The organism is Thermoplasmata archaeon (assembly GCA_038851035.1).
Classification (GTDB): Archaea; Thermoplasmatota; DTKX01; order VGTL01; family VGTL01; genus JAWCLH01.
The window spans coordinates 57,672-109,819 of sequence record JAWCLH010000007.1; the positions used below are offsets into that span (position 1 = coordinate 57,672).

42 protein-coding genes and 1 tRNA gene (1 of these 43 only partly in view) are annotated in these 52,148 nt (G+C 62.8%); 30 read left to right on the plus strand and 13 right to left on the minus strand.

The window, feature by feature from the left end; genetic code table 11:
- The 7 genes from QW379_03675 to QW379_03705 form a co-directional block, all read left to right on the plus strand.
- Window positions 1-2,164, plus strand: partial view of a tetratricopeptide repeat protein gene (locus QW379_03675; protein MEM2869506.1) — the 3' end only. Its footprint begins 2,936 nt before the window's first position; only the last 2,164 of its 5,100 coding nucleotides appear in the window; its start codon lies off the left edge, out of view; it ends in the stop codon at window positions 2,162-2,164.
- 58 nt (window positions 2,165-2,222) lie between these two features.
- Window positions 2,223-2,513 carry a hypothetical protein gene (locus tag QW379_03680; protein ID MEM2869507.1) on the plus strand — a complete coding sequence of 97 codons (291 nt, stop codon included), beginning with the start codon at window positions 2,223-2,225 and terminating at the stop codon, window positions 2,511-2,513.
- A gap of 77 nt (window positions 2,514-2,590) precedes the next feature.
- Entirely contained in the window at window positions 2,591-3,043 is a 453-nt protein-coding gene (locus QW379_03685) for a 30S ribosomal protein S19e (GenBank protein ID MEM2869508.1), read from the plus strand.
- 15 nt (window positions 3,044-3,058) lie between these two features.
- Window positions 3,059-3,394, plus strand: a complete 336-nt coding sequence (locus tag QW379_03690; GenBank protein MEM2869509.1) for a DNA-binding protein — start codon at window positions 3,059-3,061, stop codon at window positions 3,392-3,394.
- Window positions 3,395-3,483: 89 nt separating this feature from the next.
- Complete coding sequence (locus tag QW379_03695) at window positions 3,484-3,639, plus strand: 50S ribosomal protein L39e (protein ID MEM2869510.1); 156 nt, start codon at window positions 3,484-3,486, stop codon at window positions 3,637-3,639.
- Between the two features lie 10 nt (window positions 3,640-3,649).
- Complete coding sequence (locus tag QW379_03700) at window positions 3,650-3,934, plus strand: 50S ribosomal protein L31e (GenBank protein ID MEM2869511.1); 285 nt, start codon at window positions 3,650-3,652, stop codon at window positions 3,932-3,934.
- A gap of 42 nt (window positions 3,935-3,976) precedes the next feature.
- Window positions 3,977-4,648: a translation initiation factor IF-6 gene (locus tag QW379_03705; protein ID MEM2869512.1), complete on the plus strand. Its 672-nt coding sequence runs from the start codon at window positions 3,977-3,979 to the stop codon at window positions 4,646-4,648.
- A gap of 20 nt (window positions 4,649-4,668) precedes the next feature.
- Here QW379_03705 and QW379_03710 read toward each other — a convergent pair whose 3' ends face one another.
- The 5 genes from QW379_03710 to QW379_03730 form a co-directional block, all read right to left on the minus strand.
- Window positions 4,669-5,796 carry a hypothetical protein gene (locus QW379_03710; GenBank protein MEM2869513.1) on the minus strand — a complete coding sequence of 376 codons (1,128 nt, stop codon included), beginning with the start codon at window positions 5,794-5,796 and terminating at the stop codon, window positions 4,669-4,671.
- Complete coding sequence (locus QW379_03715; protein ID MEM2869514.1) at window positions 5,750-9,934, minus strand: FG-GAP-like repeat-containing protein; 4,185 nt, start codon at window positions 9,932-9,934, stop codon at window positions 5,750-5,752. Before QW379_03715 ends, QW379_03710 begins: the two co-directional genes overlap by 47 nt.
- 163 nt (window positions 9,935-10,097) lie before the next feature.
- A complete protein-coding gene (locus tag QW379_03720) occupies window positions 10,098-14,423 on the minus strand; it encodes a kelch repeat-containing protein (protein ID MEM2869515.1) in 4,326 nt (1,441 codons plus the stop codon).
- 306 nt (window positions 14,424-14,729) lie between these two features.
- Window positions 14,730-15,950, minus strand: coding sequence for a S8 family peptidase (locus QW379_03725; GenBank protein ID MEM2869516.1), 1,221 nt, complete (start codon window positions 15,948-15,950; stop codon window positions 14,730-14,732).
- Window positions 15,951-16,045: 95 nt separating this feature from the next.
- Window positions 16,046-16,795 carry a thioredoxin family protein gene (locus QW379_03730; protein MEM2869517.1) on the minus strand — a complete coding sequence of 250 codons (750 nt, stop codon included), beginning with the start codon at window positions 16,793-16,795 and terminating at the stop codon, window positions 16,046-16,048.
- Between the two features lie 192 nt (window positions 16,796-16,987).
- On the opposite strand from QW379_03730, the gene lsrF reads away from it, so the two are divergent.
- Window positions 16,988-17,779, plus strand: coding sequence for a 3-hydroxy-5-phosphonooxypentane-2,4-dione thiolase (lsrF, locus tag QW379_03735; protein MEM2869518.1), 792 nt, complete (start codon window positions 16,988-16,990; stop codon window positions 17,777-17,779).
- A gap of 91 nt (window positions 17,780-17,870) precedes the next feature.
- Window positions 17,871-18,911, plus strand: a complete 1,041-nt coding sequence (locus QW379_03740) for an alcohol dehydrogenase catalytic domain-containing protein (protein MEM2869519.1) — start codon at window positions 17,871-17,873, stop codon at window positions 18,909-18,911.
- Between the two features lie 22 nt (window positions 18,912-18,933).
- Here the strand turns inward: QW379_03740 and QW379_03745 are convergent, their stop codons facing one another.
- A complete protein-coding gene (locus tag QW379_03745) occupies window positions 18,934-19,947 on the minus strand; it encodes a UbiA family prenyltransferase (protein ID MEM2869520.1) in 1,014 nt (337 codons plus the stop codon).
- Window positions 19,948-20,726: 779 nt separating this feature from the next.
- On the opposite strand from QW379_03745, the gene QW379_03750 reads away from it, so the two are divergent.
- Window positions 20,727-22,184, plus strand: a complete 1,458-nt coding sequence (locus QW379_03750; GenBank protein ID MEM2869521.1) for an RtcB family protein — start codon at window positions 20,727-20,729, stop codon at window positions 22,182-22,184.
- 153 nt (window positions 22,185-22,337) lie between these two features.
- Here the strand turns inward: QW379_03750 and QW379_03755 are convergent, their stop codons facing one another.
- The 3 genes from QW379_03755 to QW379_03765 form a co-directional block, all read right to left on the minus strand.
- Window positions 22,338-23,012 (minus strand): AAA family ATPase, encoded by a 675-nt coding sequence (locus QW379_03755; protein MEM2869522.1) that lies wholly within the window; start codon window positions 23,010-23,012, stop codon window positions 22,338-22,340.
- A gap of 292 nt (window positions 23,013-23,304) precedes the next feature.
- Window positions 23,305-27,777: a hypothetical protein gene (locus QW379_03760; GenBank protein ID MEM2869523.1), complete on the minus strand. Its 4,473-nt coding sequence runs from the start codon at window positions 27,775-27,777 to the stop codon at window positions 23,305-23,307.
- Window positions 27,778-27,898: 121 nt separating this feature from the next.
- Window positions 27,899-28,621, minus strand: coding sequence for a hypothetical protein (locus QW379_03765; GenBank protein MEM2869524.1), 723 nt, complete (start codon window positions 28,619-28,621; stop codon window positions 27,899-27,901).
- 33 nt (window positions 28,622-28,654) lie between these two features.
- Here QW379_03765 and QW379_03770 point away from each other — a divergent pair, with 33 nt between their 5' ends.
- The 6 genes from QW379_03770 (at window position 28,655) to QW379_03795 (ending at window position 32,793) form a co-directional block, all read left to right on the plus strand.
- Window positions 28,655-28,960: a PqqD family protein gene (locus QW379_03770; GenBank protein ID MEM2869525.1), complete on the plus strand. Its 306-nt coding sequence runs from the start codon at window positions 28,655-28,657 to the stop codon at window positions 28,958-28,960.
- 196 nt (window positions 28,961-29,156) lie between these two features.
- The gene (locus QW379_03775; GenBank protein ID MEM2869526.1) at window positions 29,157-29,336 is read left to right on the plus strand and encodes a hypothetical protein; all 180 of its coding nucleotides are present in this window, start codon (window positions 29,157-29,159) and stop codon (window positions 29,334-29,336) included.
- A gap of 227 nt (window positions 29,337-29,563) precedes the next feature.
- Window positions 29,564-30,430 carry a metallophosphoesterase gene (locus tag QW379_03780; GenBank protein ID MEM2869527.1) on the plus strand — a complete coding sequence of 289 codons (867 nt, stop codon included), beginning with the start codon at window positions 29,564-29,566 and terminating at the stop codon, window positions 30,428-30,430.
- Window positions 30,431-30,513: 83 nt separating this feature from the next.
- On the plus strand, window positions 30,514-30,966 hold the full coding sequence (locus QW379_03785) for a single-stranded DNA-binding protein (GenBank protein MEM2869528.1): 453 nt from the start codon (window positions 30,514-30,516) through the stop codon (window positions 30,964-30,966).
- A gap of 90 nt (window positions 30,967-31,056) precedes the next feature.
- Entirely contained in the window at window positions 31,057-31,920 is an 864-nt protein-coding gene (locus QW379_03790; GenBank protein MEM2869529.1) for a hypothetical protein, read from the plus strand.
- Window positions 31,921-32,634: 714 nt separating this feature from the next.
- Window positions 32,635-32,793, plus strand: a complete 159-nt coding sequence (locus tag QW379_03795; protein MEM2869530.1) for a hypothetical protein — start codon at window positions 32,635-32,637, stop codon at window positions 32,791-32,793.
- A gap of 439 nt (window positions 32,794-33,232) precedes the next feature.
- On the opposite strand, the gene QW379_03800 is transcribed toward QW379_03795, so the two are convergent.
- Both QW379_03800 and QW379_03805 read right to left on the minus strand, forming a co-directional pair.
- Window positions 33,233-34,162 carry a 2-dehydropantoate 2-reductase gene (locus QW379_03800; protein ID MEM2869531.1) on the minus strand — a complete coding sequence of 310 codons (930 nt, stop codon included), beginning with the start codon at window positions 34,160-34,162 and terminating at the stop codon, window positions 33,233-33,235.
- A 135-nt stretch (window positions 34,163-34,297) separates the two neighbouring features.
- On the minus strand, window positions 34,298-35,272 hold the full coding sequence (locus QW379_03805; GenBank protein ID MEM2869532.1) for an endonuclease V: 975 nt from the start codon (window positions 35,270-35,272) through the stop codon (window positions 34,298-34,300).
- 63 nt (window positions 35,273-35,335) lie between these two features.
- Here QW379_03805 and QW379_03810 point away from each other — a divergent pair, with 63 nt between their 5' ends.
- Window positions 35,336-36,610 carry a hydroxymethylglutaryl-CoA reductase, degradative gene (locus tag QW379_03810; protein MEM2869533.1) on the plus strand — a complete coding sequence of 425 codons (1,275 nt, stop codon included), beginning with the start codon at window positions 35,336-35,338 and terminating at the stop codon, window positions 36,608-36,610.
- A 144-nt stretch (window positions 36,611-36,754) separates the two neighbouring features.
- Here QW379_03810 and QW379_03815 read toward each other — a convergent pair whose 3' ends face one another.
- Both QW379_03815 and QW379_03820 read right to left on the minus strand, forming a co-directional pair.
- Window positions 36,755-39,400, minus strand: coding sequence for an FtsX-like permease family protein (locus QW379_03815; protein ID MEM2869534.1), 2,646 nt, complete (start codon window positions 39,398-39,400; stop codon window positions 36,755-36,757).
- A gap of 184 nt (window positions 39,401-39,584) precedes the next feature.
- Window positions 39,585-40,277 carry an ABC transporter ATP-binding protein gene (locus QW379_03820; protein MEM2869535.1) on the minus strand — a complete coding sequence of 231 codons (693 nt, stop codon included), beginning with the start codon at window positions 40,275-40,277 and terminating at the stop codon, window positions 39,585-39,587.
- A 166-nt stretch (window positions 40,278-40,443) separates the two neighbouring features.
- Here QW379_03820 and QW379_03825 point away from each other — a divergent pair, with 166 nt between their 5' ends.
- The 13 genes from QW379_03825 to QW379_03885 all read left to right on the plus strand — a co-directional run.
- A complete protein-coding gene (locus QW379_03825; GenBank protein MEM2869536.1) occupies window positions 40,444-41,838 on the plus strand; it encodes a glycosyltransferase in 1,395 nt (464 codons plus the stop codon).
- 18 nt (window positions 41,839-41,856) lie between these two features.
- Entirely contained in the window at window positions 41,857-42,294 is a 438-nt protein-coding gene (locus tag QW379_03830; protein MEM2869537.1) for a 30S ribosomal protein S24e, read from the plus strand.
- Window positions 42,295-42,342: 48 nt separating this feature from the next.
- Window positions 42,343-42,504 carry a 30S ribosomal protein S27ae gene (locus tag QW379_03835; protein ID MEM2869538.1) on the plus strand — a complete coding sequence of 54 codons (162 nt, stop codon included), beginning with the start codon at window positions 42,343-42,345 and terminating at the stop codon, window positions 42,502-42,504.
- 41 nt (window positions 42,505-42,545) lie between these two features.
- A complete protein-coding gene (locus tag QW379_03840; GenBank protein ID MEM2869539.1) occupies window positions 42,546-43,499 on the plus strand; it encodes an aminopeptidase in 954 nt (317 codons plus the stop codon).
- Window positions 43,500-43,752: 253 nt separating this feature from the next.
- Window positions 43,753-43,825, plus strand: a tRNA-Arg gene (locus QW379_03845).
- Between the two features lie 259 nt (window positions 43,826-44,084).
- On the plus strand, window positions 44,085-44,654 hold the full coding sequence (locus QW379_03850; protein ID MEM2869540.1) for a class I SAM-dependent methyltransferase: 570 nt from the start codon (window positions 44,085-44,087) through the stop codon (window positions 44,652-44,654).
- Window positions 44,655-44,747: 93 nt separating this feature from the next.
- Complete coding sequence (locus QW379_03855) at window positions 44,748-45,059, plus strand: hypothetical protein (protein ID MEM2869541.1); 312 nt, start codon at window positions 44,748-44,750, stop codon at window positions 45,057-45,059.
- Window positions 45,056-45,856 carry a hypothetical protein gene (locus tag QW379_03860; protein MEM2869542.1) on the plus strand — a complete coding sequence of 267 codons (801 nt, stop codon included), beginning with the start codon at window positions 45,056-45,058 and terminating at the stop codon, window positions 45,854-45,856. The genes QW379_03855 and QW379_03860 overlap by 4 nt, the downstream gene beginning before the upstream one ends.
- 24 nt (window positions 45,857-45,880) lie before the next feature.
- Entirely contained in the window at window positions 45,881-48,085 is a 2,205-nt protein-coding gene (locus QW379_03865; protein MEM2869543.1) for a CDC48 family AAA ATPase, read from the plus strand.
- Window positions 48,086-48,278: 193 nt separating this feature from the next.
- Window positions 48,279-48,569, plus strand: coding sequence for an AbrB/MazE/SpoVT family DNA-binding domain-containing protein (locus tag QW379_03870; GenBank protein MEM2869544.1), 291 nt, complete (start codon window positions 48,279-48,281; stop codon window positions 48,567-48,569).
- Window positions 48,550-48,990: a PIN domain-containing protein gene (locus tag QW379_03875; protein ID MEM2869545.1), complete on the plus strand. Its 441-nt coding sequence runs from the start codon at window positions 48,550-48,552 to the stop codon at window positions 48,988-48,990. The genes QW379_03870 and QW379_03875 overlap by 20 nt, the downstream gene beginning before the upstream one ends.
- A gap of 78 nt (window positions 48,991-49,068) precedes the next feature.
- Complete coding sequence (locus tag QW379_03880; GenBank protein MEM2869546.1) at window positions 49,069-50,193, plus strand: hypothetical protein; 1,125 nt, start codon at window positions 49,069-49,071, stop codon at window positions 50,191-50,193.
- Window positions 50,186-52,148: Ig-like domain-containing protein (locus QW379_03885; GenBank protein MEM2869547.1), on the plus strand; the 1,963-nt coding region annotated here is incomplete at its 3' end. The genes QW379_03880 and QW379_03885, both read left to right, overlap by 8 nt.

Here is a 52,148-nt window from a genome sequence, read left to right on the forward strand (position 1 = left end):
GAAGAAAAGGGACCTGGAGGGCTCTCTCGAGTGCCTCCGGAGGGCGCTCGAGTGCTCGCGCAGGCCGGAGGAGGTTCTCATGGCCATGGGCAGGCTCCACCACGAGATGGGCAACCACACCGAGTCCCGCAAATGCTACGAGAGGGTTCTGGAGACCCAGCCCGCAAACGTCGAAGCCATGCTCAAAAAGGCGGATGAGTTCGTCCATGTCGAGCACTACCGGTACGCCCTGAACGCGGTCAAGGACGCAATTCTAGTTGCTCCCAGCAGGGCCGACCTCTGGCTGAAGAAGGGGGACCTGCAGAGGAGGCTTGAGAGGTTCGACGAGGCGCTGGAGAGCTATGCGCGTGCGGTCAAGCATGGGCCCGGAATGGTTGAGGCGTGGGAGAGGTACGCGGAGGAGCTCCTCAGAGCCAGGCGGCACAAGGAGGCGCTCGCAGCGCTGGAGAGAGGAATCGCCATCTCGCCACGGAATGTCGACCTAATCGAGAAGAAGGCTCTGCTCCTTCAGACGATGGGCCGGGGAGAGAAGGCCCTGGAGTTCCTGCTAGGGCTGGAGCCAGAGCTAAGGGAGCTACCCCGTCTCGTTCACAGAAGGGGAGTTGTGTTGGCGGGGCTCGGAAAGAACGAGGAGGCCCTGCTCTCCTTCAATAAATCCATCAAGTTGGACCCGGGCCTCACGGACGCCTACTTCAGCAAAGGAATCATACTCGAGGCCTTGGGCAGGTTCAAGGAGGCCATTGAAACCTACGACGCAGTGCTTGCAAAAGAGCCGCGAGACCCTGAGGCCTGGATTCGGAAGGGGGTCGCTCTCCACGGGGCAGGCTCACTCCTAGAGAGCATAAAGTGCTTCAAGATGGCACTGGAGCTCGAGCCGAAAAACCCGGAGGCGCTCTTCCAGCTCGCCAAGGCGCTCCATGAGTGCGGAAAGAGCCCCGATGCCCTCAGGTTGCTCGAAAGGGCGCTCAAAATCAACCCCGAGCTCCCTGAGGGGTGGCTCCACAAGGGAATTCTGGAGCTGCGGACTGGGGCGGCGCTGGCCGCCATCAGGAGCTTCGAGAAGGAGCTGGAGTTCTCCCCGGACTCGGAGAAGGCCTGGCTCCAGCTCGGCCTCGCCTGTGAGGCGGCGAAGAAGTACGAGCGGGCGCAAGAATGTTTCGAGAGGGTTCTGGAGCTGAACCCCGGCCGCTGGGAGGCCTGGAGCCGCAGGGGCGTTTGCCTTGCCGAGATGGGGAATCTAGAGGGTGCGCTCTCGAGCCTCATAAAGGCGGCGGAGCTAAGAGCGGGGTCGGCAGAGGTGCAGTACAATCTCGGAGTGCTGCACCAGAAGCTCGGGCACCTCCCGGCCGCCCTCCGGTGCTACGAGCGGGCACTCAAGACCGGCGGAACCGACCCCGATATATGGTACAACCAGGGGGTTGTGCTCTCCAAGATGGGCAGGGTCGACGAAGCGATCAAGGCCTATTCGAAGGCGCTCGAGCTGAGGCCAGACTTCAACGAGGCCCGGCTGAATCTCAGCGCCGTCTATCTGGAGGCCTCGATGCTCAGAGAGGCTCATCTCCTTCTGGAGAAAAAGATGAAGGACTCATCCAGTAACTCGGAGGCCATGGTCAACACAGCAGTTCTTCTCATCAAAAAGAAAAAGTTCACGGAGGCGGAGAGGCTTCTGGAGAGAGCGCTTCAACTCAACCCAGCGCGACCCGAGGCCTGGATAAATCGCGGAATCGCCCTCAATTCGCTGGGGAGGTCCCGCGAGGCGCTCGACTGCTACAGAAGAGCCCTTGAGCTCTCGCCCGACGACCCCCGCGCCAGATTCAACATGGGTGTCGCCCTGGAGATTCTCGGGAGGGACGGGGAGGCTTTCAAGGAGTATGATCGCGCGATCGCAGCCGACCCCTCATTCGCCCGTGCCCACTTCAATAGGGGAGTCCTCCTTCTAGCGGAGGGCAGGAACGCCGAGGCCCTCAGCGCGTTCGAGAGCTATCTTAAGGAGGCCCCCGGCGACGAGAAGGGCTGGTACAATAGGGGCCTCGCGCTAATAAGACTGAATATGCGTGGCGAGGCCATTGACTCTATGAAGAGAGCGCTGGCGCTCAGGCCGGACCATCAGGGGGCGAGGAAGGCCCTCGAAAGGCTCGGGGCCCGCCCGCGGAGGCGAGGGTAGGTACCACGCTGGTTTTATTAACCCCGCTGGAGAGGAGTGAAATCGGCGGGGTGGGACAATGCGCTCCAGTTCAAGAATTCTCGATGCGCCGGAGGAGAGGGACTGGGGGGTCGTCGTGAGACCCGGTCCTAGGCCCATTCCTTATCCTGTAAAGGGCGGTGGCTTCAGTTTCAAGTGCGCAAGGTGCGGAATCGAGGTGCTGCCCGAGTGGCTCTTCTGCCCAGACTGCGGCACTGGCATCGGCTGGGTCCGGCTTTGTAAGGTTGAGCTACAGTGCGGCATCTGCGGCGAGCCCCTCGAGCCGGGCTGGGAAAGGTGCCCGGCGTGTGCCTACCCTGTAGGGTGGTGAAAAGGCGGGAGCAGCGCTCCCGAAACCTTTTAATGCCCTATCCATTATTAAGGCCTCCGCAGCCGGGAAGGGAAGCGATGACCACAGTGTTCGACGTGCCCGCCGACGCACTCATAACAAGGGTGGCGGAGAAGCTCAAGCAGATGCCCGAGCTCGCCCCACCCGAGTGGGCGGCGTACGTCAAGACGGGGCCCCACAGGGAGAAGCCACCCGAGCAGAGGGACTGGTGGCACATCAGGATGGCCGCCATCCTTCGGAAAGTCTACATATTGGGCCCTGTGGGAAGCTCGCGGCTCTCCGCCAAGTTCGGCGGGGCGAGGGACAGGAGAGACGCCCCAAACATCTCGGTCAAGGGGAGCGGCTCGATATCGCGGAAGGGGCTCCAGCAGCTCGAGAGAGCGGGGCTGGTCACCACCACCAAGGGGCGGGGTAGGGTCGTGACTCCGAAGGGCAGGCGTCTGCTCGACAACACCGCCCACGAGGTTGCCCAGGAGCTCGAGAAGAAGCTGCCCGAGCTGGCGAAGTACTGAGGGGGCAGGGGGCCGATGGGCGACGATGAGGAGCTGGAGGAACTCAGGCGTAGGAAGCTGATGGAGCTCCAAGCCCAGAAGGAGCAGCTCGCCGAGGCCCGCGAGCGGGCGGCCGCTCTCGAGGCGCAGAGGCAGGCGATTCTTAGGGGAATTCTCACGCCGGAGGCGAGGGAGAGGCTGGGGCGGCTTCGCACCGCCTACCCCGAGATCGCCGCCGCAGTCGAGCAGCAGCTGATCGCGCTCGCCCAGAGCGGGAGGCTCGGCGACCACAGAATCGACGACCTTACGCTCAGGCAGCTGCTGGAGAGAATCGTGCCCCAGAAAAGGGAGATAAGAATAGTGAGGCGATAGGTTGAGCATCGAAATGGAGGTGGAGGCTGGACTGAGCCAGGTCCGGAGGGGAGCGAGAGGCAGTCCAGGGCAGGGAAGGGGCGAGTGAAATGGCGAGAAGGAAACCGCTCGGAAAAAAGCTGAGGCTACTCAAGGCAGTGAAAGAGAACAGGAGGGTGCCGGCCTGGGTGATGCAGCGCACCGCGCGCAGATTCACGAGGCACCCTAAGAGGCACCACTGGAGAAGGAACTCTCTGAAGAAATAGGGTGGTCTCATTGGTCGATGAGGAGCAGAAGAGGGAGAGGGTGATGACGGTGCCCCTCCGCTACCCGCACAACCAGCCCCGGACAAAGCGGGCCAAGGCCGCAATCGCCTTCATAAGGGAGTACGTGGGAAGGCACATGAAGGTGCCGCGCGAGGAGGTCTGGATAGACCCGATATTCAACGAGGTGGTCTGGAAGCGCGGAAGGCAAAAGCCGCCACCAAAGGTAAAGGTTAAGGCGGAGAAGTTCTGGGACCAGAAGCGGAGCGTGTGGTACGTTGAGGTGACGGTCCCATAGCGCTCCCCACCCGGAGCGGCGACCGGCCGGGGGAATGGCACATTGTTGAAGAGGCTGGACTTCAACGGCAACCCATACCTCGGCATTCTCTCGCAGGTCAGCGACACCTTGGCCGTCCTCGCACCCGACGCGGACGACGAACTCGTGAGGGAGTATTCTGAGTGCTTCGGCGCGCCCGTGGTCAGGACGACATTGGGCGGCTCCCGCGTTGTGGGCTCCCTGTGCGCGATAAACTCGTCGGGGATCGTCGTCACAGGCTTTGCGACCGACGAGGAGATGGAGGCAATAAGGAGGGTCGGCCCCCCCGGAATGCGCATACTACGCCTCCCCGACAAGCTCAACGCAGTGGGTAACAATGTTCTCGTCAACGATAGAGCCGCACTGGTCCACCCGGACCTCGGAAGGGCGTCGGTGAGGAGGCTTGCGGATGCCCTCGACGTCGAGGTCGTGAAGGGTACGGTCGCGGGCATGAAGACCGTTGGTAGCGCCGCCGTGGTCACGGCCAAAGGTGTGCTCTGCCACCCGAGGGCCAGCGCAGCTGAGAAAAAGGTTCTGAGGGAGGTGTTTGGGGTTCCGGTGACTGTAGGCACTGCCAACTATGGGTCTCCGATGGTCGGCGCCTGCGTCGTGGCCAACTCGAGGGGGATCGCCGCGGGCACCACGAGCACCGGAATTGAGCTCGGAAGGATGGAGGAGGCGCTCGGCTTTCTTTAATGCGAGGCTTCCGGGCTCTCTCACTCCCATAGAATTTGAGACACGACCTTTCCTATCCCATCCGGCTCCCGACCGTCCCAGTTGGCCAGCGCCTCTCCGTACTCCGCCTCAATCTCCCTGAGGACCCGCCTCATAGTCTCCCTGAGCCCGGGAGGCTCGGTCTCTCCCGAAGGGAAAGTCACCGCCAGATACAGGCTCCGGCCCGCCTCAATGAGAACGTTGAGCTCCCCGTGCTCGAGCCTCCTCAGGGCCCCGCCCTCTGTCTTGAATGCATCGCGTATGAAGTCCTGAATCACGAGGAGCATCCCGCTCACGCTCGAGCTGCTGAGCGGCCTCATGCTGCCCCCGGTGTACTGGTAGACGAGCCTCCCGTCCTGATGAATCAGGAAGATGTGCTCGAACCTTGTTGGCACCCTCCTTCCGCACGGCGAGAGGCCAGAGGGCCGGGGTGCGCTCTCGAGAGGCCTCAGGCACTCCGGGCAGCGGCGCTCCTCTGCAATCCTGACCCCCGCCAAGCGTCCAAGGGCATCCAGCATCCTCTCCGGCTCGTCCACGCTCAGCACCACCCTCTTAACGGGCCTTCCCGAGGAAGAGGGGAGGGGCACTGGTTCACGTAGTTCAACGTAGACCAGTGGGAAGGAGGAGAGGGTGACGTAAAGCGTGCTCCTCCGGGGCGAGAAGGATATGCTCTTTGGAGGCACTTCTTCGTCCGTCGCCCCAGCCTCCGAAATGCTTGAGGCCGGGAGGAATACAGAGAAGTACCATCCCTGACGGACCGTCAGGCCTGCCGGCGAGACCGTGTGTGCCGTCAGGAGGGGCGAGAGGGCGAAGAGGAAGAGCGGCGGTAGAGAGGCGGCGACCACGATAGCGACGTAGGCCTCCCCTGCCCCTGAGGCGAGCACCAAACCGGAGAAGAAGACCATCAGGAAAAGAATAGTCAGGAACCTCGAGAGCGGGTACCTCCCGCGGCTCCTGAAGCGGACCTCCCCCCGGGAGCCCCACCTAGACTGGCCACGCTCCGGGGCGCCGGACTCCTCTATCGCCCCTCCCCCCTTTCTCTCCTCACCCTCCGGCCGGCATTCGGGCCAGAGCCATCCTCCATCACTTCCACCCCTCTCCCTTGCCGAAACCCGGGCCAGCCACCACATCCATCTTCCGACCCCCCGCCATAGCCCGGGCCAGACATATTGCGGCCAGCGCCGCGAGGAGCAGTGGTGCGCCCGTCCCGGGGATGAATTTCCAGCCTTCCCGGCCCGCGGGGCGGGCTCCGGCGGGCCTCTCGAGCCAGACATGAGTCTGCGCGATCCCGGCGTTCCCGGAGGCATCGAAGGCCCTGACTGTGATGTTGCACCTGCCCTCTGGCAGGCCGGAGGTCTCGATGGTGTGCCTGAAGACCCCGCCACGGAGAGAACCTAGAATGCTCCTCCAGCCCAGCTCGCCGACGCGAACCTCGAGCCTCGCCACGCCCTGTGCGTCGGAGGCCACTCCCGTAATGTTGATTTCCTCCCCGATCCTCAGGAAGGAACCGGAACGTGGAGAGGTTATGCAAACCTCCGGGGAGACACGGTCCGCGAGGAGGAAGACCCTCGACACAGAGGCTGAGTTGCCCGCGCCGTCCACGGCGCTCACCTTGAGAGCGACCTCTCCCGGTCCCTCAGCCTCCGAACTGTTCCAGACATACGACCACTCCCCGCCGCGCAGGGCGCCCCCGAGGTCCACCCTGGCACCGGCGATTTCGAGCGTCAGAACCTTAATTCCAGAGACATCCCGCGCCTCCCCCTTCAGTACCACCTCGCTCCCGAGCTCGAGCTCCTCGAGCTCAGCTGGTTGGAGAATTCGCAGCTCCGGGGGAATTCTGTCCACCACTGTAAACTCAACCCCCGCGCTCCCGGACTTCCCCGTCTCGTCCAGCGCCGTGACCCTGATTGCGTGGGTGCCGCCCTCGAGGCCACCCGCGGGAATCAAGACCTCCCAGAGGGAGCCGTTGAGGGAGGAGGTGATATCCACGACGGGGTTTCGGTCTAGGGACATGAGCAGACACGAGACCCGGAGGTCATCCACCGCCCTCCCCGCCAGCACTATTGCTGAGCTCATGTCGAACACCTGACCCTGCGCCGGCCTCTCGATGCTGGCGCACGGCGGCTCGCGGTCCAGCTCTGCCACAACCCTGCTGCTGTTGACCCGGCCGAGAACGTCCTCTATAGTGGCGCAGAGCTCGTGAGGGCCCGCCGGCACACCGGACAGGTCCGCGTCGAAACGCCAAGTTCCGTTCCGGAGGTCCGCTCCGGGTGTGACGTTGATGGCTGGTCCATCGTCTATGGAGAGCCTGAGGGCCCGCAGACCCGCCCCCTGCGAGAGCCGGCCGGAGACCGGGAGGGGGCGACTGGTGTCGTAGACACATCCGGGCACGGGGTAGTCTATTGTGACGAATGGGGCGGGCGGCACAGACTCGACTGTCACCCGAATTCGTACCGTCTTGGCGGTCTCGAGAGTGTCCTCGCTCGCCAGAACTAAATACCACTCCTCCGCGGACAATAGACTGACCGTCCAGCTGAAGCTTTTCTGATTCAGAACGTGCTTCGCAGCCTCGAAATCTAGACCCGAGAGGTAGAGCTCGAGGTTGCTCCTGTTGACTATGAGAAGGTCAATGCTCAGTCCCGTCTGGATTGGCTGGACCGAGCTCGTCCCGACCTCTGGGTTTGGCGGCCTCTGCTCGCCGGCGAACACCTCGAACTCGAACTCGAGCCGGAGTCCCTCGCCCTCCCCCGGGCCGGAAACCGCGAGGGGGCGAGGCCACGGGAGGCGGCCTGGCAGGGTGATGTTGAAGGTGTAGTTCAGCCCCTCACCAATATAGGTCTTCTCCCGCCCCCCAGTACCTAGTTTGCTGAGGACATTGATGGTGAAGTTGTTTGCGGCGAGCACGAATGTCGCTCTTCCCTCTGTGTCGGTGTAGTTCCAGATCGCGGGGAAGGGGAAGCTGATGCCCTCGACGGGAATCGCCTGCTCCGCGAGCCAGTGGCTCATCATGAATACCCGGGCACCATCCACGGGGTAGCCGAGCGGGTCCCTCACTGAAACGGTCACAATTGACTGCGAGGGCGGTGGAATGTATTGTTCTGTGACCTCGAAGCAGTGGTCGTCTCCCCTCCACTTGAATATTCCCGAGCCGCCCCTCCTCCCCCAACCCTCCCAGTAGTTCATGAAATTGTCAATGACGGAACCGGAGTCGCTCCAGTAGTTGTCCCACTGGTGCCAGCCCCTCTCGTAGAACTCTATCCACACATGGTCCTCGCCGAGGAGGTTGACCCCAGCCGCTGGAATCAGCGCGGCCCTAGCCGCCGCCACGGTGAGGTCCTGAAGCTCCCCGCAGTTGCCGTTGTGGTGGTGGAAGATTCTCACTGGCTGAATCGGCCTCTCTCCATCCCCGCTCTCCCTCTCGTTGAGCGGCAGGGTCTTCGAGACCCAGTTGCTCACGCGCTCGATCGCGTGGTCCCCCCAATCCAGCGGACGGTAGTTGTTGAGGCCCGAGTCGTCGAAGCCCGGTGGGGAGGCATAGGAGGTGCAGTTCCAGAGGTACCTGATGCCGGAGAGCATGTCGGCGAGCCGGGGCGGCTTGATGGTCTTGGGGTAGTGATAATCCGGAACTCCGTCCCCGTTGGCGTCCGTGGGCGGGTCGGGCGGATACTCGGGGTCGGCGCTGAAGAAGATATAGCTCCGCCAGAACTTCCCCCGGGGCGGGGGGGCAGTGGCATTGGCGCTCCCCGAGGGTGCCTCCGGGTCTATATAGAGCGGGAGCTCGTCGGTGATTTTGGGGTGGACGATGTACCAGTAGTAGATCTCAGCCGGGAGCTCGAGCTCCCTCGCCCGGCCCGATTCATTGACAATGTACCTCACCGTCGACCGGTCGGGGAGGTCCACCACGCGCACATAGTCGAGATACTCGTCGTTCTCGTATATTGAGCGGGCGTTCTCGATATACAGCTCCGGAGACGACGCCCTCAGGGCCTCCACCGCGCTGTGCGCTATGGCGAACGCGAGCTCGTCAACGATTCTGTCCTCGGCATTAAGGATGGCTCGTGCATAGGCCGACGTGGCCCCGCTGAAGTTGAGGCGGGTCAGGTACACACGCGGGTCGTAGTAGCTCATGACGGGAGTGTACTCGTAGAAGGGCCATATGGGCCACGCAGGCTCAGTGGAGGTTCCGATGTTCTCGTAGTAGAGGCAGGACCCCTGTCCTTGCGCGAGCAGAAGGTCCCTTCGGCCGTCGCCGTTCATATCGCGAATGGAAGGGGCGGCGTCCGAAGAGGCCCTGATACCGGAGAATACTAGAAGGTCGTCTGGGGCCCACGCCAGAAGGCTCCGGGTTCCGATGTTCCTGAAGAAGTGAAGGATTCCATTCCCTCCCCCGACCGTCAGGTCCAGGTCGCCGTCTCCGTCGAGGTCCGCGAGCTCCGGAGCCGCGGGCCCGGGAACGGCGATGGAGGAGAAGAGGAGGGAGGCCGCCGTCTTCTCAAAGTCCCAGAAACTCCTGTTGCCCACGTTCTCGAAGTAGTGCACCCTTCCGGCCCCATCCCCGACGACGGCGTCCAGGTCCCCATCGCCGTCGAGGTCGCCGAGAGCGGGCGCAGCGCGGCTCCCCACCTCCGGGCATCTGGAGATGTCGTAGAGCTGGTAAGATTCTCCCTTCTCCACCTGTCCCTCTTTGAACTCGATTATAAAAACATAGCCCTCCTCGGTGCCCACGGCGAGCTCAAGTTGGCCGTCGCCCGTTAGGTCGCCTGAGGCGGGAAAGGGGCGGCTCAGGTTTATTCTGACTTCTATCGCTCGCTCGCTGGAGTAGAGGGGCCTCCAGACCGTCCCGAGATTGGGCAGGTATTCAAGGTCCCTCCCGGAGGGGCAGAAGATGTCTGGGTCCCCATCGAGGTCGAAGTCGCCAAGAGCCACCCGAGTCGTCACGAGGGGGTCCGCTGCTAGCTCCTTCAGTTTCTCCGCGAGGTCGCTCCTGAGCCATTCCGGAGCCCGGGAGACGGCCCGGGCCGCCTCATCGGAGAGCCCCGCACCCGGCCCCGGAAGGGCCATGGGGGCTATCCCGCCCTCCGGGCCAAAGGAGATGAAGAACCTCCCGCCCGCCTGGACCTCCACCGTGGCGTCGTAGGTTTCAGAGAGGTGGGGGTGGACGGGCGGCACCGAGAGGGAGAGGTCGTCCTGCGCGAGAGGAGAGGGGACGGCGTGGAGGGCCAGAATCAGGCAGAGCGTCAGCGTACCAGCTCTTCCGCTCACCTTCATTCAGACCCCCGCCAGATTCAAACACCTATCAACCTCCGGAATGATATAATTTTGGTCACGGCTCTGGAGGAGCCCGGAACTTTGATGCCCCGCCCGGGTCGCACCACCGGCTCTTTGGCCTGGCGGAGCGGTGACGCACCAGGGGAGTCCACTGGTCAACGAATCACTCGTTCTGCCGCTCCAGCAGCGAGCCGTCGCCGAAGAGCTTGTCGCGAACCGCCGGGTCGAGCACCTGCTCCATGCCGGCCCTCGCGGGCATCTCCTCCTTCTGCTTCTTCACGAGACCGGCCCTGAGCTCCGCCAGAAGGCCCGTGACAGCCAGCTTGCTCTTGCTCGCCACGAAGAACTCGAGGGTGCGGGTGTCGTCCCTCGCGGAAACCCTGACCACGATGGAGGCGTCCCGCCCCTTCGTCTTTCCGTAGTACCAGGCCTCCGCCCTCCAGGGCTGCTTCTCGAAGAACTCCCTGACCAGCCGGACGTCGTATCCTTCCACGACCCTCTTGCCCATCGCGAAGGCTTCCGCGATCGGGAAGCGGGGAGGGACGAGGAATATCTTGCTGTCCCTTTGGTCCAGCTCCTCCGAGACCATCCTTCTGAGCATCGCGGTGTTGATGTTCTGGTCGGTGTAGAGAATCGGACAGACGACCGTCACCATCCTCCTTTTCAGGGGCATCGTATGGAAGCCGCCTTTCGCGTCCCTGTAGGTGACCACTCCGTCCACGGCGGACTCGGTGCATATCTGCGGGTCCAAATAGTAGGCCACCGTCTTCTTCTCCTTCGGCCCGATGTTGCCCAGCAGAACCCTCTTTCCGCTCACAGGATAGTGTGGCTCGATTCTGTCCAGCCGGAGATTCTTCTCATCGAAGTGGAGGTCGAGGGCTACGTCGGCGACGAGAGTGTCGCCCTCGTTCTTCACCGCGACCTTCAGTCTCGCGAAGCCCTGGTAGAACTCGACCTCCGAGAGGACCCTGAGCTGCTCCGGGGCACCGGGCTCCGACCTCCTCTCGAGCTCCTCCAACTCCGCCGCCCTGAAGGCACTGAGCTCGTTCAGGAACTTCTTAGTTCCTGCGAGGAGGCCCAGGTCCCCGTCCCAGAATGGCAGGAGGGCGCTGTATTCGCCTTCTATATTCCGCAGGGTCTGGGCCATTTCCGCCCTCAGCCCGTCGGGCTCGGGCCCGGAGACCACCGCTGCCAGAACCAGGTGCTTGCTCCGCTCGAGCAATATCTTCCTTCCCCCGTACTCGACGGAGCCGAGCTGGACCTCCTCGCCCCTCGAGAGAGCGTCCTTTACAAAGTCCTGAATCACCGTCAGCATCGAGGCCATTATCTCGCTGCTGTCGTCGCCGTGGACCAGCCTGCGGGTGGTGTGCTGGACAAGCCTGCCGTCCCGGTATATCAGGAATATGTCGTCTATCGTGAAGGGCTCGCTCAGCGGAGCAAGGCCGCCCGCCCCTCCGCCGCCCCTCGCACCTCTCGCACCGGCCCTCCTCCTCCAGACCCCGTAAGCTCCGGCGCCTCCCGCCGCGAGCGCAAGAACAAGGGCGGCGGCGAGGGCCCAGAGACCGGATTCGCGGGCGGCGGGGGCGGCCGGCCCGACGCTGAGCTCCAGCGTGACCATATTGTTAATCTCGCTGCGCTCGTCTATCGAGTTGAGGGGGTCAACAAGCAGCTTCAGGGTGAAGTTCCCCTCTTCTGCCCTCCATTTCAGTTTTCCGGTGGTGTTCATCCCCTTTCCGAGCTCGAGATGGGAGCGGTTCCCCTTCAGGAGATCGTCTATGTAAAGGCTCACATTGAACGGCGGAGCCGCCGACCCTCCCCAGTTGTAGACCCTGTAGCCGACCACGACGCTGTCTCCGGCCCTCGGTCTGGAGGGATGGAGGGAGATGTCCTGTAGCTTGATTGCGAGGTCCGGGCGCGGGTCGTTGACGGTGATGTTGACCTCGGCATATGCCTCCGAATTCTCCAGCCGCCTCCCCTCTGTGTCCACGAGCCAGACCCTGATGATGTGCTGGCCGTTTGATAGGTTGGGGATGACGATGGGGTCGGTGGAGTACCAGTCCTCGTCGGGAGAGCCGCAGTGGTTGAACCGGATGTGGGGGCCGCCAGCGGCGCCGGAGAAGGTGAAGTTCTCCACAGCGAAGCTCACGAGCACCGTCCCGCAGGTCAGCTCCTCTCGATTTTTTGGGGAGAGAATTCTGATTTTCGGGACGGGGAAGACGCTGAATACGCTGATGTTCGCGGATAGAGTGATGTTGTGCCCCCGGCCGTCCGAAATTGTGGCAAGAACTGTGTGGTTGCCCTCGGAGAGATGGCAGGAGAGCTGGGGCCCACTACCAAGAGGAACGGAGCCGTCGAGCCAGACGATGGTCAGGAGGTCGCCGTCGGGGTCTTCGGCCTCGAGCGAGAGGAGAATCTCGTCGCTCGTGTTGAACCTCGCCCCCTCCGCGGGCGAGAGGAGCCTGACCGTCGGCGGGCGGTTGACCAGATACTCCACCGGAACCGTGTAGTTGTTGCCCGCGACGTCCACTGCCCTGACGAGAATTCTGTGGATGCCTGGGGTGAGGTTGAGCTCTGCCCTCCAGTTGGCGGTGCCGCTGGCGGGGCGCCACTCCCCGTCGTCTACTCTGAACTCGACGCGCTCGAGGCCTGAGAGGGCGTCTGAGGCGGTTCCGTAGAGGGTGAAGCTGGTGGTGTTGACCTGCGGGCCCAGGGGGGCCACAATCACCAGCTCGGGTGGGACGCGGTCCACCCTGACCGCCCGGGGCTCGCTGAAAGGTCCCCACACGCCCTCCGGGTCCCTCGTCCGGACGCGCCAGTAGTAGCGGCCGTCCGGGAGCACGGGGGCGCAGGCGCACTCCCGGGACTCAACGTTTCCACTGTCGTATTCTATTGAATCAAAGCCGGGGGATTCGTCGACCTGGAAGCGGTAGCCGCCCTGTAGCCCGCCGTCGCCGTCCCTGAACTCCCACGAAAAAAGGAAGCCCGCGCACGCCCAGCCTTCTTCAGCAGGCGAGATGAGGAGGGGGGCGTCTGGCCATCTGTCGTAGCCGACCCTGACCTCTTCGAGCAGGGGCGAGAGCTCAGGGGTGTTCGTGCTCAGGAGAGCCCGGTACTGGAACCACCTGTCGCCGTCATGGCCGGTCCAGAGGCTCTGGCCGGATGATTCGTAGTATGTGCCCTCCGTCCCGTCAGGGCCAATGAATGGTCTCTCCCTCAGACCGGCCTCTGTCGGGGCGGTCCTGAGCTGGAATCTTATCGCCGTGCCTTGGGGAAAGGAGCCCTTCCAGCCGATGGTCTGGAAGAGCGAGGGGCCGCCCGCGTCTATGGATGCTGAGGTCAGGCAGCCCTGCGGGCAGAAGCCCGTCAGGTTGAGGAGCCAGGTGTCGCTCCTGTAGGTGCCGGCGCTCTGGCCCCCGAAGAGGATTGCTTTCTTCATTCCAGAGAGCGCGGCGAGGGCGTGGTCGTGCCTCGCGCTGGGGCGCGGGTTCGAGTCCCTCTGGAGCCATTCATTGTCTTCGACATCGTAAATCCACGTGTCCCGCCGGTTCTCGTAGCCGCCGAAGAGCACCAGCCTGTCCTCGCCCGGAATCTGGGCCATGACGCTGCCCAAGCGGGCCGGGGGGCTCAGCGGGGGCGACCTCTGGGACCATGTGTTCTCGCTGGCGTCGTAGACCCATGTGTCGTTGGCGGGGAGGCCGCCGACAGAGCCCCCGAAGAGAACCACTCTGTCGTCCCCCCAGACGGGGGCGAGGGAGAATGTGTCTCTTGGCGCCGGGCTCTCGGGCGGGGAGAGCTGGGTCCAGTTCCCCTCGCTCAGGTCGAAGACCCACGTGTCGTTAAGACAAGCGTTCCCGTTCCAGCCGCCGAAGAGGAGGACGCGGTCGGTTCCGTGGATGGTGGCGAGGGAGTGGTGGCTCCGGGCCGGGGGCGAGGCCGCTGGGGTGAGTCGGGTCCAGTTGCCCTCGCTCATGTTGAAGAGCCAGGTGTAGCCGGAGACGCCGTAGGAGGTCTCTCCCCCGAAGAGGAGGAGCAGGTCCGTGCCGTCGAACGGGGCGAGGCCCGCGGCCCGGCGGGCCCTCGGAGCGGCGGGCGGGGCGAGCCGGGTCCAGCAGCAGTCGCTCAGGTCGAAGAGCCATGTGTCGTTCAGGTAGCCGCCCGCGCCCGAGCCGCCGAAGAGCAGGACCTTATCGGTGCCGGGCACCGTTGCAATCGAGTGCTGGATGCGCGCCTCCGGGCTCGAGCCGGGCTGGAGCTGCCTCCAGACCGCTGTCCCCATCAACTCGAGCTGGGCCCGGCCGTCGAGGATGGTCAGGTTCTCCATGGTGCCGTTCCCGAAGTCGGTGGCGGCGGACTCGATGAGAGTCGAGGCCGCGGAGGAGCTGCGGCTGGCGTCTGGCAGGGGGAGCGAGGCCAGAACGAGGATGGACACGATTGGGAAAACTCTGAGCGCTCCGCCCACCCGTGCCCCGCGAGCCACCCTTCCAAACACCCAAAGTAAATTAGCATTGTGACTTCTATTATATAGTTGTTGGTACGAATTCGAATTGAAGCCGCGCTGCCTCTCTCAGTCCTCTCACGAATTTCGCCGGCCCCAACCCCCCGTAAGCTCTTCCCGGGTAATCCCCGCCCTGACGAACCCCGTTCGCTCCCGGTGCTCTCCCATCCAGTCCATCCGCCTCCCCCCGTCCGGAGCCCCAATCGCCCCTCAGGCGGATGAAACCTGTCCCGGAGGATGGCCGGTAAAATGCTCAAGCTATCCGTGCCGGCAAAGCCTGTGAGAGCGGCCGGAACCGCCTCAGCTCTGGATTCCCGTCACGGCCTCCTCTGCGTCTACAAGCCCGTGGCCGAAGTAAATATTTGGCTGCGTTTCACCGAGTTTGTCCGCCGTATCCTGGAGGCAGTTCTGAACCTCGTCGGGGTCCCACTTATCATTATTGTCACTACTGTCATATTCATCAGGAATTGTCGTCGCAAGCACCAGAGCCGCAGTGCCGCTCACGTGCGGGCACGCCATGCTGGTGCCGCTGAGGGTCTTGTAGGTGTCGCCCTTGTAGGTGGAGTAGATGTCCACGCCCGGCGCGACGAGGTCAAGTGCGTCGCCGTAATTGGACCAGTCAGGCCTGTAGAGACTCCCGTCATTATTTTGACCCACGGCTCCGACTGCGATTACAGACTCATACGCCGCGGGATAAAGGATGCTTCCTCCATCGTTCCCCGCCGCCGCCACCAGAACGATTCCAGCGCTCTTTGCGGCGTCGCAGGCGGCCTTGAGGGCGGACGAATCTGTCGAGCCCCCGAGGCTCATAGATATTACCTGAATGCCGTTATTAATGCACCACTGAATTCCTTTTATAATGTCGGAGTAGAAACCGTTCCCCTGACTGTTCAGGACCTTGACCGCGTAAATCGAGGCCGAGTGGGCAACACCAACGACGCCGATTTTATTCTTCACGGCCGCGATTATTCCCGCGCAGTGGGTCCCGTGGCCGTTGTCGTCCTCGTAGCTCTTCCTCGAGTTGATGATGTTCACCCCTCCCTTGATATTGTCCTTCAGGTCGGGGTGATCGCGGTCGATTCCCGTGTCCAGAATCGCGACCTTGACGCCGGAGCCAGTTGAATTGCTCCAGGCCAAATCCGCGTCTATTCTGTCAACGCCCCATGGTGTCGTTTCATTGGGCTGGGGGGGCGGCTGGGGCTTTTCATTGCCCTTCGCCTCGTCCTTTGCGTCCCCGCATATCGAGGCCTCCGCGTCCTCCTCCACAGCCTTGATTTTGTCGCTCTTCTTCAGCGCCTTAATGTCGTCCTTCCCCATCTTCGCGACCGCGGCCGGGATGATTGTGAGGGTGTCGAGCACCTCTCCATTGTTGTCCTCGATGAGCTTCCTGTCCACCTTCTCCTTGAAGAGGACAATCACCCTCGCCTTCTCCTCGTCCCTCGCGCCCGCGAGCCCCGCGAGCCCGGACGCGACAATCAGAAACGCTGCTCCCAGACAGACAAATGCGCGCACTCCGTTCATCCCTAATCCCTCCCCTGCCTCATGCAGAAACCCGGGTCTGCACAGCTCCATCCGTTTCCCCGCATTTAAGATTTATTGTTGGGCCCCGGGCGAGGTCAGGCGTAGCCATCGGTGCGCGGAACCTGCGCTCCCAGCAGCTCCTCGACGAACTCAGCCTCGGGCGGCGCCCCCCGGATTTCGGTCCTCCCGTTCACGACTGTCCTGGGCGTTGAGTCCACTCGGTACATTTCGGCTATCTCGGGGAAATCCGTGATGCTGAAGACCTCCGTGTGGACGAAATCGCTCCCGACCGCCAGCCTGAGCGCGAGGGAGGAGAGGCGCGCGCATAGGGGCGAGGCGCTGTTCACGAAGACCCTAAGCCTCAAAGGCCTTTTTATCGCTCCAAGGCGCTCCTGCGCGGCCGGGGAGAGGCCCGGTAGCCCCGAGGATGCGGCATCTATGGCCTCGGCGAGCGCCTGAAATGAGTAGCCGGAGGGGACTCCATAAAAACGCATGGTCCCCCTGTTCCTCCCCGCAATGAGCGTCGCAGGAAAAAGGGAGACCCCGAGCTCTTTGCACTTCGCGGCATCGCTGGTCTCGTCGTAGACCCTGAGCATTATCATCGAGTTGGCCGAGGCGAGCTCCTGCCAGAGCTTCACGCCCTCCAGAGACGCCGAGGGGCACTTGGTGCTTCCGAAGAAAAAGAGACCGACGGGCTCGGTGATTGAGGAGACGGAGTGTAGAGCCCTCCTGAGGAGATAGCTCGACACGGGCGGCCGCGGGCCCGTCCGGCGCGCCCGGGCGGGCTTTCTGGCACGGGGACCCGGGTGCGCCCCTCCTCCCCTCTCGCTTCTGCGGAAGCCCATGGCTAGGTCTATGCCCTAGGAACGGTTATTGTTTTCGCTCGGTGTGGAGCGCGTCGAGAACGGCATCATCCGTTTCGGAAACCCCAGCGCTCCGCTCAGCCCGAACGCCGGAAATGAGTCTTATCCGGTTCTGCGCGGGCGCCCGCAAGCTTTTATACCGCCGGAGCCGTTGCGAGGCCTTGGAGGGATGGGATGGACTGGGGTCTCAGGAACCGCCTCAACCGCATCATCAGGCCGAAGGACGGGAGAACAGTTATGCTCGCTGTGGACCACGGTTATTTCATGGGACCAACGACGGGGCTCGAGGACTTCAGGAAGACGATAAACCCCCTCCTGCCCTACGCAGACACGGTCATGCTCACCCGCGGCGCCCTCCGCAACTACATCCCGCCCGAGTGCGAGACGCCGGTGGTCCTTCGGGTCTCTGGCGGCACGAGCATCCTGAGCAAGGAGCTCCTACACGAGGGGAGCATAGCGAACATAGAAGAGGCGATCAGGCTCAATGTCGCAGGAGTGGCTTTCTCGATACTCGTCGGCGCGGACTTCGAGCGCGACACCCTCCTCGAGTTCTCGAGGTGGTGCGACGAGTGCGGGAAGTACGGAATTCCGATGGTAGCGGTGACGGCGGTCGGGAAGGAGATGGCTAGGGACGCGCGATACATGAGCCTCGCATCGCGCATCGCGGCGGAGCTCGGGGCCCACATCGTTAAGACCTACTACGTCGACGGCTTCGAGAAGGTCGTCGAGACGTGCCCGGTGCCCATTGTGATCGCTGGAGGCAAGAAGGTGCCCGAGCTCGATGCGCTCAAAATGACAGCGGCGGCGTTGGAGGCGGGCGCGGTCGGGGTCGACATGGGCAGGAACATCTTTCAAGCCGATGACCCTGTGGCGATGATAAGGGCGGTCAGGGCGGTTGTGCATGAGAGGCACACGCCAGAGGAGGCCTACAGCCTGTACCAGGAGTTGATGAAGGGGGGGAAGTAGTCCGTCTTTCGGTGGCCGGGAACGTGGGGCCCGATGGCGCCGGAGAACGGCTGACGGTAATAAAGAGCGAGGGCGGAGGCGGAGGGTTGGTATGAATAAAAGAATGATGAAGGTCGCGGTATACTACAGGAACGACGACGTCCGTATTCAAGAGGTCCCGGTTCCGGAAATCGGTCCCGGCGAGCTGCTGATGCGCATCGAGGCCAGCGGAATCTGTGGCTCGGATGTCATGGAGTGGTATCGGGTCCGGAAGGCTCCCCTCGTCCTTGGCCACGAGGTCGCCGGGGTGGTCGAGGAGGCGGGCGAGGGCGTGAGAGAATTCAAAAAAGGCGACAGAATCGTTGCGGCCCACCACGTCCCCTGCAACACCTGCAAGTATTGCCTAAGGGGCCACCACTCCGTCTGCGACACTCTTCGCAGCACGAACTTCGACCCGGGTGGTTTCGCGCAATACGTCCGACTTCCTCGGATAAATGTGGACCGGGGCGTTTTCCGACTCCCGGACGAGCTCTCCTTTGAGGAAGGGACCTTCGTCGAGCCATTGGCCTGCGTTCTGAGGGGCCAGAGAATCGCTGGCCTTAGGCCGGGGGAGAGCCTCTTCGTAATAGGCTCGGGAATATCGGGGCTCCTCCACATCGCGGCAGCCAAGGCCCTAGGTGCGGGAAGAATTCTCGCCACGGACATCAACCCCCAGCGCCTCCATTTCGCAAAAATGATGGGCGCGGACGAGGTCTTCTTATCCGAGGGGGAGCTCTCGGAGAAGTTGAAGAAGGCCAACGGGGGCCTCGGGGCCGACTTTGTTGCGGTCTGCACCGCCGCTGCGCCCGCGATTAGAAGCGCTTTCAAGTGCGCGGACAGGGGGGGCAGAATTCTTTTCTTCGCGCCAGCGATGCCGGGCGAGACATTCCCCTTCCCCCTGTACGAGCTGTGGAGGGACGGGGTGAGCATCCACTTCTCCTACGCAGGCCCGCCGGCTGACATGATGGCGGCCCTCGAGCTCCTTCGCAGCCGGAGAATACTCGTCGGCGGGATGGTGACCCACCGCCTCCCCCTCTCCGAGACCGCGAGGGGCTTCGAGCTCGTGGCGAAGGCGCAGAGCTCTGTCAAGGTGATCATCCGGCCCCACGGATGAGCCTAGGAGGCAGAGAGACGAGTCAGATAAGTCCGGCGAAAAACACCGCGCCCGTCGCCACCATGAGGCCGATGATACCACTCGCCTGCCAGGTATTGTATCTGCAAATATCCTTCATGTACCTCGTCGCTTCCTCGATGGGCCTCGTGGCGCTCGCCCTGTACATCTTCCAGAGCCCGGTCACTGGTATGTAGTAGCCCAGCAAAACCACGGGCGTCATAAGGGCGAAGAAGATGGGCGTGGTCATTCCGGGGAGCGCGGATATCGACCCCGACCTGGTCTGCATGTGCCAGTAGAGGCCGGCGAAGACGACGATGATGCCCGCGAAAATGGAGACGAGCGCGACCCTGAGGGATCTCCCCATCCCCCATCGCACTGGAGGCGTCATCACCCCTCCGGCTCTGTCCTCGAGGTAGTCGATCGCCTGGTTAGCGAATGCGATTCCATAGTGAAGGATGCTGAAGCCCACAACAATTGTCAGTGGCGCGGGCGCGATTTCACCAGCTATTGCAAAGAGAACGAAGAGGCCCGGAATCAGGAAGGCGGAGAGGGTGAGGGAGACGGCGTGGAGCCATCCCCGCACCTTGAAATGCAGGGGCGGAATCGAGTAGCCCACGCCGAAGAATGTGCCCACTGCGACGAGAGCCGCCGGAAAAAGGCTCTCCATTATGATGCAGATGTGCGCAGTCAGGGCGAATGCCAGCGCGAGCTGCGTGACTATAATGGCGATGATGTTTCTGTCCCCCACCCTCTCCACGGCCTCCGGAATTTTGTTCTTGAAAATCGTGTAGCGCTTGTCTATCTCTCGGTCGGTGTAGGCGTTGGCGATGAAGCCAACGAAGTAGAGCAGAACGAACACGAGGATTGCCTCAATGACCTCCGGCGCCAGAATTCGGCTCGGCGAGGACGCCCCTATAAAGTAGATGGTCAGAAGCCCGGGAATCTCGGCGGGCAGGTACTCCGCTCGACTCATGCGGAGGTACGCTACCGGCCACGAAAGGCTGCTCATCTTCCCCGGACCACCGGCGCCCTTCAATGTTGGGCGGACGTTGAAAGCCCTACAAATATTTATCGCTTTATGTCCAGTAAGTTCCAGCGTTAAGACCCTCATTTCCTGTGGAAACGGTAAGCCAATTGGCCGGCCTCTAGTTCAGAGGCTGCACACCATAATAGGCCGCATAATAGGCCGCCTCAACCTTATCTCATACAATCCAAACGCCGTGAAATTTCCCGCCTCACTCTTCACTCCACGTTCGCGCTTGACCTGTGCTCTGGCCATTATAAGCTAAAACATCCAGCGTCTTCGCAGGTATTTCGAAGTCACGCTCTCGAGTTCTATATGCAGCTTCAATCCCCCATTGGCCAGGCGGCTGGCCCCCAGATACGCGCTGAAACGGTCCAATGACTTCATCTCGTAGAGCTCTCCAATCTGGGCATGAAAGACACCGGGTGAGGCGGAGGACAATGGCCCTCAGTTTGTGGGCTGCGCTCTCACTATTCGTCTTCTCGACCGACGCGAGCGCGATGACACGAGCGAGCTCCCAATCGCTGGAGTGGGCTTCCGGTCCATTCGGGGAACTTGCTTCCCGGAACAGCTCATTGATAAGGTTATATGGCACCCTGACCACTGGTTAGAAACGGCTCTACGGCCGTTTTTCATCAACATCCGCATAGTCGGGCCTAAAAAATAGGGTTCTCTTTTATATCCCCGGATGGGCCGACTAAATGCTGGCTCGGGCTATCTGGGCCCCGCATTGAAGCTCCTGGCACCAAATAAAATTAATACTTGGAGCCCCTAAGGATTCTTGAGACAAAATGCCTGAGTGGCGCGGCCCGCTCGAGAGAGTGGATGAGTACCGCTGGAGAATTCCGAAGAGCTACAAGCCCGGGATGCGGACCTCCGGGGTCATCTACGCCAGCCCGGGCCTCATCGACAGCGTTCTTAGGGACGAGGCGCCAGAGCAGGTGGCCAATGTCGCCACTCTGCCGGGCATAGTCGGCGAGTCTCTGGCGATGCCCGACATCCACTGGGGCTACGGGTTCCCCATCGGTGGCGTCGCCGCCACGGACGCGGAGGAGGGTGTAATATCGCCCGGCGGCGTGGGCTACGACATTAACTGCGGCGTCAGACTCCTTAGGACGGAGCTCGATGCGGGCGAAGTCAGGGGGAGGCTCGGGGAGCTCATTGACACGCTTTTCCACGAGGTACCGTCGGGTCTGGGCTCAAAGGGAAAGGTCAGGCTCGAGACGCGCGAGCTCGACGCCGTTCTCGAGGGCGGGGCGAGGTGGGCGGTCGAGAGGGGCTACGGCCGGCCCGAGGACCTCGAGAGTCTGGAGGAGGGGGGGAGGATGGAGGGCGCCGACCCTTCGAAGGTGAGCCAGCTCGCGAAGCAGAGGGGCGCGCCGCAGCTTGGGACCCTCGGCGCGGGGAACCACTTTCTCGAGATTCAGAGGGTTGATGAGATCTACAACGAGCGCGCCGCGCGGGCGCTGGGAATCGATGAAAAGGACCAGATAATGGTGATGATTCACACGGGCTCGCGCGGCTGCGGCTACCAGATATGCGACGACTACCTGAGGGTGATGCACCGCGCCTACAGAAAATACGGCATCCAGCTTCCCGACGAGCAGCTCGCGTGTGCGCCGATGGGCTCCCCCGAGGCCTCCGACTACCTCAGGGCGATGGCCTGCGCCGCCAACTACGCATGGGCGAACCGCCAGCTAATCACGCACTGGGTCAGGGAGGCCTTTACAAAGGTTCTGGGGAAGAGAGAAGACGAGCTCGGGCTGGAGGTCGTGTACGACATCGCCCACAACATCGCTAAACTCGAGGAGCACGAGGTAGAGGGGAGGAGGAGGAGGCTCGTGGTCCACAGGAAGGGTGCCACGAGGGCCTTTGGGCCCGGGACAGAGGCGCTGGGGCCGAGGTTCCGCTCGCTGGGCCAGCCGGTCCTGATTCCGGGCAGCATGGGCTCGGAGAGCTATGTGCTCCTCGGCACGGAGAGGGCGATGCGCGAGACATTCGGGAGTGCGTGCCATGGCGCGGGGCGCGTGATGTCGCGCAACGCGGCCATAAAACGCTTCCGCGACAGGGAGATTATCGAGGCGCTCAGGGGCGCTGGCATCTACGCGCGCGGGGCGAGCGACACGGTGATGTCCGAGGAGGCGCCCGCGGCCTACAAGGACGTCTCAAGTGTCGTTGAGACTTGCCACGGTGCGGGAATAGCTAGGAAGGTCGCGAGGCTGAGACCGCTCGGGGTAATGAAGGGCTAGGTGGTTCCGCTCGTCGGTCCGCGCTCCCAGAGCCCGCGCCACGACGCGCTCGGGGAGCTCTAGGGCGGGCTCGGCGTCTCCCCACCGCGAGGGCGCCTTTTCCGTGAAAAGTCAGGATGGACAGGGCGGAGAGCTCCACCGGTGCGGATGCCCTCACGAGCCGGTGGCGCTGGCATTATCGGTGGCAAGACGCGACCAGAACTCCAGCGCCCGCTTTTTGAAGGGCAGGACCTCGACCTCGCCCGAGGGAACCTTGAGGGTGCTCCTCTCGTTCATTGTGACCAGAACCCCCCGTGAGAGGCCCAAGGAGCTCATCACCTCCCCCAGTCCCTCGAGCTCCCTCGATCCCGTCGCGGGGCGGGAGAGGCCGAGCGAGACCGGATTCCTCAGATTCCCGCGCGTCCGCCTGATCCTGAGGGGTCCGGGGACGGAGGCGAGGGTTAAGGCGGCGACAGCCTCGAGCTTCTCCACGCTCGATACGCCGTACCTGCTCGCGATGTCGTGGTGGAGGATGTCCGTGAGAATTCCGTGGACCGCCCTGCGCCTGAGGTCGGGCTCGAGGATGCCTATCGCCTGTGGAAAGGCGGTGGAAGAGATGAACTCGGAGGCGAGGGCCGAGGCCGCCTCGGCGTCGCGCGCGACATCGACGCCCCTAAACCTCGCGTATTCCGCGAGGTCCGGTGGAAGGACCTCGATGTCCATGTGCCGGCCCGTGAGCAGGCTGGCGAGCTCTCCGGAGAGGATTTTTGAGGAGGAGCCGGAGACGAGAATTCTGGTCCCGTCCCTCCTCTCGTGCCGCAGGGCCTCTCTGGCTCCCCGATATAGCACGGCCGGGAGACTCCAGCGAAAGGCCTCCCGTCCTCAGAAGTTTTAGGGCTGGAGACTCTCCTTCAGGGGGCTGTCATCGACATCCATTGTCACTCCTCTGAATTTTACGCTCCCACGGCGACACTGATTCTAATAACGGCCGAAGGGCCCGGATATATCGGACTGAGGCTCTGAGGGTCCGGCCACACTAGCCCGGCCGGAAGACATTCCCTAATGACACGCGCCCCACGCTCCACCATCAGGCAGCCCGCGGGCGCCAAATTTCCCGACCGCTCTGCTCCTCTTCCAACCTTTATTGGAATTTCTCCAGCTCTTTAATCAGCGTCTCTACGGTGTAAGCGCTCCTCGTCGCGCCCGGCCCTCCCTCCTTCCCCCCTTTCTCCTTCTCTCCGGCCCCTCGCCCTCCCTCATCACCACCCCTCCCCGTCGTTTCCTCTCTTGTCAACTGCGCTCCCTCATCTCCTGCCCCTTTCCCTCCCGCGGCTCGTACTTTCTCCTCTTCCTTCCCCACCCCCTCCATCTCTTTAGGCCCTTTTGCCCTCTCTGCCGCTTTCTTTTCCTCTTTTGTTTTTACCCCATCCTCCCCTCTTTCCTTCTTTTCTTTGTCCTCTACCCCCTCCTCCCCTTTTCCCCCGACATCCTTCTCTCCCGCGCCCTCTTTGCCCTCGCCCCCATCCTTCTTCGCTTTCTCTTCTTCCACGAGCTCCTTCTTTCCTGCGCCCTCTTTCTCCTCTCCCCGCTCTTCTTTCACCCCGCCCCTGCCCTCTTCATCCGCCACGTCCCCCTCCGCCTCCTTCCTGTACTTCTCCTCCAGCTCCTCCTCGCCCGGGAAGGCCTTTCTCTCCTCCTCCCTGGAGAGCCCCGCGGCCCCGGCCTCCCCGACCGCAATCTCGGGCCGGCTCTGCCCGGGCCTCCTGACGAGCCTCCTGTAGACATAGTACATCGCCGCCAGCAAGGCGACCACCACGAGCGCGAAGAGAAGCGCGGTCATGAAGGCGTTGCTTGTGTGGACAGGAATCGGATAGCCGTCGAAGGTGATGCGGAGGGTCTGGGAGCCCGTCAGGTCCACCCCGCGCGACTCGGTCTGGTCCACGGGCGTGAGCAGATAGGTCGTTCTCAGGTGAGCGAAGACCCTGTACTGGCCAACGGGCAACCTGAAGATCGCGCGACCCGACGGGCCCACGAGCGCCGTGTCCGCGACGTCCACCGCCAGCCCGCTGCGCAGGGTGAAGACCGTGAGCTGGACCCCCTCCAGAGTCCTGCCGTCCCTGTCAAAGACCTTCACAGTCAGGTAGAATACCTTGCAGGAGACCGGGAGGGCCGCGTCGGAGTCGAGTGCATGTGCGGCTGACCCCACCTCCACCCCTCTCCAGCGGACCACGATATCGAGGACCTGCGCCGGAAACCTGAAAACGGCCATTCCATCCGCGCCACTGACGAGCGAGGTCGCCAGCTCGGGCCTGCCCGCGGGGCATACCAGTATCTCCGCGCCCTGGAGTTGGACGCCGTCGACGTCGGCGCAGGCGACGGTCAGGTAGAAGACCCGGCACTGCACCGTCACACTCTGGTCTAGCGCAAGCTCGAACCCGATGGTCTCGTTGACTGCCACGTCCCTCCAAGTGATGAGAATCGTGTAGCGCCCCACCGGGAGCCGCGCGGTGACCTGCCCGTCGGCGCCGGTGACGCCGGTGTCGAGAACGTTCCCGGTTAACTCCTGCCTGAAGACTACCGTGGCGTTCTCGAGAATTCTGCCCCGGGAGTCCACGGGCCTGACGGTGAGGTAGTGGATTAAGCACTTTATCGTCAGGGAGCCGTCGGCGATCAGCTCGTAGTCGGTGTCCGGGCTGACGAGCTGGTCCTGCCAGACCGCCGTGAGCTTGTACCTATCCGCCGGCAACCTGAAGGTCGCCACGCCGCTCTCGTTAGTGGCGCACGCGCCCATCAGCTTGCCAGAGAGGAGCCTGAAGGCCGAGAGCTGGACGGCCTCCACGCGGGCGCCGCGGGAGTCCACGGCCCCTACCTCGAGATAGTACACGGAGCAGCGGAGGGTGAGGAGGTGGCTGGCGTTGACACTATGGTCCGTGACCGAGCCCACCGGGACGCCGAGCCAGGTCACCGACACATTCACGGGCCCCGCCGGGACCCTGACCGTGACAATTCCGCTCTGGGGGGTTCTGAGGCTCTCGACGAGCTTCCCGTCGCTCAGGCTCACGCGGATGTAGGCGTCGTCGAGAGGAATGCCACGAGAGTCGACCGCGAGGACGTCCAAGTAGTGGACCGCGCAAACGATGAGGAGTGAGTCGTCCCCGGTGACCTCGTACAGGGGTGTCTCATTGACCACAACGTCCCTCCAGAGCACCAAAATGCTCACGGGCGCGGCGGGCAGCCTCGAGACGGCCATGCCGCCGTAGTCCGTCGTCCGTGCGTCGAGCAGCGCCCCGTTGCCCGCGAGTCCGATGCGCACCTGCGCCATCTCGACCGGGGCATCCCTATCGTCAACGGCGGAGATGGTCAGGTAGTGCACGCTGCACCGGACCACCAGCTCCCCGTCACCGGTCAGGTTGAACGAGTCTGTCCTGTTCACAGGGACATCATGCCAGCTCGCCTCGATAAGCAACTCTGCGGCGGGGAGGCGAGAGCTCAGGCTGCCGTCGGCGCCGGTTCTCCTAGAGTCCAGTATGCGGCCGGTGGCGACGGAGCTGACCCGCACCTCCACGCTCTCGAGGGGAAGAGCCCTCGAGTCGACTGTGACTATGGTCAGGTAGTGGACCCGGCACCCGGCCACGTGGGTGGTGTCGTCGGGCACATCCACATCCCCGGCCTCATAGACCGGCAGGTCCCTCCAGTGAACCGTGATGTTGTAGAGGCCAGTCGGCACCCTGACGACGACCTCGCCCTCCGGAGAGCTGAGCCCCGAGCCCATCACCTTGAGGCTCCCCGAGCCCGTCACGGTGCACAGGGCGCTCTCGAGCGGGGCGCCCCTGGAGTCCACAGCCCGGACGGTGAGGTAGTAGATGCGGCACACGACCTCCATCTCCATCTCCCCGTCCACGAGAATGGAGGCCGTCTCGTTCACAACGGCGTCGCTCCAGACGACTCTGAGGTCGTAGCGCCGAATCGCGAGCCTGAACACCGCCCGGCCCTCGATGTCGGAGAGCTTTGAGTCTGCGACGATGCCGGTCGAGCTGTCCGTGACAACGACCTGCGCACTCGGCACCGAGCCCCCGCGCGGGTCCACGAGCCTGAGGCTCAGGTAGAACACGCTCGTGTGAATCGTGTAGGTCTCGTTGCCATCCACCACGACTACCGTCCGATTGACCTCCACCCCTCCCCAAACAATGCTGAGCCTGTAGGGGCCGGCGGGCGTCTGGTAGAGGGAGAATTCGCCGCTCGCGTCAGTCCTGAAGGGAAGAATCGAGGCGCTCCCGTTGGGGTAGTGGACATAGACTGCCGCGTCCTCGAGGGGCGTCTCCCTGCTGTCCACGGTGCGGAAGGTCGGGTAGTAGACCCGGCAGTAGAGCACGAGGGGGTTGAGCTCGGTCACGTTGTCGGTCACCTCAACCAGCTCGCTCGCGACGCGCACGCCCCTCCAGTAGACCCTGAACACGTAGGGCCCGGGCTGCATCGAGAGGTTCGTCAGGCCGGCGGGGCCGGTCAGGTTCCTGTCCACCACCCTCTCGAGGACCGTCGCCTGAACCTCCGCGCCGCTCAGGGGCTGCCCGGTCGAGTCCAGCGCGAGGACGTTGACGAAGCGCGGGGTGCCTATGAAGAAGAAGGAGCTGTTGCTGACCGCGTAGGGGCCGTAGTTGTAGTTCATGAAGTAGTGGTAATAGTAGTAGCCGTTGTTGTCCACGGCCCACACGGTTATGTTGTAGCGACCGGGGTCGGCGCCGCTGTAGTTCCACGCAAGCTCATAGGTGCTGGAGAAGGACACGGGGGTGCCCAAGACCCTGTACATCGTGGCGTTGTCGATAATGGTTGCCCCGGAGGGGCCGACGAGCGTGCAGCTCGCCCAGCGGATATCGTAGCCGCCGAAGGGGTCCGTCACGGTCGCGCGGATGACGGCGGTGGTGTTTGGGGCGTTGCTCTGGAAGCCCGACTCGGGGTTCCCGTCCGGGTCGAAGGTGCTGACCGACTGGACCTCCAGATAGTTCTCGCAGGGAAGAACGACCCGGCTGTTGTTCGTGGCCGTGTCTATATAAATGGCCTTGTAGATGCCCGACCCACCCGAGACCTGAAGGCTCATGTGTATCGTGGAGCCAGAGGCGAAGGTGTGCCTGAAGCCCGGGATATCGAAGGAGTAGTACTGCGGGGCCGAGGCAGGGTTGTAGTTCGCGCTGAAGGCCGTGGAGGTCCAGTTCTCCGCGCCCGTGCTGTTCCTCTCCGAGAAGGTTATCTGGACCTGGAAGTTGTTGTTGGAGCCGGAGTAGTTCCCCCAGAAACCGACGGTCACGGTGCCGTTGACCGTCAGGTCGGAGGCGAGCACGGGCACCATGTAGAAGTCCATCACCAGATTCTTGTCGCCGTCAATGGTGTAGTTGGTCTTTGCCCAGTACTGGCTCGTGTTGAAGGTCAGCTGGGTCGCCTTCCCGTTCACAGTCGGGCTGGTCGGGTCCCAGTGGAGCCAGAGGACCATGTTCTTCACTGTTCCGCGCCCGGCGTCCCTGCCCTCCTCGCCGGCGGCGGGAACCGCGATGAGAATCGCGCAGACGGCCAGTGCGGTCAGGAGCAGCGCGGCGCTCCCGAGACAAGCTCTCGAAGCCATTCGTATCGCCCCTCACTCGTTTTGATACGTCCATGACGGGAGAGTATAAAAGCCGTTTATGGTTCGGTTTCGAATTGTCCCCCCCGGACCGGCAGATGTTTTATATTGATACCCGATATCGTTACTGGGGCCCCGGGGGGGCAGGGGGGCCGGGACTGAACACACCGTACATCCTGATGCTAGCGCTCTTCGCAATGGCGTTCACGTTCGGCGCCTTCACATGGGTCTCGAGGAACGTCTGGCAGAGCCGGGCCCGGACGAGGGCCTGCGCCGCCGTCGCGATCATCTCGACCGCGGCATTCGCAATTCTCGCGTGGACGGTGCTACCGTGAGAGAAGAGCCCCGCCCCCGCGCCCCAACACATCCCCATCATGGTCCCGCCCGGCGTAGAACCGCACACCCGGCGCCCGCTCTCGAAAATCGCGCGCGTTCCCCTCATGGCCGCGCCCGGCGCCCCGTCCGTTCCACATCCCTCCTCACGGCCGCCGCTCCCTCTGTCGTCATCCTGCTCCACGCCGCCCGGAGACGGGCGCGGGGGCCCGCCGGGGCCCGGACCGGGCCCCTCAGCGACGGGAGAGCCGGGGCGCGGGAGAAGAGCGCGCGGGGTCGCGCAACGCCGCCACCCGACCCATATCCCCCCGCCCGTCCCGCTGAGACTCCCCCTGCGCGCGGGCCTGATGCGCCGTGCGCTCCGGGCGCCCAACCCGCCTGGCCAGTTGGAACTCCTCCCCCGCCCTCCATACCCCCGCGCATCGCAAGACTGCTCGGCGCGGTCCCGGTCAGGAGGGAGGGGCCTCCCCTGAGGTGGGAGAGGGGCCCGGACGGAATAGTCGTCATCACCCACTCGAAGGACCTCACGCGCCTCGAGCGCTGGCTGATGAAGAAACTGGGTGGCTCGCCCGAAATCCGCAGGAGGCTCGACCGGCCCGGGAGCGATATCTGGTTCCTCTGCGACGGGAGGCACACTGTGGCCGAAATCTGCGACGAGATGGACAAGAAGTACAGGGAGGAGCTCGAGCCCGTCCTGACGCGCGTTACAAAGTTCCTCGAGATGCTGCTCGCCAGAAACCTGATATACCTGAGAAAGGAGAAGGTGGAGGGCGGAGAGATAAAAGGGGCGAGCGGGCCAGAGGGCGCGGAGGGCTGGGGGAGTGAGAAGGCCCGCGGGCCGGAAACGGGCTGAGCAGGGGGCAGATGGGGCGAGTGGGAAGTGCACTACTGAGGCCTCACGAGCGGGAGGGAGCATGGAGGGAAGCGGTCATGGCCGGGTGCGGGGGGAGTGAGGGTGAAGGGAAGGAAGGGAGGTGCGGGTGCGGGAGGCGAGGGTGGATGAATGCGGTGAAGCGCAGGTAATGCGCAGGCGCGGGAGGTGAGGACGAGTGAAGGTGAAGGGAGGAGGCCAGAAGGGCAGGCGCGGGCCGGGGAGGAAGGTGCTCAGGTGCCCGCAGTGCGGGAGCAGGGAGCTGTACTACGAGGCGGGCCTCATCACGGGCTACAAGTACCACTGCAAGAGGTGCCAGTACATGGGGCCATTGGTGATTCAGGAGAGGGAGGGCTGAGGGGGGAGGAAGGAGAGGGAGCCCCCGGAAAAGGAGGGCTGAAAGTTGGAAGAGCGGGAAAGAATTTAAAGAGGGGGAGGAGCGGGCGGGGCAGGAAGGGGAGGGAGCCGGAGGCGCGAGAGACAAAGGATTGAGGAAAGAGGGAAGGGGGAGGTCAGGAGCGTGATGTGCGGCAGCAACCGGAGTCGGGGCCCCCGCCCTCCATCCGGCCAGCGGGGGTGGGTAAAATGGAGAGGGAGTTCTCCGGCGGGGACGGGGCCGGGATGATGGACGGCGGCAGGGGAAAGGAGGCGGCGGGCGCACCGGGAGCCGACCCGGGGGCGGGACCGGCGACGCCTCGAAAACCGCCTGCGGGGGCCGGCGTGTTCAGGGACCCTGTCGAGGTCTTCTCGGGCGTCCTCATCTCGGGCGCGCTCTGCGCCTTCATAAAATCAGAGAGAGCCCTCGTGCTGGCGGACCTGCACATGGGCTTCGAGGCCGTCGCCGCGGCCGACGGGGCCTGCTTCCCGAGGAGGCAGAAGCCCCTCATCGTCAAGAGGCTGGAGCGGGCTCTCGCCATTTTCCGTCCGGAGCTGGTCGTGATCGCAGGCGACTTCAAGCACAACTTCGGCCGCTCCTCGGCGCAGGAGTGGAGGGAGGTCGAGGAGGTCCTGAACTTCCTTGACTCGAGGGCGGATGTGGCCCTCGTCCGAGGAAACCATGACAACTACCTGCAGAGCATCATCTCGCCCCGGCCCTTGCCCCTGCAAATGGAGGTTGGGGGAGTGCTGGTGCTCCACGGCCACAAGGAGGTTACGGCGCTGGAACGCTGGTGCGGCCCGAAGATACTGGCCCACGAGCACCCCTCCCTCAGGCTCAGGGACCGCGTCGGGGCGCAGGTCGGTGCTCCAGCCTTTCTCGTGGACAGGGCCTCCGCTACTCTAGTTCTTCCTGCGCTCAGCCCCCTCGCGCCCGGCGCCGACGTCGCCCGGGGGCCAATCACGTCCCCTGTTCTCAGGGCAATGGACGTGGGGCGCATGGAGGCCTTCGCCGCGGACCGAGGAGAGCTCCTGGGCTTCGGACCCCTCTCCTCTCTCAGGGAGCTGGAATGCTGAGCCTCTCCTAACCCTTATATACTCTCTCCGCGATTTCAAAAACGGGGCGTCCCGCGCCCCGAAAGAAGCAAGAAGGAGTAGCCATGGTGGAGACGAAGGAGCTGACGAAAATCAAGGATCTCACCCCGCAGCACAGCAGGGTGAATGTCCTTGCGAAGGTTGTGAAGCTGGGTGATGTAAGGGAGGTCCCGTCCAGATACGGGCCGCCCAGGCGCGTTTCGGACACGGTGATCGGGGACGAGACGGGGACGATCGTGATGTCCCTGTGGCAGGAGCAGGTCGGGACCGTCAAGGAGGGGGACGTCATTTACATAGACAACGGCTACATCTCGCTCTTCCGCGGGCACATGAGGCTGAACATCGGCAAGTACGGGACCCTGAGCAAGTCGGACCAGCCCATGGAGGTCGTGAGCACAGAGCTCGACATGAGCGAGAAGGAGTGGCCGATGGAGAGGAGGCGGGAGCGGTTCGAGGATCGCGAGGGGGGGTGGGGGAGGGGACCGAGGGAGAACGAGAGGAGAAGGCCCCGGTTCTGAGTTCGGCGGGCTGAGGCGGGCGCCATCATCTCCGCCTGCTCGCGCTGGGCGGCTCCGCGGCCGCGGAGCCGGGGAAGGGGAGGCCGGGTCATGAGGCAATCGGACGTAGAGTTGCTCGAGGAGGCACTCGGGGCCTCAGCGCGCGGGACGGACTTCGACGAGGCGCTGCTCAGGACGCTCAAGAGGCACCTGCCGGTGAAGTACCACAGGCGCTTTGCTGAGCTGATGGATGAGATTCTTTCCGTGGCCTCCGAGGGCGGCCTGACGAACAGAGAGGCGGCGATGCAACTCCTTACAGCCCCGCGCGCCTCCGGGCTGCACGCGGGGCTCCACGCGGAGGGACCGGGGGCCCGTGGACTTGAGGATGTGACGGGATTGCCCCCGCCCACGCGGCCCCGGGAGCCCTCTGGAGACTCTCGGCACGCTGGAGCCGAGCCAGTGAAGTCCTTGGGGATGCCAGCCGCCCCAGCCCTGGAGGGAGCCGCGAGGAGTGGGAGCGGAATTCCCGAGACACACCCCTCTGTCCCTAAAGGAGCCCCGGAGACCACCCGCAGGCCGCCAGCGACGGGGCCGGAGGAGGAGGGGACCGCGACCGTGGGAGAGACGCCCGGGGCGGCCGAGCGCCTTCCGGAGGTCGAGAACATCCTTGACCTCGGCGGGGCCGCGCCCGACCAGCTCCCCCCAGAGATGAGGGACAAGCTGAAGCGAGTGGTCAAGGTAAAGAAAAGGGAGCCGGCATGGGAAGAAGGGCCGGAGGAGGAGCCAGACCCAAGGCTATTCTTCAAGGGGAGCCTGAGGGCCCCGCCGCAGCTGATTCCACGCGAGGCCCCAGTCCAGAAGGAGGCCGGTACCGCGCGAGGGGAGGGAAAGGCGGCCTCGAAAAAACCCGCGGGGAGCGAGGGAGATGAGGACGGGGGGCCCGCAAGGGAATCAGGCGGGTCTGGAGGAGAATAGAAGAAGGGCGGATAATAGGTACGGCGGATACTGATCGCTGGGGGAAATCCAAGCGTGACACCCGCCCACATCTCGGGACCATTTTTATGAATTTGATGGGAATCCGACAGGGATTTTGTCGATTCCAAAAACTGTAGAGTTTTCGCGCGAGCTAGGCCATCGAGCAGGGCGGGGTGGGCTCCCGAGCGTCGATTGAGGTTCGGTCTGGTGGCTGGGGAATTGACTGGCTCCGGGGGCTCTGGCGGAGAGGATTTGTAGATGGGCAAAACGGCGTTGATGCGCGATGTGTGACGACTGGGTCACGGCGGCTCCGGAGAGGGCGAGAAACGAATCATTATAATCAAATCATTATCGTCGAATTATCGAGGTACGTGAAGCAGTCGGGAATGTCACAGCACCGAGCTCGTGCTGAGCCATTTGCAGCCGTAGCCGCCGCCGTATTCCGGAAAGATAGACTGGATGCTGCATGTCGCGCTCTTCACAATTATTATTCCAGCGGACGCATCGAGCCACCGGCCAAAAAGGGGGAGGGGGTTGCGATAGCAAATCGGGTTGGTTGGGAAATTATGTGGTATAAGGAAGGCGAACACTCTGATGGTTACTGAAACAGCTGCCGAATCACCTGCGACGCAACGATATGAAAATGAAGAATTCGTGTCCTGTTATATTCTTTCTAATACCTGTAATCCCTCCAGCATTTGTTGGCAGCATTTGTTGAAGCACGATAAAGCGGAGAGAAAAAGTTGTCTGGACAGGTCGGCGGTTCTCAGCGAGCTCTCCTCGAATGTGGAGAAGCTCCGGCAGTCCGTGGTGAGGAGGAGCGGTGAGCTCGGCTCCGTGGCGCTTAGCCGCCTGCACTGGGAGAGATATTGAGAGCGATATTGATACTTTGGCTGGGTTCAGACTCGGAGGGAGGGCACTCGCAACTCTGATGAGTCTCCGCCCTATCTGAAGTGGCTGCGGGGTCGCAGGAATGACCTCGCTTCGAGGGGCGGTCTCAGCCCACGCCTCGCTCCGCGCGTTTTCAAAGGGGAGGAGTGTCTCAAAGAATTGCAGCTTCTCAAGCGCAATCGGGAAGAGCGCCTCGACCCTGGGCAACCCCCAAAGGAAAACGAATTTGGAGGAGCTTATGGCCCGACGGGGACATCAAAAGGGCATTTGTGGGGAGCGTCGGGTAGGAGAAAAACATTCCGCCACAACATTCCGCCCTCGCGGCCCTCGAGTGGGCGGCCGGGCAGCAATAATGCAGGTGACTCAGCAGCCCTAGCCACGGGGAAACTGTCGCCGTCGGAGTCCCCACCGTCCCCCCAACTCAAACCCCCGGCCCCTCCCTCCTCGCGGTCTCCTCGATCCCCTTCACGAGCGCGGTGAGCGTCGAGTTCACGGGCGTGTCCACGCCATGCCTCTTGCCCATCTCCGCAATGTAGCCGTTTATGGAGCAGATCTCGGTCCTTCGACCCCGCTCTATATCCTGCAGCATGCTCGACTTGTTCTCCGCCGTCTTCCGTGCCACGTCCTTCGTCTTCTCTATGATGTTGCAGGGTGGGAGCCGAATTCTGGCGGCCTCGGCCACCATGATCGCCTCTGAGCATGTCCTCTCGAGGAGCGCGGTCAGTGCAGGCACCTTCAGGAGATACCCGTTCCGGAGGCCTGTGATTGCGGTTATCGGGTTGATTCCGGCGTTCACGATCGCCTTGGCCCACATCTCACCGCAGATGTTCTGCGTGGTCCGGGTCTGGATTCCGACGGAGTTGAGCATCTCAGCTATTTTCGCGGCCCTCTCCTTCTCCGTCCACACAACGTCGCCGACCACAGTCTCCCCGACGCCCGCGTGGACGATGTGCCCGTCCTCGGCGCGCATTATGCCGTGGGACGTGACCCCCGCGAGAATGTGCCCTTCCTTCTTCATCACGCGCCTGATGGTCTCGACATTGTCGAGCCCATTCTGGAGCGAGAGGACCATAGTGTCCTCGCGGATGTAGGGCACGATGTCCCTCATCGCAGCCTCGGTGTTGTAGGCCTTCACCGTTAGGATTATCAGATCAATGTCGCTCAGGTCGCCGAGCGAGTGCCAGACCTTCGGCCGCACGACCTTCTCTGTTTTACCGGTGATTCTCAAACCGCCGCGCTCAATGGCCTCCATGTGTTGTTTTCGACCCAGCAGGGTGACGTCGTACTTCTCGGAGAGCAGGCCGCCGAAGAAGCTCCCGACCGAGCCGGCTCCATAGACCAGGACCCTCATCCAAACCCCCAGGCGGCCGACCGGATATAAATTTTATTACTTCTCGGCGGTGTGTCCCCTCTACCGACTACCGAATTCGCCCGCGCGGCTCGAGCGCGGAAAGGGCGGGGCCCGAGAACGAACGCTGGAGACCCACTAATCCCCCGAATGGAAACTCATCGCAGCCTCCCTCGCCGCTGTGTGCGCTCTGTAGAGCGGCGCGACCCGGCCCCCCTCGACCAACCCCTTCACTAGCTCAAGTGCCTTTCGGGGCGAGACCAAGTGCCCCGGGGAGACATATACGATTCCGCGGGGCGAGGGGGAGACGCGCAGGGCATAACCCCGGACGCTTCCGTCCACTAGAACTTCCGAAGAGCCGCCGACTTCCGTGGGAAGCTCCACCGGCTCTCCGCACAGGAGCGACTTCGCCACTCCGACCGTTGGGATGTCCAGCTCCACCCCGGCCTGGGAGGCGAGGCCAACGCCCATGGGGTGCAGGGTCCCGTTGCCGTCGAGCAGGAGAACGTCGGGTCTGGCGGGGAGCAGGTCGAGCACAGCCCTTATCGCTGGAATCTCCCTGAAGCCGAGAAATGTCGGGATGTACGGAAACCGGGGAGCGACGTGTATCGCCACCGTCGGGCCCGGCGCCCCCTCCCTCAGGCCATGGAGCGCGCCCGCGGCGAAGGCCCCAAAAGGAGTGTAGGCGACGTCTACCGCCAGAAGGCTGGCATAGGGCTCCCTCTCGTCGGTGAACTTGAGCTTCGGGATGAGCGAGAGCTGGTACTCCCTGAGGGCGGCCAAGGGGCGCTCGGTCCTGAAGTCTGTGAAGAGCCTCGCTTCAAAATCAACTACCTTCCCATCCCTGACCTCCACGCCCTCTGAGACCAGCAGCTCCGCCTTCCTGCCCGAGCCGCCCGGCGCGCTGAATTTCCCCAGCCTCCCGTCGGAGTGGACGACGCGGTGGCAGGGCACCTCCGGGGCGTAGGGGTTTTTTGCCATCAGCTCCCCGACCAGACGCGCCGCCTCCCTCGCCCCCAGCGCCTCCGCAAGCGCGCCGTAGGTTGTAACGCGCCCCGGGGGGACCTGGCTGAGGAGGTCATAGGTATATTCAGCAAGGTCAGGTATCTCCATCGGGAACCGGCAGGGTTAACAAGGTTTATTACCATTCCCCTCCCTTCCCGCCGCGGTGCAGGGATGAAGCGGAGCTCCGAGATATCGGGTTTCTATAAAAAGAGCGCGGAGGAGAGGCTGAGAATCGTTCAGGAATTCGCGGGCCTGAGCGAGGAGGAGGTTCAGGTGCTGCGCAGCACGGGGGGACTCCCGCGCGACACCGCCGAGAGGATGATAGAGAACGTCGTCGGCGGCTACACACTCCCCCTCGGCATCGCTGTGAACTTTCTCATCAATGGAAAAGATGTTCTCGTCCCAATGGTGATTGAGGAGCCCTCCGTGGTCGCAGCCGCCTCCAACGCGGCGCGTATGGCCCGGCCGCACGGGGGTTTCACCGCGGATTTCTCGGGGCCGATGATGATCGCACAGGTTCAGCTCGTAGGAACCTCCGACCCTAGCTCGGCGAGGCAGAGGATACTGGAGGCGAAGAAAGAAATACTGGAGCTCGCGGCTGCGCAGGACCCCGTCCTCATTCGGGCGGGAGGGGGCCCGAGGGACCTAGAGGTCCGGATAGTCGAGACGGCGAGAGGCCCGATGGTTATCACGCACCTCCTCGTGGACACTCGCGACGCGATGGGAGCGAACGCGGTCAACACGATGGCCGAGGCGGTCGCGCCTCTCATCGAGCGAATCACCGGAGGCAAGGTCTACCTGCGCATACTGTCAAATCTCGCGGTCCACAGAATCGCGAGGGCCCGCGCGGTCTTCGACAGGGAGGCCCTTGGGGGCGAGGAGGTCGTCGAGGGAATTCTGAGCGCCTGGGCATTCGCCGAGGCCGATCCCTTCCGCGCCGCCACTCACAACAAGGGCATCATGAACGGCATAGACGCCGTCGTCATCGCCACCGGCAACGACTGGCGCGCCATAGAAGCAGGCGCGCACGCCTACGCAGCCCGCTCAGGGAGGTACACATCTCTCACGAGCTATGAGAAGGACCCGAAGGGCAACCTCGTTGGAACAATCGAGCTCCCGATGGCCGTGGGAATCGTTGGTGGCGCCACGAAGACCCACCCAACCGCGCGCTTGGCGCTCAAGATACTCGGCGTCCAGAGCGCCGCGGAGCTGGCGATGGTAATCGCGTCAGTGGGGCTGGCCCAGAACCTCGCGGCCCTGCGAGCACTCGCTAGTGAGGGAATTCAAAGGGGGCATATGAGCCTCCACGCGCGCAACGTCGCCATAGCCGCGGGCGCGAGCGGGGAATTGGTCGATAGAATAGCGGAGCAGATGGTCAGGGAGAGAAAGGTCAGGGCCGACAGGGCGAGGGAGCTTCTGGAGGAGTACTTGAGGCGCGCGGGCTGAGCCGACCCGTTCCGACATCCTGAGACCCGAGCTTCGGGAAAGAGAACCGTGGTCCGAACGAGAGAAGCTCGTCCTCACGTTGACGAACCCGCCTAACCTGCGGAGGGAGACCCCTGAGGGCTCTCGAATTCTCGGGCGGAGGAATCACTCCGCCCTCCTGACCAGCTCTATCAGCTCCCTTCTGACGACCTGACGCGAGGTCAGGAGAATTCCTAGAACCGATGAGACCAGAGTCACGCCGAGCACGAGCGCGATGATGTGCCACGGGACCACGAATCTGAGTCCCGTGACGCTCAGGAGCCCGATGAACCAGACCATCATCAAGCCAACAACCAGCCCCACAAGAATTCCGAGCAGGACCGCGCCCAGCGCCACCGCCACGCCCTCGAGCAGGAAGGACCCGAGTATCTGGGTTCTCCTGAAGCCTAGGGACCTGAGCACGCCGATCTCGAACTCCCTCTCTTTTATCGACGCGTACAGGTTGGACATCAGGGAGAAGACCGCCACCATCATCATCCCGAGGAGCACGGAGGAGAAAATCACGTCCAGAAAGGCCGTTGCCTCGGTCACGGACCTGACGGTGGCTTTCGTCACCGAGACCCTGACGCCCTGCCTGTCCGAGAAGCGAAGCAGGAGCTCCTCCCCGACCTTCTCGGGGTCTTTCCCAGGCGAGACCCTCAAGAAAACGCTCGAGTAGTACCTAGCGGGCGCGCTCTGGTTCGAGAGGAACCTGTGCTGCTCGAAGGAGACGAACGCGGCCTGCGTCTCGTCCACGGCCCTCGCGGTCTGGGAGACCTCGAAAGGGAAGCCGGGGAGGGTGTTCAGGACCGCCCTGACGGTCAGGAGGCTTCTCCTGTCCTCCCTCGAGGCTCTTATGACGTCCCCGGCGCCCGCGTTAAGGGCCGTGGCGAGCGAGCGGCTGATGATGATGCTGGAGTTATCGAGCCCGAAGGCCGTGGGGTCCCCCTGGCGGAAGTCCGCCGAGGAGAGGTAGGAGGCCGCTGGGAAGGAAGAGTCGGCCGCGTAGAGCCTGACCCTCACTCCCGACGGACCCACGAGCGCCCCGAGCTCCGCATCCACCGGCGGCCCCACGCCCGCGCCCCTCTCCACTCCCGGGGTCGCTAGAAGCGCCTCGAGCTGCGACTCCGGCATGTCGTAGGCGCTCCTGACCCTGATGTCCGCGCCCGCCTCGTACCTCGCCGTGTCCTCGATAGAGCCCCTGACGGTCGAGATGAGCGAAGTGAAGAATATCAGTATAGCCACTACCACACCGAAGATAATGTTCGTCGAGAGGTTGCGCCGCGCGTACCTGAGCACGCTCTTCCTCGCCAGCCTATTCACCCTCGCGGTCAGGGGGGCCACTAACGCGATCATGCCCGTCTCGAGCCTGGTCGAGACCCCGAGAGCCGCCACGCTCAGGCAGACAAGCATCACCATCACCGAGACCAGCAGGTAGAAGAGAATCTCCATCCCGCTCGAGAATATCAGGATGTATGGTATTGCGAGGGTCGAGTAGGCGACCGCTACGAAGAGCACCAGCCCCGCTAGTGGAATTCTGCGGTCCAGGCCCCCGTCGGCCCTGAACCTGAGCTCGCCGAGGGGCCTCGAGCGCCTGACGGCGTCGATCGGGCTGCTCCTGAGAGCCCGGCGCATTGGCTGAAACGAGAAGAGGAGGAGCACGGCGAGGGAGATGGCGACCTGCGCTGCCACCGTGGACGCGATGGAGGAGGCCCTCGCCCCGGCGAGAACCGACCCCGCGAAGGCGAAGGGGAGGGCGACTCCGAGCGCCACGCCTGCGGGCAAGCCCAGGAGCACGATGAGGCCCAGCTCCCAGAGCACAACACCCGCCACCGCGGACCTCCTCGCCCCCAGCAGCCTGAGGACCGCTAGATCGTGGGCCCTGTCCTCGACGGACAGATTGAGAACGGATGCGACCATTATGCCCGCGACGGCCGGGAAGAAGGCCGAAAAGACATACACCATGATTCCGAAGAAGCTCGTGCCCTGCACGCTCTGCTCGATGATGTAGCTCTTCATCGACGTGACGGTGTAGCCGGGCCCGAGTCTGAGGGCGATTCTTTTACCGACCTCCCGGACTCCGCGCGCGGGGTCTGAGGGGTCGCTGAGGTCGTAGAGCGAGGAATCGACGGTCACCAGAACAGAGGTGGCGAGCCCCGTGAGGTTGAGCCGCTCCGCGAGGAAGTCTATACCGGTGATGGCATACTCCTCCACGCCCGGCGGGAACCTCCCCTCGAGCTCGGCCACGCCCGTTATGTTCAGGCTCAGGTTCGCGGGGCTGGGGCCCAGTAGCTGGCGGAGGCCCAGCCTCCCCCCTACGCCGAGGCCGAGCCTGCCCGCGGCCTTCCTGCTGAGTACGGCTTTCCCGGGGCTCAGGTCGTAGCTCCCCTGAAGGCCCTTCTGCTTCCCCGCCCTGTAGTCTCCGGTGGTGCCGTACACGACCAGAGGGGTAACCGTGCTGTTTCCGTCGGGAATTGTGAAGAGCACGGTCGCGAGCAAGGGGTAGACGCCCTCTACTCCACCGACGCCGCGGACGGCCTCACCGACCTCGGAGACATTGAGCAGAGAGGCGTTTAGGGTCTCCCGCGCCCGCGCGATCTCGAAGTCGTAGGCGTAGGCCCTCTCGAAGAAGGACCTGAACTCGGCCTGGCCACCTGCGAAGACCACCCCGATCGCGATCATAATGGTCGTGGAGACGACTAGGCTCGCCGCGCCGAGGGCATACCGTCCCCTCTGCCATCCTCCCCTGAGAAGATAGGCCCCTTCCCTCATCCCCACCCCCCCGTAGCCGGTGTGGTCGGTATCCCCATCGATATCCAGATTCCGCTCAATGCCTCACATCCGCCGCTCTCGCCCCACGGGAGCGCGCCTCACGGCTCCTCCAAGCTCCGGGAGGGACGACATCCCTCGGCCCGCCCCCCACGCACCTGGGCCGCGTCAAGAGCTCCGCGCGAGCTCATCCCACACCCTCCCCGACGATTTTTCCGTCCAGCATGCGCAGGACCCTCGTCCCGAACGACGCGAGCTCAGGGTCGTGGGTGACCATGCAGAGAGTCTTCCCCTCCTTTTTGTTGAGCTTCGAGAGGAACTCGAGAATTCCCCTCCCCCCCGCCCTGTCGAGATTGCCTGTGGGCTCGTCGAGGAGGATGATGGTCGGGTCGTTCGCCAGAGCCCTCCCTATTGCGACCCTCTGCTCCTCGCCGCCGGAGAGCATCGAGGGGGTGTGGTCGGCCCTGTCCTTCATGTCCAGCAGCCTCAGAATTCTCTCGACCCTCTCCTCCCTCTCCCTCTTTGGGAGGCCCTTTATCACCATCGGCATCTCGATGTTCTCTTGGGCGGTGAGTGAGGGAATCAGGTTATAGGACTGGAAGACGAACCCGACGCGATCCCTCCTGAAGTCGGAGAGCTCGTTATCGGACATCCGGGCCAAATTCCGGCCGTCCACGAAGACCCTGCCACTGGTCGGCCTGTCCACGCCCCCCATGAGGTGAAGGAGGGTGGACTTGCCGCAGCCCGACGGGCCCATGAGAACCGCGAACTCGCCCCTCCTGATTTCCAGCGAAACGCCGTTGACGGCGACCACGGGGAGCCTCGAGGTATAGTAGACCTTGTGGACCTCCTCAAGCCTGACGGCCACATCCTCTGCCATGCTCCCGCCCGGGAATGGTCCAGGGCTCATATATATTCCTTCTGGCCCGAGCCTTCATGGGGCACGACCCAGCAAGATGCGCGCCCGCCGCTCGCGCATGGGCCCGCCCGAGTCGGGGCGTGGGGGCAAAGATATTACTCCCGGCGCGGATACCCAGATTGGTCCGATGAAGCTCGCGATACTGTCATCAGAGTACCCCCCATACCACTGGGGAGGCGTGGGCAGCGCAGCCCACACCCTGGCGAACAGGCTCGCGGAGCGGGGGCACGAGGTCCACGTCTTCACGCGCCGCCACTCCCTCCCGCCGGTGTGGAACCGCGATGGTGTGGTCATCCATATGGTGAGGTGGCTTAAGCTCCCGATGGCCTTCGCCCTCTCGTTCGGAAAAAATGCCGTGCCCGAGGTCAACAGGGAGGGCGGCTTCGACGCGGCCGTGATATTCGGCAATATGACCCTGCTCAGGGAGAGGGACTATGAGACACTCAAGTTCCCCTGCGTCACGAAGATGTGCGGTACGTGGGCGGGCGAAAGGAGCACGCTCAGGCTCGGGGAGATATCGCTGACCTCCGTGTCGGGAATCAACGACCTCGCGGTCCTGACGATTTCCGGCAGATACGATAAATACGAGGACCTTGCGCTCCTGCGCTCCGACGCGGTCGTGGTCGAGTGCGACAGCGAGATAAGAGCTCTGAATGAGAGGATGAGGCACGCGCTCCGGCAGGAGAGTAGGACTGGGCTGGGAACAGGCTCCACCTCTCATTCCCGCCCGCGCACCACCTCCGCCGGCGAATTCCGCGACGGTGGAGCGCCAGAGGAGGAAACCCGGCCGCCCCCCGGTGGGCCGGAGGGTAATGGAGCAGGTGTTTGCGGCATCCTCGACCGCGTTCTTGTCAGAGAGGGCTTTCTGGGCGCGAGGGGGAACGTGTTCAAGCAGGTTCAGCTCACCGACATGGGGCTATTCTCGCCCTCGCTCAGAGACGAAGGCCTCAGGGCGAGATACGTGGGGAGCGACGGGAGGCTACTGCTCTTCGTCGGACGGCTCGCGGCGCGCAAAAACGTGATGGAGGCGGCGCGCATTTTTGAGGCTCACTCAAAGAGGCACCCGAAGGACAGAATTCTCTTCATCGGTAAGGGGAACCAAGAGGCCCGGCTCCGCAGGTTCATCCGTAGGTGTGGCCTTGATGGGAGGATGCACATTGTCTCCAGTCTTGGCTTCCGCGAGCTCGCGACCCACTACGCCTCCGCGGACGCTTTCCTCTTTCCATCGCTCTGGGAGGGCTTCGGGCTTGTGCTCCTCGAGGCGCTCGCGTCCGGGCTACCGGTGGTCTCCAGACCGGTGGGCGGCGCCCCCGAGGTTGTCATCGAGGGTAGGAACGGCTTTCTCTACGCTACCGAGGAGGGGGCGGTCGAGGCGCTTGAGAAATGCGAGTCACTCGATAGAAAATGGATAGTCGAGGACGTCCAGACGCGCTACAGCCTGAAAAGGTGCATCGACGTCATGGAGGCCATCGTCAAGCGCGTTGCGGCGGAGGGGAAGACTAGGAGCGCTCCGACGAAATAGCTAAATACACCCCTCGTTATGGTCCGGGCCGGAAAGGGGAGAGGGATGGACGTAGTGGTGATCTCAAGGAAGGAGAACCCGCTGCTCGAAAGGACGGAGGTCCGCTTCAGGGTCGTCCACCCGGGCGAGAAGACGCCCGAGAGGGAACTCGTTCGCGAGAGGCTGGCCGCGATGCTCAACGAGAAGAAGGAGTTGGTCATCGTGGACCACATGAGATCCCAGTTCGGGAAGCAGGAGTCCCTCGGCTACGCCAAGATATACAAATCGAGAGAGAGGGCGATGAGGGTCGAGCGCGACAGGACCCTCGTGCGGAACAAACTCAAGGAGGCTAAGGCGGCCAAGGCGGCGCCGAAAAAGGAGGGTGCGGAGGCGCAGAAGCCAGCGAAGCCGGAGGGCGCGAAGGAGCCGCCGACGCCGGAGGAGAAGGCGCCAGGCGCGCCGCCTCAGAAGAAGTAGGGGGGATGAGGAATCGCCGAGAAGGAGAAGGGCGGGAAAAAGGAGACCATAGCGCGCTACTACACTGTCGTGGGCGGAAAGATTCAGCGCAGGAACCAGTGGTGCCCGAAGTGCGGGCCGGGGGTTTTTCTGGCCGTACACGCGGACAGGACCTCCTGCGGGAAGTGTGGCTACACAGAATTCAAGGAGGGCAACGCGCCGAAGAAATGATGCCCATCTCGGTTTCAAACCGGTATTGAAGGGGAGTGAAGATGAGCGTAATGGCTGGAGCCCGCACGGCGGTAAATACTTGCCTGAGGGTGAAGAAGGGCGAGAGGGTCGTGGTCGTCACGGACATCATCAAGGAGGACATAGGTGAGGCGCTGCACTGGGCCGCCAAGGAGGCGGGCTCGGAGGCGATTCTCGTCAAGATGCTACCGAGGAGCAGGCACGGGGAGGAGCCGCCCGCTCCCGTGGCGGCCATCATGAAGACTGCTGACGTGGTCATCGCCCCGACCGCATTCTCTATATCCCACACGCAGGCGCGCAAGGAGGCGAACGAGGCCGGCGCGCGCATAGCGACGATGCCCATGATAACCGAGGAGATGATGAGCCGGGGGGGCATGACTGCGGACTTCAGGCAGATCAAGCGACGGGCAGAAGGCCTCCTAGGGCGTCTCGCCGGAGCGAGGGAGGTTCGCGTGACCACGCCCGAGGGCACCGACATAAGGCTCTCGGTCGAGGGCAGGAGGTGGATTCCGGACACGGGAATTCTGCACGAGAGGGGTGCGTTCGGAAACCTGCCCGCGGGGGAGCTCTTCGTGCCCCCCGTGGAGGGGACGGCGGAGGGGGTGGTCGTGGTCACGGGGGCGCTGGCTGGTGTGGGCATTCTGAAGAAGCCCGTCAGGATGGTCGTCAGAAACGGTCTGGCGAGGGAGATAACCGGCGGGCCGCAGGCGAGGGCCCTGAAAAAGACGCTCGAGGGCGCGGCTGCAAAGCTCGAGAACCCGGACGGCGCCTACAATATTGCGGAGTTCGGAATCGGCCTCAACCCGAAGGCGAGGCTGATAGGCAACCCGCTCGAGGACGAGAAGGTGGTCGGAACCGTCCACATCGCGCTGGGCGACAACTCGACCTTCGGCGGGAGCGTGCGCGCCGGCGTCCACGTCGACGGAATCATTCTCAACCCTAGGGTGGAGGTCGACGGAAGACTCCTGAAGCTCTGAATTCGGGGGCGCGGTTACACAGGCCTCCGGAGCGGGACCACAGATTTAATGAAGGGCCACGCTCTTTTCCTTTTCCGCAGGCATGGGCCCGTAGTGTAGCTTGGAACCCGGGAGAAACCGCCACGCACTCCTTTCCGGTTTCTCCCTCGCCTCGATGAGCTCGCTCCGCTCGCTCATCTTCGGTCACACAGGCCTCCGGAGCGGGACCACAGATTTAATGAAGGGCCACGCTCTTTTCCTTTTCCGCAGGCATGGGCCCGTAGTGTAGCTTGGAATCACATAGGCCTCCGGAGCCTAAGACCCGGGTTCGAATCCCGGCGGGCCCGTCTAAATAATCGTTGCACGGGCCCGCCTAGTCCTCGGTGGCCTGCAGGCCACCAGCGGTCCCCACGGGCCCGTTAACCAACAGGACAGTCTGAGCGCCGGGATTCGAGAAGGAGACGCGTCCGGCATGACAAGACGGGGCGTCGCTGAATTCGCAACGAATGTGGATTATCGGTGCGGGGGCTCGTTGCATACCGGAAAGACAGGGGCGGGGGCGTTAAATAAAAAAATATAAATCACTCACCCCTGTTGCCCTGTTTGATGCCCGGGGCTTTTAAGGCGTGGATGTTCAACTGGAAGGCCTCGAGGGCGAGGAGCAGGCCCGACCGAATTCTCCAGACGCTGATGCCCCGCGCCGGCGAGACCGTGATGGACTACGGGGCCGGCGGAGGTTACTTTGCGATGCGCTTCGCCGATTTCGTCGGAGGGGAGGGGAGGGTCTACGCCGTGGACATCAATCCGGCCTTTCTCAGGTACATCCGGAAGAAGGCTGCAAAGCGGGGCCTGAAGGGGCTGGAGGCGCTCACCCCTGAGGAGGCCGCGAGGAAAGTGCCGGAGGGCTCGCTGGACCTCATATTCATGAGAAACGTCACCCACCACATCCGAGACCGCCCGGCACTGTTCTCCGAATTCGGGCGTCTCCTCAAGCCCGGCGGCAGGGTGGCGATAGTCGAGCACTTGCCGGGCAGGGGGCACAGCCCGGAGCACTCCGTGCCCCCCGAGACTCTCGTCTCGGAGATGGAGTCGGCCGGGTTCGCGCTGACCAACACCCACGACTTCCTTCCGGACCAGTCATTCATGATCTTTATCAGGCGGAGCAGGGAAGGATGAGGCGCGGGATCGACCGGGCGCTGTGACCGGGGCCCTGAAAAAGACTTTAAACCGCCGGATTGTTTTAGTTAATGCATCCGGGGAGGGAGCGCCGTGTCTGGGCGAAGAAGGGTGCGCAAAGTGGTGGAGAGGGCGGCCGAGAGGACCAGCAGGGTCATTGATAGAGCCGCCGAAAAGGGCGGCAAGCTCATGGACGAGGGCGCCAAGGTGGCTGAAAAAGCAGGTAGGAAGGTGCTCGAAGTAGCGGACCGGAGCGTGAAAGCGGCCGCTGAGATTCTAAGGGATACCCCGGAGGTCAAGAAGGTCATAGATGCTGGAACTGAGGCGGTGGGGAAAGTCATCGAGAAGGGGGCGGAGGTGGCGCGGAAGGGGATTGAGAAGAGCAAAAGACTGCTCGAGGAGTGACAAGTCTGTCGGGCGGGGATCGCGCTGGAATGAAGCTCATCGCCATAGCCACAGAGGACTTCGAGGTTTATTACGAGCTCGTGAGGGCGCTCAAGGCCCTGCGCAGGCCCTTCTTAAGCCTCTCACCCTCCGACCCTGTGCCCTCGGGTGTGGGCGTTGTGGTCACAACCGCCACCGAGGAGGAGGAAATCGATTTCAGGCCCAAAGTTGTGGTTCCCGGGGTCGACGAGCACTCGATTCGCCTCAGCGTCAGGATGGCCGAGGAGGCCCTGGCGGGACGGAGGGAGTGGGAGAGAATTATTTTCGGCATCGACCCTGGAAAGAGAATCGGTCTCGCGGTTCTGGGCGACGGGACCGTGCTCCACACCGCTGAGCTCCACTCGCCCGAAGAGCTCTCGGAGGAGGTCAGGCGGGTTCTAAAGACCTACCCCTCAAGGGAGATCAGGTTCAGGGTCGGCGGCGGGGACCCGCCCAACAGGAACCGCATCATCAACCTCCTTCTCGAACTCGGGCACCCGGTCGAGATGGCGGACGAGCGCTACACTTCGCGCGGCGCCCGGCTCCCGCACATTCGGGCCGCTATAGACATCGCCTTGCTCAGCGGCCCCGTGGTCAGGCGGAGGCTGGAGACGGTTCCCAAGAGGGGCGAGCTCAACAACGTGAAGCGCCTGAGTCGCATCGAAAGCCAGGGCGCGGTGACAATCTCGGACCGTCTTGCGGAGAGGGTGGTCAAGGGCGAGCTAACGCTGGATGAGGCCATCCTGAGGCAGAGACGCAGGGCCAAAAAGGATTTGTGAGGGTAGCGACATCCGAGGCTGGAAATGGCAGAGAACATAGTGCTGAGGGTTGCAGCAACGGACCATCAGGAGGACGTGGGCGCTGGCCGAGCCCGGCTCGACACCGCAAGCCGGCTCGCGCTGGGAGTCTCGCCGGGGGACATCGTGGAGATAAGGGGCAAGAAGACCACGGCCGCGGTGGTCTGGAGGATGCTCTCACCCCAGGATGAGAATAAGGGTCTTCTGAAAATCGACGGTCTCACAAGAAAGAATGCGGGTCTCTCGATAGGCGACCGCGCGGTCGTGGCGAAGGCCGACGCAAGCCCCGCGCGCAAGCTCGTGCTCGCCCAACTCATGGGGGAAGAGGGCAGGGTTCGTTCAGGCGGCGGACTCGAGGGCATTGTGAGGAGGGCCCTGCTCAAGAGGCCGATGTGCAAGGGAGACATAGTCTTTGTCCCGGGAATGGCGCTGATGGGCGGAACCCTCGCCTTCGTCGTGGTCTCGACCTACCCGGCGGGCGTGGTCCAGCTCGTCGAGGACACAGAGCTGGTGCTGAAGGAGGAGGCTGGGGGCGAGGAGAGGCTCCCGCCGGCGGTGAGCTACGAGGACGTCGGGGGGCTCGGGGAGCAGCTGAAGAGGGTCAGGGAGATGGTCGAGCTCCCTCTGAAGCACCCCGAGCTCTTCGAGAGGCTCGGCATCGAGCCCCCGAAGGGCGTTCTGCTCTACGGGCCCCCCGGAACCGGCAAGACGATGATCGCGAGGGCGGTGGCGAGCGAGGCCGGGGCGAGCTTCTTCTCCATTCAGGGGCCGGAAATCATGGACAAATACTACGGCGCCTCAGAGGAGCACCTGAGAAAGAAGTTTGAGGAGGCGGAGAAGGCCGCGCCCTCGATTCTCTTCATAGACGAGCTCGACTCGATCGCGCCGCGCAGGAGTGACGTCCACGGCGAGGTCGAGAGGAGGGTCGTGGCCCAGATGCTGACGCTGATGGACGGGCTTCAGGGCAGGGGCAGGGTGATCATCATCGCAGCCACCAACAGGGTGGACGCGATCGACCCCGCGCTGCGGAGGCCCGGGAGGTTCGACAGGGAGATCGAGATCGGCGTCCCGGACAGGCAGGGGAGGCTCGAGATTCTCCAGGTCCACACGAGGAACATGCCTCTAGAGGAGGGCCTGGACCTGGGGAGCATCGCGGACGCAACCCACGGCTTCGTCGGCGCGGACCTCGCCGCGCTGTGCAGGGAGGCCGCGATGAGGTGCCTGAGGCGCGCCCTCCCGGAGCTCGCGCTCGACAAACCGATTCCTCCGGAAGCGCTCGAGGGAATTCGCGTCACGGCCGAGGACTTCCGGGACGCGCTGAGGGACATAGAGCCGAGCGCGCTGAGAGACGTTCTGGTCGAGGTCCCCGGGACGAGGTGGGAAGACATCGGCGGGCTTGATGACGTCAAGGCTCGCCTGCGCGAGATGGTCGAGTGGCCCCTGAAGCACCCGGAGTCGTTCCGGAGGCTCGGTATTCAGGCCCCGAAGGGCGTCCTTCTATTCGGGCCGCCGGGGACCGGGAAGACCCTCCTCGCCCGCGCCGTGGCGACGGAGTCGTCTGCGAACTTCATATCGGTCAAGGGGCCGGAGGTTTTCTCGAAGTGGCTCGGGGAGAGCGAGAGGGCGATAAGGGAGGTGTTCAAGAAGGCGAGGCAGTACTCACCCTCGATCGTTTTCCTCGATGAGCTCGACGCCCTCGCGCCCCGACGGGGACAGAGCGCGGACAGCGGCGCGGCCGAGAGGGTGGTGAACCAGCTCCTGACCTCCCTCGACGGCCTGGAGAGGCTGGACAACGTCATCGTCCTCGCCGCGTCCAACAGGCCCGACATGATAGACCCCGCGCTCCTCAGGCCCGGCAGGCTCGACAGGCTTATTCTCGTTCCCCCGCCTGACAGGGCGGCGAGGCTCGCGATACTCAAAGTTCACACGAGAAACATGCCCCTCGAGGGCGTGGACTTGGAGGCCCTGGCGGCCAGGCTCGAGGGGTTCGTGGGCGCGGACATCGAGGCGCTTGTTCGCGAAGCCGCGCTGGCGGCGATGAGGGAAAATATCCAGGCCGCTAGGGTGACGGCCGCGCACTTCGAGAGGGCGCTGGCGATGGTCAGGCCAACGGCGGACGAGAGGATGGTCAGGTTCTACGAGCGGCTTGCAAAAGAGCTGGCGGGTGGGGGACTGAGGGGGGCGGGGGACGAGGTCGCCGGGTACAGGTGACAGGGGTGGGTGGGGGCGGGCAGGCGGAGACGGGGGAATGGGGCAGGGACGGGGTGCAGGGGTGCGGGCGGAGGGGCGGTGGGCGGGAGGAGGGAAGCCGCCGGTAGCGGGCCGTGGATAATGGCGCCGGGGAGGCTCCGCTGCCGGACCTGATATGGTAGCAAATGTTTATCTGGTAAGAAAAGTAATACCTGTGTCTGGTGGTCCGGTGAGCATCGGCGCCTCGAAGGTCACATCGAAGGGTCAGGTGACGATACCGATCAGAATCCGGCAGGGCAGGCGCCTCTCCAGCGGCAAGATGGTGATCTTCCTGGAGACGGAGGAAGGCATAATCATCATGCCGCTGGAGGAGGTCGAGACGCTCTTCCGGCCGTTCGACCGCCGCAGGCGCCGGCTCCGCCTCACACGCAGAAGGCTCGCCACGCTTGTGAAGAGGGAGAAGGCCCGCACCTGGAAGGAGCTCTATGCTGAGGGTGCTGGTTGATACCAACACCATCGTTTCCGGGCTCTTCTTTCCTGGCAACGAGAGAAGAATTCTGGTCCTCGCCATCCGGGGAGATATCAGGCTGGTGCTCCCGGAGGACGTCTATGACGAGGCTCTCCGTGTCATTGCCGGGAAATTCTCTGGTTCCGATGACATCGAGCCGGCGCTTCTGCTCCTTCGAGTGATATCCGAAGGGTCGGAAATGGTGCCGAGAATTAAGTATGCGGCCCTTATCCCAAAGGGGAGAGAGATGGCCCCACACGCTAGCGACGCGCCCATCATTGCCGCTGCTCTGGGGACAGAGCCGGACATATTCGTGACGGGGGATAGGGCGCTGCTCGGGCTCGCCGATGCCCTGCCGGTCATGTCGTCCCGCGCCGCGCTCGGGCGAATCGAGCACGATGCGCAAGGACGGAAATGAGCGTGCCGGTTGAGCGGCCCGGTACCGTTTTGAGCACTGCGCAACCGTTAAATATCCTGCATCCCGATTTCCCGCAGGGTGCGTGCCATGCCGCGCTGGCGCAGGTTGGTATGTCTTTTAACAATCGCTCTCATGGTTCTCCCCCTCCCGGGGGCGTTTCCGGACTGGATTCCTGTTGAAATCACTCCCTCGGCCACGTTTTCGTTCCCTCCAGGCGGAGGGACCTGCACGACGGGCCTCAGGGTCCCCGTGGACGGGCTGGTGAAGGGCGCCGTTCTGAACGTGACCGGGCTGCCGCTCTACACGAACCACAGCTGGTCCGCCAACGCCACTGAAATCTGGGAGGATGCGGCGGAGAGGACAAACCTGACCCTGTCACCGGAGGGCATAGGGCTCGTAGGCTTCGGGAGCTGGTGGGAGGAGACGGCGGAGGAGGCGTTGGGAAGAGGAGAATGCGAGAACCTAGCGATGGTAAACGGAGCACTGTGCCTGGCCGATAAAAGCGGCTCAGGTAGGCTTTTATCTCCAGCTTTAAATGTGTCTGCATATTCCCGCGTTATGGTTCAGGGCGAATTCCCGAGCGGGACGAATTATTCAGTAGACATCCTCGACCCTGGGGCGGGTAACGCGATGCTCCAGAAAGGGCTGAGGAACGGGGATGAGCTGGACCTCTCATTGTGGGCGGGGATGGAGGAGCCTTACAGGGAGCTCGTGATGAGGTTAAATGTCAACACGAGCGACCAGAATATCACTCCCAGAATAACGAAATGGGGAGTGGGTACGGGGTGGCGGGAAAATGTTATGCTGTATAACACTCCTCTCCTCTCACCATTTCTCCAAACTTACGGCAACCTCTATGTGAACGCCACCCTTCCGCCAAATAGCGGGTACTGGGTCAATGTCACCGACGAGAGCAATAACACGCTCCTTTCCTATCTCAAAAACGGCGACCCCATTCTGGTGGACGCCAGCAGATATCCCAAAATACGGTTGAACCTGACGCTGTGGAGTAGCGATACGAATGTCACGCCAATAATGCACGAATGGGGTTATGGCACTCTGGTTAAAGAAAAATGGGATGATACGACCAAATGCGGTCGGGCTCGAGGTGGGAGAGTGCCTCTCCCTTTTGCCTCGGAACACCGAGTTTTTAAACTGGACCAAGGAACCGGGGATTCGCCTCGACAATTCATCCATGGGTGACGATGCGATTCTCGATGGGAATTTTGACATTATTAGATTGGCGAATGGAACTTACCGCATGTATTACACGGGCATTAACCTCTCGTCGGAGAAGGGCAAGATTCTGAGCGCCATTTCCAAAGACGGTCTGGTATGGCAAAAGGAGAACGGGGTGCGTGTGGACACGGGTGGCGGTTCTGGATATGAGAATAGGGTCGTGAGCGACCCTTACATCATCATTCTTCCAGATGGAGCACTCCGAATGCTGTATACATGCACAAACGGTATCGAAGGCGTCCCCGCCTACATCGCGAGCGCCTATTCCATAGACGGCCTTAATTGGGTCAAAGAGGGTCTTAGGCTCTCTCCGGGGGGACGTTCGGACGGCTATGACAATGCAAGAGCCTGCGGAAAAGTCTGGGTCGAGCCCTATCCAGGAGGATATAGGTTATATTATGTAGGTCTAGATGTTAATTATGGAAGACATAGGATATTGAGTGCTATTTCTTCGGACACATTGACTTGGACGAAGGAAAGCGGCGTGAGAATAGATATCGGCGCTACGAGCGATTTCGAAAATGACGGAGTCTACAGTCCCGTGATAACATTATTAAAAAACGACACATACAGAATGTTCTATACATGCAATAATGAGTACGCGGCCGATAACAAACCAAGAATAAGAAGCGCACTATCCCGGAACCTTATTGATTGGACCAAAGAAGACGGCGTGAGGATCGCCCCCGGTGATCAAAATGACCTTGGGGGTGTTTATGTAGGCGGGAGGGTGTTCTCGATTCCGGGAGGCTTCAGAATATATTATAGAGGGTGGTCATCAACCGACGTTGGACAGATCCTTTCCGCCGTTAGTATGTTCAATTATACTCCCAATGGTTCTTTGGAGTCCTCGATTGTACTGGGAAACAACCCCTACTCATATATCGTGTCATGGATTGAAAACGTCCCGTCAAACACGTCCGTTTCCGTGAAGCTGAGAATGTCCCCGGAGAACATTTCTTGGTCGCAATGGCAGAATATTATATCGAATTATACCTATAACATATTTACCTCTAATCTATCTAATTGGGGGCCTTTCATTCAGTACAATAGTACATTAACCACTTCAGATTCAAATGTTACTCCTACCATGTCAGAATTTTACATTAAATATTCGCCTTATCTTATTAATGCCATCCTCACCTCCGCTCCTGGCCCGACCGTCATTTCACCTGAAGGTCGCATTGTTGCAGCTAGACCGGTGATTGATTCACACCCTACTCCCGGTTCCGTCATCGGAGTGGAACTCTCATCTGACGGAACCACCTGGCAAGTGTTTCAAAACGACACTTTGATGAATCTCACATCTCCTAGCAACATTATATACTGGCGCTCTGCGTTTACAGGGAACGGCAACGGTACGGCCTTTCTGAGGGGTCTGACAATCGAGTATACAATTGAGCACTATCCTTCCGATGTTTCTATTGATGTGGGCACCGACGGCACCATTGAGTGGTTTCATGCCGGCTCGCTCACCGGCACAGTGCCCGCCTCTAATCTCACGGACGCGATTTACACCTATGTGACCGCCCACCGCGCCGAGGCCGTGGACGGCTTCATAATCGTCCCAATAAATATTACTAGTGCCACGGGGGGCAACATCGTTTTGGGCGACGCCGCCGTCGACTTCGCCCCCGCCCCGCGCATCCTATCCCATAATCCAACTGGAACGAATGTATCGCTCAACGCCCCAATCGAGATCTCATTCAGCGAGGCGATGAATGGAACATCGTTGAATATTACCATCGCACCATCAACGACCCTCACTCCATCCTGGTCCGAGGATCTGAGGAATGTCGCCTTGACCCATCCCGAGTTTAAAGAAAACACCACTTACAATGTTACTGTCAGGGCAGGGGCGCTCTCGCTGGAAGGGGCGCCGATGCTGGAGGATTATTCCTGGAGCTTTACAACCGAAA

Bases quoted from the DNA above. Each gene is read 5' to 3' on its own strand.
- QW379_03780 (MEM2869527.1), top strand. From the start codon at position 29,564: ATGGAGAGGGAGTTCTCCGGCGGGGACGGGGCCGGGATGATGGACGGC.
- QW379_03725 (MEM2869516.1), bottom strand. From the start codon at position 15,950: ATGAACGGAGTGCGCGCATTTGTCTGTCTGGGAGCAGCGTTTCTGATT.
- QW379_03805 (MEM2869532.1), bottom strand. From the start codon at position 35,272: ATGGAGATACCTGACCTTGCTGAATATACCTATGACCTCCTCAGCCAG.
- QW379_03740 (MEM2869519.1), top strand. From the start codon at position 17,871: ATGAATAAAAGAATGATGAAGGTCGCGGTATACTACAGGAACGACGAC.
- QW379_03800 (MEM2869531.1), bottom strand. From the start codon at position 34,162: ATGAGGGTCCTGGTCTATGGAGCCGGCTCGGTCGGGAGCTTCTTCGGC.
- QW379_03830 (MEM2869537.1), top strand. From the start codon at position 41,857: ATGGTCCGGGCCGGAAAGGGGAGAGGGATGGACGTAGTGGTGATCTCA.
- QW379_03820 (MEM2869535.1), bottom strand. From the start codon at position 40,277: ATGGCAGAGGATGTGGCCGTCAGGCTTGAGGAGGTCCACAAGGTCTAC.
- QW379_03680 (MEM2869507.1), top strand. From the start codon at position 2,223: ATGCGCTCCAGTTCAAGAATTCTCGATGCGCCGGAGGAGAGGGACTGG.
- QW379_03785 (MEM2869528.1), top strand. From the start codon at position 30,514: ATGGTGGAGACGAAGGAGCTGACGAAAATCAAGGATCTCACCCCGCAG.
- QW379_03840 (MEM2869539.1), top strand. From the start codon at position 42,546: ATGAGCGTAATGGCTGGAGCCCGCACGGCGGTAAATACTTGCCTGAGG.
- QW379_03695 (MEM2869510.1), top strand. From the start codon at position 3,484: ATGGCGAGAAGGAAACCGCTCGGAAAAAAGCTGAGGCTACTCAAGGCA.
- QW379_03770 (MEM2869525.1), top strand. From the start codon at position 28,655: ATGAAGAAACTGGGTGGCTCGCCCGAAATCCGCAGGAGGCTCGACCGG.
- QW379_03715 (MEM2869514.1), bottom strand. From the start codon at position 9,934: ATGAAGGTGAGCGGAAGAGCTGGTACGCTGACGCTCTGCCTGATTCTG.
- QW379_03750 (MEM2869521.1), top strand. From the start codon at position 20,727: ATGCCTGAGTGGCGCGGCCCGCTCGAGAGAGTGGATGAGTACCGCTGG.
- QW379_03875 (MEM2869545.1), top strand. From the start codon at position 48,550: ATGCTGAGGGTGCTGGTTGATACCAACACCATCGTTTCCGGGCTCTTC.
- QW379_03790 (MEM2869529.1), top strand. From the start codon at position 31,057: ATGAGGCAATCGGACGTAGAGTTGCTCGAGGAGGCACTCGGGGCCTCA.
- QW379_03815 (MEM2869534.1), bottom strand. From the start codon at position 39,400: ATGAGGGAAGGGGCCTATCTTCTCAGGGGAGGATGGCAGAGGGGACGG.
- QW379_03760 (MEM2869523.1), bottom strand. From the start codon at position 27,777: ATGGCTTCGAGAGCTTGTCTCGGGAGCGCCGCGCTGCTCCTGACCGCA.
- QW379_03825 (MEM2869536.1), top strand. From the start codon at position 40,444: ATGAAGCTCGCGATACTGTCATCAGAGTACCCCCCATACCACTGGGGA.
- QW379_03730 (MEM2869517.1), bottom strand. From the start codon at position 16,795: ATGGGCTTCCGCAGAAGCGAGAGGGGAGGAGGGGCGCACCCGGGTCCC.
- QW379_03710 (MEM2869513.1), bottom strand. From the start codon at position 5,796: ATGTGGTGGCTGGCCCGGGTTTCGGCAAGGGAGAGGGGTGGAAGTGAT.
- QW379_03685 (MEM2869508.1), top strand. From the start codon at position 2,591: ATGACCACAGTGTTCGACGTGCCCGCCGACGCACTCATAACAAGGGTG.
- QW379_03810 (MEM2869533.1), top strand. From the start codon at position 35,336: ATGAAGCGGAGCTCCGAGATATCGGGTTTCTATAAAAAGAGCGCGGAG.
- lsrF (MEM2869518.1), top strand. From the start codon at position 16,988: ATGGACTGGGGTCTCAGGAACCGCCTCAACCGCATCATCAGGCCGAAG.
- QW379_03865 (MEM2869543.1), top strand. From the start codon at position 45,881: ATGGCAGAGAACATAGTGCTGAGGGTTGCAGCAACGGACCATCAGGAG.
- QW379_03690 (MEM2869509.1), top strand. From the start codon at position 3,059: ATGGGCGACGATGAGGAGCTGGAGGAACTCAGGCGTAGGAAGCTGATG.
- QW379_03850 (MEM2869540.1), top strand. From the start codon at position 44,085: ATGCCCGGGGCTTTTAAGGCGTGGATGTTCAACTGGAAGGCCTCGAGG.